General features: G+C 37.6%; 45 protein-coding genes (2 of these 45 cut by a window edge). 34 read left to right on the plus strand and 11 right to left on the minus strand.

Annotated elements, in window-relative coordinates; all coding sequences use genetic code 11:
- From A9996_RS02775 to A9996_RS02790, 4 genes are all read right to left on the minus strand, one after another.
- Nucleotides 1-1,064 carry the 5' portion of an alpha-amylase family glycosyl hydrolase gene (locus A9996_RS02775; RefSeq protein ID WP_066430637.1) on the minus strand. The gene continues 1,846 nt to the left of window position 1, outside the view, so only the first 1,064 of its 2,910 coding nucleotides appear in the window; its start codon is at nucleotides 1,062-1,064; the stop codon falls past the left edge of the window.
- A 103-nt stretch (nucleotides 1,065-1,167) separates the two neighbouring features.
- Nucleotides 1,168-2,274: a SusE domain-containing protein gene (locus A9996_RS02780; protein WP_169817235.1), complete on the minus strand. Its 1,107-nt coding sequence runs from the start codon at nucleotides 2,272-2,274 to the stop codon at nucleotides 1,168-1,170.
- Between the two features lie 45 nt (nucleotides 2,275-2,319).
- Nucleotides 2,320-3,867, minus strand: coding sequence for a RagB/SusD family nutrient uptake outer membrane protein (locus A9996_RS02785; protein ID WP_066430642.1), 1,548 nt, complete (start codon nucleotides 3,865-3,867; stop codon nucleotides 2,320-2,322).
- Nucleotides 3,868-3,879: 12 nt separating this feature from the next.
- Nucleotides 3,880-6,951: a SusC/RagA family TonB-linked outer membrane protein gene (locus tag A9996_RS02790; protein WP_066430644.1), complete on the minus strand. Its 3,072-nt coding sequence runs from the start codon at nucleotides 6,949-6,951 to the stop codon at nucleotides 3,880-3,882.
- A 286-nt stretch (nucleotides 6,952-7,237) separates the two neighbouring features.
- On the opposite strand from A9996_RS02790, the gene A9996_RS02795 reads away from it, so the two are divergent.
- From A9996_RS02795 to A9996_RS02835, 9 genes are all read left to right on the plus strand, one after another.
- Nucleotides 7,238-8,278, plus strand: a complete 1,041-nt coding sequence (locus A9996_RS02795) for a LacI family DNA-binding transcriptional regulator (protein WP_066430646.1) — start codon at nucleotides 7,238-7,240, stop codon at nucleotides 8,276-8,278.
- Nucleotides 8,279-8,408: 130 nt separating this feature from the next.
- A complete protein-coding gene (locus A9996_RS02800; RefSeq protein WP_066430648.1) occupies nucleotides 8,409-9,782 on the plus strand; it encodes an MFS transporter in 1,374 nt (457 codons plus the stop codon).
- A gap of 5 nt (nucleotides 9,783-9,787) precedes the next feature.
- Nucleotides 9,788-10,444: a beta-phosphoglucomutase gene (pgmB, locus tag A9996_RS02805; RefSeq protein WP_066430653.1), complete on the plus strand. Its 657-nt coding sequence runs from the start codon at nucleotides 9,788-9,790 to the stop codon at nucleotides 10,442-10,444.
- Between the two features lie 150 nt (nucleotides 10,445-10,594).
- Complete coding sequence (locus tag A9996_RS02810; RefSeq protein WP_066430654.1) at nucleotides 10,595-12,904, plus strand: glycoside hydrolase family 65 protein; 2,310 nt, start codon at nucleotides 10,595-10,597, stop codon at nucleotides 12,902-12,904.
- 36 nt (nucleotides 12,905-12,940) lie between these two features.
- Nucleotides 12,941-14,791: a glycoside hydrolase family 13 protein gene (locus A9996_RS02815; RefSeq protein WP_066430655.1), complete on the plus strand. Its 1,851-nt coding sequence runs from the start codon at nucleotides 12,941-12,943 to the stop codon at nucleotides 14,789-14,791.
- Between the two features lie 98 nt (nucleotides 14,792-14,889).
- Nucleotides 14,890-15,867, plus strand: a complete 978-nt coding sequence (locus A9996_RS02820) for an alpha/beta hydrolase (RefSeq protein WP_066430656.1) — start codon at nucleotides 14,890-14,892, stop codon at nucleotides 15,865-15,867.
- 150 nt (nucleotides 15,868-16,017) lie between these two features.
- Nucleotides 16,018-18,399, plus strand: coding sequence for a glycoside hydrolase family 31 protein (locus A9996_RS02825; RefSeq protein ID WP_066430662.1), 2,382 nt, complete (start codon nucleotides 16,018-16,020; stop codon nucleotides 18,397-18,399).
- Between the two features lie 5 nt (nucleotides 18,400-18,404).
- Nucleotides 18,405-19,826, plus strand: coding sequence for an alpha-amylase family glycosyl hydrolase (locus A9996_RS02830; RefSeq protein ID WP_066430815.1), 1,422 nt, complete (start codon nucleotides 18,405-18,407; stop codon nucleotides 19,824-19,826).
- A 2-nt stretch (nucleotides 19,827-19,828) separates the two neighbouring features.
- Entirely contained in the window at nucleotides 19,829-21,490 is a 1,662-nt protein-coding gene (locus A9996_RS02835; protein WP_066430663.1) for an alpha-amylase family glycosyl hydrolase, read from the plus strand.
- Nucleotides 21,491-21,620: 130 nt separating this feature from the next.
- Here the strand turns inward: A9996_RS02835 and A9996_RS02840 are convergent, their stop codons facing one another.
- Nucleotides 21,621-22,892 carry a Pycsar system effector family protein gene (locus A9996_RS02840; RefSeq protein WP_066430665.1) on the minus strand — a complete coding sequence of 424 codons (1,272 nt, stop codon included), beginning with the start codon at nucleotides 22,890-22,892 and terminating at the stop codon, nucleotides 21,621-21,623.
- Between the two features lie 147 nt (nucleotides 22,893-23,039).
- Here A9996_RS02840 and msrB point away from each other — a divergent pair, with 147 nt between their 5' ends.
- The 13 genes from msrB (at nucleotide 23,040) to A9996_RS02905 (ending at nucleotide 36,903) form a co-directional block, all read left to right on the plus strand.
- A complete protein-coding gene (gene msrB, locus A9996_RS02845) occupies nucleotides 23,040-23,498 on the plus strand; it encodes a peptide-methionine (R)-S-oxide reductase MsrB (RefSeq protein WP_066430667.1) in 459 nt (152 codons plus the stop codon).
- An 18-nt stretch (nucleotides 23,499-23,516) separates the two neighbouring features.
- A complete protein-coding gene (gene msrA / locus A9996_RS02850; RefSeq protein WP_211272625.1) occupies nucleotides 23,517-24,068 on the plus strand; it encodes a peptide-methionine (S)-S-oxide reductase MsrA in 552 nt (183 codons plus the stop codon).
- 16 nt (nucleotides 24,069-24,084) lie between these two features.
- Nucleotides 24,085-24,354: a GNAT family N-acetyltransferase gene (locus tag A9996_RS02855; RefSeq protein ID WP_066430670.1), complete on the plus strand. Its 270-nt coding sequence runs from the start codon at nucleotides 24,085-24,087 to the stop codon at nucleotides 24,352-24,354.
- 18 nt (nucleotides 24,355-24,372) lie between these two features.
- Nucleotides 24,373-25,935: a protein adenylyltransferase SelO gene (locus tag A9996_RS02860; RefSeq protein ID WP_066430671.1), complete on the plus strand. Its 1,563-nt coding sequence runs from the start codon at nucleotides 24,373-24,375 to the stop codon at nucleotides 25,933-25,935.
- A 102-nt stretch (nucleotides 25,936-26,037) separates the two neighbouring features.
- The gene (gene msrA, locus A9996_RS02865) at nucleotides 26,038-26,532 is read left to right on the plus strand and encodes a peptide-methionine (S)-S-oxide reductase MsrA (RefSeq protein ID WP_066430672.1); all 495 of its coding nucleotides are present in this window, start codon (nucleotides 26,038-26,040) and stop codon (nucleotides 26,530-26,532) included.
- A gap of 126 nt (nucleotides 26,533-26,658) precedes the next feature.
- Complete coding sequence (locus A9996_RS02870) at nucleotides 26,659-26,940, plus strand: DUF427 domain-containing protein (RefSeq protein ID WP_066430674.1); 282 nt, start codon at nucleotides 26,659-26,661, stop codon at nucleotides 26,938-26,940.
- 6 nt (nucleotides 26,941-26,946) lie between these two features.
- The gene (locus A9996_RS02875) at nucleotides 26,947-27,486 is read left to right on the plus strand and encodes a peptide-methionine (S)-S-oxide reductase (protein WP_083993825.1); all 540 of its coding nucleotides are present in this window, start codon (nucleotides 26,947-26,949) and stop codon (nucleotides 27,484-27,486) included.
- Between the two features lie 12 nt (nucleotides 27,487-27,498).
- Complete coding sequence (locus A9996_RS02880; protein ID WP_066430679.1) at nucleotides 27,499-28,719, plus strand: bifunctional alpha/beta hydrolase/OsmC family protein; 1,221 nt, start codon at nucleotides 27,499-27,501, stop codon at nucleotides 28,717-28,719.
- 223 nt (nucleotides 28,720-28,942) lie between these two features.
- Nucleotides 28,943-32,644: a metallophosphoesterase gene (locus A9996_RS02885; RefSeq protein ID WP_066430684.1), complete on the plus strand. Its 3,702-nt coding sequence runs from the start codon at nucleotides 28,943-28,945 to the stop codon at nucleotides 32,642-32,644.
- A 29-nt stretch (nucleotides 32,645-32,673) separates the two neighbouring features.
- Nucleotides 32,674-33,999 carry a DUF2254 domain-containing protein gene (locus A9996_RS02890; RefSeq protein WP_066430685.1) on the plus strand — a complete coding sequence of 442 codons (1,326 nt, stop codon included), beginning with the start codon at nucleotides 32,674-32,676 and terminating at the stop codon, nucleotides 33,997-33,999.
- Nucleotides 34,000-34,067: 68 nt separating this feature from the next.
- Nucleotides 34,068-34,928: an acyl-CoA thioesterase gene (locus tag A9996_RS02895; protein WP_066430686.1), complete on the plus strand. Its 861-nt coding sequence runs from the start codon at nucleotides 34,068-34,070 to the stop codon at nucleotides 34,926-34,928.
- Nucleotides 34,929-34,987: 59 nt separating this feature from the next.
- The gene (locus A9996_RS02900; protein WP_066430691.1) at nucleotides 34,988-35,677 is read left to right on the plus strand and encodes a glycerophosphodiester phosphodiesterase; all 690 of its coding nucleotides are present in this window, start codon (nucleotides 34,988-34,990) and stop codon (nucleotides 35,675-35,677) included.
- The gene (locus tag A9996_RS02905) at nucleotides 35,674-36,903 is read left to right on the plus strand and encodes a BaiN/RdsA family NAD(P)/FAD-dependent oxidoreductase (protein ID WP_066430696.1); all 1,230 of its coding nucleotides are present in this window, start codon (nucleotides 35,674-35,676) and stop codon (nucleotides 36,901-36,903) included. Before A9996_RS02900 ends, A9996_RS02905 begins: the two co-directional genes overlap by 4 nt.
- Here the strand turns inward: A9996_RS02905 and A9996_RS02910 are convergent.
- Nucleotides 36,900-39,104 carry a response regulator gene (locus A9996_RS02910; RefSeq protein WP_066430698.1) on the minus strand — a complete coding sequence of 735 codons (2,205 nt, stop codon included), beginning with the start codon at nucleotides 39,102-39,104 and terminating at the stop codon, nucleotides 36,900-36,902. The two genes, A9996_RS02905 and A9996_RS02910, sit on opposite strands and share 4 nt — an antisense overlap.
- 549 nt (nucleotides 39,105-39,653) lie before the next feature.
- Between A9996_RS02910 and A9996_RS02915 the strand changes: the two genes are divergently transcribed.
- The 10 genes from A9996_RS02915 (at nucleotide 39,654) to A9996_RS02965 (ending at nucleotide 49,064) form a co-directional block, all read left to right on the plus strand.
- Complete coding sequence (locus tag A9996_RS02915) at nucleotides 39,654-40,769, plus strand: diphosphomevalonate decarboxylase (protein ID WP_066430700.1); 1,116 nt, start codon at nucleotides 39,654-39,656, stop codon at nucleotides 40,767-40,769.
- A 61-nt stretch (nucleotides 40,770-40,830) separates the two neighbouring features.
- Nucleotides 40,831-41,760, plus strand: coding sequence for a mevalonate kinase family protein (locus A9996_RS02920; protein ID WP_066430701.1), 930 nt, complete (start codon nucleotides 40,831-40,833; stop codon nucleotides 41,758-41,760).
- 68 nt (nucleotides 41,761-41,828) lie between these two features.
- A complete protein-coding gene (locus A9996_RS02925) occupies nucleotides 41,829-42,731 on the plus strand; it encodes a geranylgeranylglycerol-phosphate geranylgeranyltransferase (RefSeq protein WP_066430702.1) in 903 nt (300 codons plus the stop codon).
- A gap of 68 nt (nucleotides 42,732-42,799) precedes the next feature.
- On the plus strand, nucleotides 42,800-43,711 hold the full coding sequence (locus A9996_RS02930; protein WP_066430706.1) for a pseudouridine synthase: 912 nt from the start codon (nucleotides 42,800-42,802) through the stop codon (nucleotides 43,709-43,711).
- Nucleotides 43,712-44,127: 416 nt separating this feature from the next.
- Nucleotides 44,128-45,537, plus strand: coding sequence for a type III PLP-dependent enzyme domain-containing protein (locus A9996_RS02940; RefSeq protein ID WP_066430709.1), 1,410 nt, complete (start codon nucleotides 44,128-44,130; stop codon nucleotides 45,535-45,537).
- 69 nt (nucleotides 45,538-45,606) lie between these two features.
- Complete coding sequence (gene speB / locus A9996_RS02945) at nucleotides 45,607-46,554, plus strand: agmatinase (protein ID WP_066430712.1); 948 nt, start codon at nucleotides 45,607-45,609, stop codon at nucleotides 46,552-46,554.
- Complete coding sequence (locus tag A9996_RS02950) at nucleotides 46,541-47,518, plus strand: deoxyhypusine synthase family protein (protein WP_066430714.1); 978 nt, start codon at nucleotides 46,541-46,543, stop codon at nucleotides 47,516-47,518. Before speB ends, A9996_RS02950 begins: the two co-directional genes overlap by 14 nt.
- A gap of 2 nt (nucleotides 47,519-47,520) precedes the next feature.
- Complete coding sequence (locus A9996_RS02955; RefSeq protein ID WP_066430717.1) at nucleotides 47,521-47,871, plus strand: hypothetical protein; 351 nt, start codon at nucleotides 47,521-47,523, stop codon at nucleotides 47,869-47,871.
- A 270-nt stretch (nucleotides 47,872-48,141) separates the two neighbouring features.
- Nucleotides 48,142-48,555, plus strand: coding sequence for a VOC family protein (locus tag A9996_RS02960; RefSeq protein ID WP_066430719.1), 414 nt, complete (start codon nucleotides 48,142-48,144; stop codon nucleotides 48,553-48,555).
- Between the two features lie 140 nt (nucleotides 48,556-48,695).
- Entirely contained in the window at nucleotides 48,696-49,064 is a 369-nt protein-coding gene (locus A9996_RS02965; protein WP_146608940.1) for a hypothetical protein, read from the plus strand.
- A gap of 13 nt (nucleotides 49,065-49,077) precedes the next feature.
- On the opposite strand, the gene A9996_RS02970 is transcribed toward A9996_RS02965, so the two are convergent.
- The 5 genes from A9996_RS02970 to A9996_RS02990 all read right to left on the minus strand — a co-directional run bounded on the left by A9996_RS02970 (nucleotide 49,078) and on the right by A9996_RS02990 (nucleotide 56,072).
- Complete coding sequence (locus A9996_RS02970) at nucleotides 49,078-50,481, minus strand: MptA/MptB family glycosyltransferase (protein WP_066430723.1); 1,404 nt, start codon at nucleotides 50,479-50,481, stop codon at nucleotides 49,078-49,080.
- Nucleotides 50,482-50,764: 283 nt separating this feature from the next.
- On the minus strand, nucleotides 50,765-52,255 hold the full coding sequence (locus A9996_RS02975) for a cellulose synthase family protein (protein WP_066430727.1): 1,491 nt from the start codon (nucleotides 52,253-52,255) through the stop codon (nucleotides 50,765-50,767).
- Nucleotides 52,252-52,944, minus strand: a complete 693-nt coding sequence (locus A9996_RS02980; protein ID WP_066430818.1) for a glycosyltransferase family 2 protein — start codon at nucleotides 52,942-52,944, stop codon at nucleotides 52,252-52,254. The genes A9996_RS02975 and A9996_RS02980 overlap by 4 nt, the downstream gene beginning before the upstream one ends.
- Nucleotides 52,945-53,112: 168 nt before the next feature.
- Complete coding sequence (locus A9996_RS02985; protein ID WP_066430729.1) at nucleotides 53,113-54,711, minus strand: 4Fe-4S binding protein; 1,599 nt, start codon at nucleotides 54,709-54,711, stop codon at nucleotides 53,113-53,115.
- Between the two features lie 62 nt (nucleotides 54,712-54,773).
- The gene (locus A9996_RS02990) at nucleotides 54,774-56,072 is read right to left on the minus strand and encodes an NAD(P)/FAD-dependent oxidoreductase (protein WP_066430734.1); all 1,299 of its coding nucleotides are present in this window, start codon (nucleotides 56,070-56,072) and stop codon (nucleotides 54,774-54,776) included.
- A gap of 171 nt (nucleotides 56,073-56,243) precedes the next feature.
- Between A9996_RS02990 and A9996_RS02995 the strand changes: the two genes are divergently transcribed.
- The gene (locus A9996_RS02995) at nucleotides 56,244-56,960 is read left to right on the plus strand and encodes a DUF547 domain-containing protein (protein ID WP_066430736.1); all 717 of its coding nucleotides are present in this window, start codon (nucleotides 56,244-56,246) and stop codon (nucleotides 56,958-56,960) included.
- Nucleotides 56,961-56,981: 21 nt separating this feature from the next.
- Nucleotides 56,982-57,671, plus strand: the 5' portion of a protein-coding gene (locus tag A9996_RS03000) for a hypothetical protein (RefSeq protein WP_066430738.1). 225 nt of this gene lie beyond the right edge of the window; 690 of the gene's 915 nt are visible here — the first part of the coding sequence; it begins with the start codon at nucleotides 56,982-56,984; its stop codon lies beyond the right edge, outside the window.

Consider the following 57,671-nt stretch of genomic DNA (forward strand, 5'->3'; position numbering starts at 1 on the left):
TTAGGATAAGAACTTGCAGGAATGTATGGATCATCAAATGGTGACAACACTAAAGTAGAATAAGGATCTGCAGTTTTGACTAGCTTTGGTGAATTTGCAACGGGTGTTTGATCTGTTACCCAAAATTGATAAGTCTCTACTTGATTAGGAGTTAATCCATTAAGCTCCAACCAAAATTTGCCGGAACTATCTTTTTTCATGGCATACGCATCATCTGGTTGCCAGTTATTAAAACTACCTGCTACATATACGAAATCTTTTAGGGGTGCATTTAGAACTAAAATAGCCTTTGTTGGATCGTTATCATTATAGTTAATGCCATCTTCTAAACCAGCTGTAGGAAAATTTTGAATTGTGGTCCCGGGGTTTATAATTACAGAAAATAATTTTGAAATGGAGGTTCCTAATTGGGTAATTTCTAAGACGTAGTTTTTATTGGTCGTTATATTAGCGTCAGTGTAGCTGTAAGTTGAGCTTCCAGAACTTGAATCTATAGCTATGCCATTTGCTTTTAGAGTGTAAGTAGCATTACCGTTGGTGTTACTAGCTGATATACTAAGATTTTGTCCAGAATTTAGGATAGTAATTGCATCCGAAGGATTGGTTAAGTTAGCTTGGAATAATCCAACATCAAAAATAAAATCGCTGCAGTTATTCCCTTTAAGTTCTTGTCTGCCATTCTCATTTCTAATTACCATGCCAATTTTTGTGGCATTGGAAGCTTGCGTTGTAGTTAAGCCATAATAGTTTTCAGGAACTATAGTAATACTGTAGATGCCGTTACCATTATTGGTCATTTGCCCTATGCCATCATCCTGTTCATAATTCCCGACAACCTTAAATCCAAAGGGGTTGGTGTCATCGCCAATACCTGAATGCATATAGACCTTGTTGGGGTTGGACATACTGTTGCAATTAGATGCGGTACTATTGATATCTACAGTAATAGTAATCGATTCATTTATTTGGAAAGGATTAGGTGTAATGGAAACCTGAGCATTGAGTGTTATTGAAAAAAACAAACTCAAAAACACGAGACTAAGAAGTGTGAAGTTTTTTTTCATTTTATAATTTGATAAATTTCGAAATCCATCTAAAATAGAATGTAAAATATTCTACAATTAAAAAAGCTGGTTGATGAACCAGCTTTTTTATGAATATTTATAATTATTGAAGTGCAGCAGTATAGGTGTACATTCTAGGATTGCTAAAATCTACCTCAATCAAATAAGTACCTGCGGCATCAACGGTTAAGTTAGTGCCATCATTAAAATCTAATGTGCCATCTGCCCCTGCATCACCATAATTGAGAGCCCATGCATTATTAGCTCTAAATTTAAAGGCATCATCAGCACCGGCTGTAAGGGCGATGGTAATTTCCCATTTTCCTGTAGTAGGGTTATAGGTCATATCTTGATCTTCTACACCATTGTCTGGCCATCCAGCAGGGGTTGCGCTTCCTGTAATTGCCCAATTTGTGATTTCTGCGGTGTATGTGAGGGTTGTTAAGTTGACCTTAATAAAATAATATCCAGCACCAGTAAGTAAAATGTTGCTTTCCCCTTCTTGGATCAAGGTTCCAGAAAAAGTACCATCATCTCCATAATCGCCTTCAAAAGACTCATTTGTTGGTAAAACCTTGAATTCTGGGCTTTCTACATTCATGAAAACATAACCTTCGTATTCATTGTTCCCTTCACCGGAAGAGGCAATTGGCACTGCATTAGGTGCTTTCCAATTCTCGCCGTAACCGCTAGCTTCTAGGAAGTTTCCAACAATATATAGTTTAGGTAATTGTACTTCAGCTTCACCTTCCTGTAATTCAATATTTAAGGCTTGAACAGGAGAGTACGAAGCTAAGCCGTTGTCGCCTACAACCGCCATCAACCTAAAAAAGACTTGGCCTACGTTTGGAATATCATCGGTATTTGGATCATTATCTAAACCTGCGGCTTCAGCCAAAGCTATCATTTTATTAATGGTCACAGCAATTTCATTACCAGATGTAGAGCCTAAATTATACAAGGGCTCACCTGGTATATAGTCACTGAAATCAGATTCTGTAGCAGCTTGCAAGCTATAAGTGACATTTGTTGGAACTGAAAAATTGGCATTTGACCAAGTAAAACGTTCAGCCAAATTATTTCCCACAGTAGGATTTAAAAGGTAATTCTCCAAAAATGTAGTATTAAATACAAGATCATTTGTTGCAACAGCCACAAATTCTAAATCATCATCTTGTTGGCAGGCGTTAAATGATAGTCCAACTATCATGATTACTATAAAAAGTTTTAATTTTTTCATCATCATTATTTTTATTTAATATCCTGGGTTTTGTTTTAAATTAGGGTTTGCTTGTAAGGCTTGATCTGGAATAGGGAACAATTTATAGGTTGCAGGAATAGAAGTGCCACTGGCAACTCCACCTTTCCATGGCCAATTGTAGGCGCCTCCAGTAAATTTTCCAAATCTTATCAAATCTGTTCTTCTATGGCCTTCAAGATTTAATTCTCTTGCACGTTCGTCTAAAATGAATTGTTCATTAAGATTTGATAACGTGATTGCACTAGCATTAGAGCGTAGTCTAACATCATTAACATAGGAAAGTGCGGTATTCATATCAGCTCCTGACACTCCTCTTACGGCCAATTCAGCATACATGAGGTAAGCATCAGCAAGTCTGAAAAGTGGAAAATCTGTACTAGAGAAAGCGGTTGGCGTTGACATTTCTTGAAATTTAGTATTCCTAAATTTTACAGAAGGATAGCCATCGGTCCAAGTTCTGTAATTTGTCATCTCATAACTATGTCCTTCCGTCCAAAAAAGACTCGCTCTAATGTCATTTGAGTTTTCTAATTCTGCTTCATTGGCAGCAAATAGGCCATACCATGCTTTGGTTGCTCGGTGACCTTGCCAACCCTCAGCGGCTCCAAAATCAGAAATTGTAATGGTATCTGGGCTCAAATTTCCATTGACTATATAAGTGGTATTGCCAAAACTCTGGCTCTTAACCGCATCCGCGATTAGCGGAAATATAATTTCTGGGGAGGTGTTATTATCTGCAGAAAAAACCTTCACAAAATTTGGGTCTAGAGAATAAGGGCCACTGATCACCTTTTTAACATATGTAACAGCATCAGCATATCTAGGTGTGCCAGTATATACTTCGGCATTCATGTAAAGTTTAGCCAGTAACATAGATGCTACATAGGTGTTTGCTCTTCCATAGGAATTTGATTCAGGTAAAATTGGTATAATGGCCAATAATTCTGATTCAACAAAATTAAATAATTCTTGCCTTGTTGCCTCAGGCAGAGGAGTGGATTGTCCCAAATTGGCTTCAGTTGCTAGCACACCTTTTCCAAAGGCATCTATTAAATAGTAATAGGCTAGAGCACGGATGAATCTTGTTTCTGAAAGTACGATTTCCTCGTCTTCAACATCAACGCCTTGGAGTACTTGGATTAAGTTGTTACATTGTGGGATGGTATAATAAATTCTGTTATATAAATATCTGAAAAATTTATTGTTTCCATCCCAATCAGAAGTTGTTGTCAATTGGTCCAAACCATCATCTCCCCAACGATTTTTCATACCATCAGCAGTAAAATCTTGTAGGTTGACAATTCCTCTTAAAAAAGGAGATTCACCTGCATTATCGCTAATATCAGAACTTCCTGGTCCGTTTGGCCCTGAAAGTGCAAAGGAGGCATAAAGCCTTGAAACAATGCCTTCAATGGCATTGGGGTCTTGAGCCAATAATTCGTCCAATGATAATTGGGTCAAAGGTTCAGTGTTTAGATCGTCTGTGCAGGAACCAAGACTTAACATCATGAGCCCTATAGTTGCAATCATTATTTTTTTCATAGTTTTTATTTTTTAAAAATCTAAATTAATACCAAAAGTATAAACTGTTGGTCTTGGATAAAAATTACCATCGATACCACCAAAGTTTTCTGGATCCTGTCCTTCATAATCCGTAATTAAGAACGGATTTGAAACAGCCCCAGACAATCTTAGGGACGCATCTTTAATAATGTTCTTAAAGTTGTAACCTATAGCGATATTGTCACATCTTAAAAAAGTCGCATCCTTCAAATAGTAGTCAGAAAATTGTACGTTTCCTCTCACATTGTCAAAAACAGGGTTGGCAGCACCATCATAAAAATTGAGTACATTAGAAATACTCGTGTTGTTAGCTGGTAGTGCACTTTCAATGAATCCGTAGTTAAGCAAGTTAAAATTATAGACATTGCCTCCTAGTTGTCCTCTAAAGCTTGAGCTCAAGTCCCAATTCTTGTAATTGAAATTTAAGCCAAAACCATAGGTCCAATTTGGTACTATTTGTTCAAAATAGCGGTCGTCATTTGTAATTTGATTGTCTCCATTTAAATCTACAAAAGCATTTGGAATTGGGTTTCCATCAGTATCATAAACTTGTTTAAATACAAAGGCACTTTCTGGTTGCTCTCCCAGGGCGTGGTAAAGTAATAGCGCTCCCGTACCTCTTAAAGAACCTCCAATACCAATGTTGTTTCTGCCTCCTAAATCGGTAATCTCTACTGTATTGTAAGCAACATTTCCATTGATATTGAAACTGAAATTCTCCGTCTGTATAGGATTGAGGTTTAAGTTCAACTCAAAGCCTTCGCTCTCAGTAGCTCCAACATTATCGATAAATCGGTCAGAGAAGGCTTGTCCTGGTGGCACTGGAACTTGTGCCAAAAGATCTGTTGTTTCTCTCTTGTAGATATCAAATGAACCAGAAAGGAGATTTGAAAATACATTAAAATCCAGACCAAGGTTATAGGTTGTTGTTTTTTCCCAAGTTAAATTAGGATTAAAAGGTAAGGCAGAATATAATGAAGAATTAGGTAAGTATTGACTATTGCTATCACCAGCTTGAAATAGTGGGATAGACGGATAGAAACCTACAACTCCCGTAATGTCTTGCTGACCTGTTTGTCCATATCCTAAACGTATTTTTAATTCATCAATAAATTCAACGTTTTTCAAAAAAGATTCTTCTTTTACTTTCCAAGCCAATGCTGCTGCAGGGAAATAGCCCCAACGATTTTCTTCTGTGAACAATGACGATCCGTCTGCTCTTATGGATAGCGTTAGCAAATATTTATTGTCAATATCAATGTTTGTTCGTCCAAAATACGATTGGAGGTTGAGCACGTTGTAATACCTGTTGTTTATGTTTTCAGGATTGACAACTTCAAACCTAAGGCCTGTTTCTGTATCATAATCAAAACGGTCTTGGTTACCATCATTTTTGAAATTTTGATAGGAATAACCGGCCTGGATATCAAATTTATTCAGAATACCCTCTTCAAAGCTTTTGGTATATTGACCATACGCATCAAGTGTGGTGTTGGTGATGTCTTGTCTTTCACTGTAATTGACGCCAGGATTAAATACAAAATTATTGTTGATGTCAGTATTTGCACTGTCAAATCTATAGCTTGCCACGGCATTGTCAAAATAGCGTTCTTCAATAGTAGATTTTGAAGCATCTAATCCTAAATTTACTACCGCTTTTAGCTCAGGTAAAAAGGGCATCGTGTAATCAAATTCAATATTTCCTAAGAAACGAAGGGCTTCTTGCGGTCTTTCTCTCTGTTGCAGTAATGCCAACGGGTTAAACTGTCCATCCAATATCAATCGATTGCCATCTGCATTAGTGTTCATATAATAACCTCCAAACCTGTTATCTGCTGATGTATCGTATATTGGTTTGGTTGGGTCAAATACAAGTGCCCCAGCTAAAGCCCCATTTCCATCAATAGCATTCTTGTCAGCATAAGTAAGTTTTGCGTTGACATCCAATTTAAGATTATCGTCAAAAAACTTTGGGTTCAACTTTAATGCGGCGCTGACACGCTCGTAATCGTCAGTTTTTATGACACCTTCTGCGTTGGAATAGCCAATAGAACCTCTAAAAGGTATTTTATCAAATAAATTGGCACTCGCACTAAAATTGGTATTTGAGGTAAATGCTGTTCTGTAAACGGCATCTCGCCAATCTGAATCATAAATATCACGCCCGTTGAGTGTTTGAGCAACTAGAGCATTGGAGGAAACTTCAGTTGGATCTACCCCAAGCGAACCCACAAAATCTGGATGATATTCTTGAATGAATTTTACATACTCACTGCTTGTCATGACATCTAAGCCATCACCGGCTTTACTTACAGAAAGATTAGTTGAAAAATTAAATTTTGTTGCCCCTGATGTTCCTCTCTTAGTGGTTATAATTATTACACCGTTAGACGCTCTGGTACCATAAATGGCAGCTGCAGAGGCATCTTTCAAAATTGAGAAACTTTCAATGTCATTTGGGTTAACCAATGAAAGTGGATTTGAAACCCCTGCAGGGTTATCATTTCCTATTGGAACACCATCAATGACGATGAGAGGATTGTTATTTGCATTTAAGGAAGCACCACCTCTAATTCTAATATTTGGTGCAGAATCAGGAGAACCACCATCAGTAGTAATCCTAACACCAGCTGCCTTACCTGTAAGTAATTGGTCTGTTGAAAGTATGGCGCCTTTATTAAAGTCCTTGGAAGAGACAACATCAACAGATCCTGTTAAATCTTCTTTCTTGACACTGCCATAACCAATCAAAACAATTTCGTCCAATTGGGCTGCGTCTTCTGTAAGGGTCACATTTAAGGATTGTTGTCCTGTATACGTAATTTCCTGTGGTTTGAAGCCGACATAAGAGAATACGATAACATCACCATTTGAGGCGGTTATGCTGAAGTTGCCATCAAAATCTGTGGTGGCACCTGTCGTGGTTCCTTTAATTAAAATATTTACACCTGGTAAGGGTACGTTAGCTTGATCTGCTACAGTTCCAGTAACCGTGGTTTGTGACCACATCACTGAAGGTATCAAAAATACCGATAACAGTAAGCTATGTAAAAATGTTTTCATAGACTATTTTTAAAGTTAATTGTGTTAATACTTTCCTTATATTTTCACTTCTTGGGTTAAATCTATGTAAATTTTGTGTCAATTTAGAACTAGACATTATCAGATTCACAGCGAAAACGTTTTCGTGTTGACAACTTTTGTGTGATTAGGGACATTAACTTAAATATATCTAAAAAAAATAAGAATTTATAACAATACCACACCTTTAATTTTTAGTAGGCTACTTGTTGAGAGTTATTGTTAAATTGCTTGCCATTAATACCAAGTTTGATTCAAAAAAGACGTTATGAAAAGGAAAATTACCTTAAAACAGATAGCCAGAGAGCTAGATGTTTCTATATCAACAGTTTCTAAGGCTTTGCGGAATAGTATTGAGATCAGTGAAGATACTAGAGAAAAAGTACAGGCATTTGCCAAACTCTATAATTATCGACCAAACAACATCGCACTCAGTCTTAAAAACAGAAAAACCAAAACAATAGGCGTAATCATTCCTGAAATTGTACACCATTTCTTTTCAAAGGTGATTAGGGGTATTGAATTAGTGGCCAATAAAAGAGGTTACAATGTTATAGTAGGGCTGTCCAATGAGTCTTTTGACAAAGAGGTAATCAACATGCAAATGCTGGCCAACGGCAGTATTGATGGCTTTATTTTGTCCATTTCCAAAGAAACCTTGCAGCAGCAGGATTACCATCATTTTAAGGAAACCATTAGTCAAGGTATGCCCATTGTCATGTTTGATCGTGTCGTAAATGAAATCAATTGTGACAAGGTTATTATTGATGATTTAAAGGGATCAAAAAATGCTGTTAACAAACTCCTGGCTAATGGCTGTAAAAATGTAGCAATTATTACCACCAAAGATTATGTCAGTGTAGGTAAATTGAGAACGCAGGGCTATTTGGAGGCATTAGATGACTATAAGATGAGCCCTAAAGCAGATCTTATTTTGAAAGTAGATGATGCGCTGGTTTCAGAAGATCATCTGGCATCACTGGAGCTAGAAATTGAAGCGTTGTTTAAGAAAAATAATGCCATTGATGGCGTTTTTGCAGTAAATGAATTGTATGCTATTATAGCGATGAAGGTGGCTCGTAATTTGGGAATGAAAATTCCTGAGGACATTCAGTTTATTGGATTTACGGATGGGGTATTGTCCAAACACGCTACCCCAAGTTTAACAACGGTAAATCAGCATGGGCAAGAGATGGGCGAAAAAGCCGCAGGATTATTGATAGATAATCTTGAGCGTGACGATGAAGAAGAACACTACCAAACCATCATTATTGAAACAGAACTTGTTGAAAGAAACTCCACGAAATAAAAAAAAGACAGTGCCAATTTAAAAACTTTGCTATCTTTACCCCATAATCAAAACCTTATTTTCACTTCTTAAAAATAAGTTTTGATAAGTTTTATCGCTTGTCAATAGTATTAATTTTAAACATACTATTATGAAAAAGCGCACGCTCGGATTTTGGGAAATCTGGAACATGAGTTTCGGTTTTTTGGGAATCCAGTTTGGTTTTGCTCTACAAGGAGGCTTTATGTCTCGAATATTTCAAACACTTGGCGCCGAAAAAGATGCTATCCCATTGTTGTGGATTGCAGCTCCATTAACCGGGTTGCTTGTGCAACCAATCATTGGATATTTAAGTGATAGAACTTGGCATGTCAAGTGGGGCAGACGACGGCCTTACTTTATGATTGGTGCTATTTTGAGTTCTATTGCCCTATTTTTTGTGCCCTATTCACCGGCATTATGGATAGCTGCAGGATTATTATGGATTTTGGATGCCTCCATTAATGTGTCTATGGAACCTTTTAGAGCTTTAGTTGCTGATAAACTTCCAAATTCCCAAAGGTCTTATGGGTTTGTGATGCAAACATTGATCATAGGGATAGGGACTTGGGTGGCCAGTAATTTACCATGGTTGGTTTCTCAACTTGGAGTTAGTGATTCTGCGCCTATGGGAATTGTGCCTATGTCCGTTAAAATTGCTTTCGCCATAGGAGCTTTTGTTTTTTTGGCTAGTATTTTATACACGGTATTTACCACCACCGAATATCCTCCGGAAGACATGGAAGAATTTAAACGTGAAAAGGCTAAAAAGAATAATTTCATTTCAGACATCCTTAACAATATTGGGAGTATGCCATTGACAATGAAAAAATTGGGTGTCATTCAATTCTTTTCTTGGTTTGCTTTTTTCACCATGTGGAGTTTGGCAAATCCGGCACTCACAGAGCATGTTTTTCAAACACCAGCACCAATTGAATCTGCTTATGATATGACCATCTCCGCGCAAGCGCAAGCTTTTGATATCGCCAATACGTCATTCCAAAAATCTTCAAATTTAGTGGGATCAGCAATGGGAATCTACGGATTGTCTTCGATGGCATTTGCCTTGTTGCTCGTGTTTTACACTTCAAAAAGAAATATCAATCGGAAGTATGTCCATATGGCGTCCTTAATGATTGGAGGATTAGGATTCATTTTGATGAATTATTCCTCGCCTGAAAACTTAAAATATTGCTTTGTGCTTGTTGGTTTCGCTTGGGGTAGTATTTTATCCATGCCTTATGCCATGTTATCAAGTTCTGTTGATCCTAAAAAGATGGGCGTAATTATGGGCATTTTTAATATGTTTATCGTGATTCCACAAATTATTGCGGCCTTAGGAGGTATCAATTTTGTTTCTGGATTGTTGGGAGATGAAGCGATTAATGCAATGACAGTTGCAGGAATAAGTTTATTGATTGCTGGCCTATGTAATTTATTGATTACAAATAAAAACGCAATTTCATATCAAGCAGAAGAAATTTAAAAACAATGACTAAAAAAGCATTCATATTTGACTTGGACGGCGTGATCGTAGATACCGCAAAATACCACTTTTTAGCTTGGAAAAAATTGGCCAATAGCATTGGTGTCGATTTTACACACACACAAAACGAACAACTGAAAGGTGTCAGCAGAGTCAAATCATTAGAAAAAATTCTCGCCTGGGGAGACAAAAGCATCAGCGACGCTGAATTTACGAGACTTATGGCGCTTAAAAATGATGATTATCTCACGTATATCGATACCATGGACGTACAAGAGATTCTTCCAGATGTCACCAAAACATTAGATTTTCTCAGTAACGCAAAGCAACATATCGCCTTGGGTTCTGCTAGTAAAAATGCGAGAATGATCTTAGAAAAGGTGCATATTCTTGAAAAATTTCACGTCATTGTTGACGGTAATGATGTCACCAAAGCAAAGCCAGATCCTGAAGTCTTTTTAATTGCAGCACAACAATTACATGTGGCTCCTAAAGATTGTATTGTTTTTGAAGATGCTGTGGCAGGAATTCAAGCGGCCAATGCAGCAGGTATGACATCTATTGGTATTGGCGACAAAAATACGCTCAATGAAGCCGATTTTGTCTTCACTGATTTTACTGAAATCAGTGCTGAATTTTTAAACGGTTTAATTAATAGATAGTACAACGTATCAAGTACAACGTATTAAGAATAAAGTAGCACTAGTTAGTAAACTAAATATACGCCATTGCGACCCTTGCGCCAAGCTTTGCGTCCATTGCGGTAAAAAATATTACCTAAAAGGAATTTAGAAAATAGACATCTATAAAAAATGAATCAAGATTATATACAACCAAACAATTGGTCCATCATTGAAGAAGGTTTTGATGCCGAGCGTGTCAAATCATCTGAAAGTATTTTTAGTATTGGTAATGGCGCCATGGGGCAACGTGCCAATTTTGAAGAACACTACTCCGGAAAAACATTTCAGGGCAGTTATATTGCTGGTGTTTATTATCCAGACAAGACCAGGGTAGGCTGGTGGAAAAACGGCTACCCAGAATATTTTGCAAAGGTGCTCAACGCTCCTAGCTGGATCGGCATCAACGTCTCAATTAATGGTGAGGCATTGGATCTCGCGGCTTGTAAGGACGTCAGCAACTTTAGGAGAGAACTCAATATGAAGGAAGGTTGGTTGTCCCGAAGTTTTGAAGTAACGCTTCAAAATTCAATAGAACTTAAGGTAGATACCAAACGTTTTTTAAGTATTGACATGGATGAAGTGGGCGCCATTCAATATAATGTGACGTCCTTAAATAGCAACGCAGAGATTGTTTTTGAGCCTTATCTTGATGCTGGTATTACCAATGAAGACAGCAATTGGGATGATAAATTTTGGAATACCTTGAGCGTGGATTCTGAAGGGCAGCAAGCCTTTATTGTGTCGCACACCATGAAAACAAAATTCCATGTGTGTACCGCAATGCAAACTCAAGTGTCGTTAAACGGAGAGGTGTTGAACGAAAATTATTCCGTAAGCAAAACTGAAAATACCATCGCATTTCAATATAATGCAAAGGTCAACAAAGGCGATACGGTGACCCTGACCAAATTTGGAGGATACACCGTTGATAGAAATCATGATAAAAACGAATTGGCAGCGGTGGCCAAGAAAACCTTAGCTCAAGCGTCAGCACTTGGTTTTGATACCATGCTGCAGCAACAAAAAGAAGCTTGGGCAAAAATTTGGGAGATGGCCGACATCACTATTGAAGGCGATGTCAAAGCACAGCAAGGCATCCGTTTTAATATCATGCAACTGAACCATACATATTTGGGTAAAGATGCGCGCTTAAATATTGGTCCGAAAGGATTCACGGGCGAAAAATATGGCGGCAGCACATATTGGGATACGGAAGCGTATTGCATTCCGTTTTATATGGCCACCAAAGATCAAAAGGTAGCTCGGAATTTATTGGAATACCGCTACCATCATTTAGAAAAAGCTATTGAGAACGCTGAAAAACTCGGCTTTAAAAACGGCGCTGCATTATATCCAATGGTGACCATGAATGGCGAAGAATCCCATAATGAGTGGGAAATCACCTTTGAGGAAATCCACCGGAATGGCGCCATTGCTTTTGCCATTTTCAATTACCATCGCTTTACTGGAGACTTCAGTTATATTCCAGAAAAGGGATTGGAAGTTTTAATTGGTATTGCGCGTTTTTGGCACCAGCGTGCTACGTTTTCTACTGATAAAATCAAGTATGTCATTCTTGGTGTAACGGGGCCAAATGAGTATGAAAACAATGTTAATAATAATTTTTATACCAACTACATCGCACAATGGTGTATCAATTACACGTTGGAAACTATTTCCAAAATGGAGGGTAGTTTTGCTGATGACTTGACGCGTATTTTAGAAAAAACCAATCTTTCAGAAGATGAACTGTCTTTATGGGCACAGGTTGCAAACAATATGTACTTGCCTTTTTCAGAAGAACACCAAATCTATTTACAACAGGACGGATTTTTGGATAAGGAATTGATTACTGTAAAAGACTTGCCAAAATCAGAACGTCCTATCAATCAAAAATGGTCTTGGGACCGGATTTTGCGTTCACCGTACATTAAACAGGCAGATACGCTTCAAGGGTTTTATTTCTTTGAAGAGCAATTCTCTTTAGAGGAATTGGAACGTCATTTCGATTTTTATGAGCCATTTACAGTCCATGAAAGTTCCTTGTCGCCTTGCGTCCACAGCATTCAGGCAGCAAAATTGGGCAGGATGGAACAAGCGTATCAGTTTTACCTACGCACCTCAAGATTAGATTTGGATGATTATAACCATGAAGTAGAAGAAGGATTACATATTACGTCAATGGCCGGAACCTGGATGAGTATTGTTGAAGGTTTTGGTGGGATGCGCGTTGTGGACAATAAACTTTCTTTTGAACCTAAAATTCCTGAGCAGTGGGACGCCTATTCGTTTAAAATCAACTTTAGAAATCAGATTTTGAAAATAAGTGTCAGTAAAAAGGAGTCCAATTTTGAATTGGAAGGTGATGCCGCTATGGACATTTTGGTCAATGGAAAAGAAGTCTTGATAAAGCCTCAGAGTTCAGTGACGGTAGAATAAATTACAAGGTCAATCCAATTTAAAAATTAATTAATAATGAAGAACTTCGTGAGCATTTTAATGCTACTTTTAAGTATGACACTTTTTTCGCAAACAGCAAAAATAGAGCCTCCTTTTTGGTATGCCGAGATGCATAACCCAGAGCTTCAATTAATGGTATATGGTGAGAATATGTCGCAATATGAGGTGAGGTTTTCAAACACTATTGAAATTACAGATATTGTAAAAACTGAAAATCCAAACTATATATTTGTCACCATTACTACCGAGAATGTAAGTCCTGGAACTTATGAACTTCAATTTTTAAAGGATAACAAAATCATTTTTACAGAATCATATGAGTTGAGAGCGCGTCGCGAAAACTCTGCTTTGAGAAAAGGTTTCGACTCCAGTGATTTGATTTATTTGATCATGCCAGATCGGTTTGCAAATGGAAACCCGGACAATGACAATACAGATGACACCGTTGAAAAAGCGAACAGAGAAGAGCCTTCAGGGCGCCATGGAGGCGATATTCAAGGCATCATTGATCATCTGGATTATTTGGAGGAGTTGGGTGTGACGGCGCTTTGGAGCACGCCATTATTGGAAGACAATGAGCCAATTTTTTCTTACCATACCTATGCGCAAAGCGATTATTATAAAATAGATCCACGTTTCGGGACCAATGCCGATTATCAGCGTTTGGCGTCAGAAATGCACCAGCGCGACATGAAGCTCATTATGGATTATGTCACCAATCACTGGGGAAGCAAGCATTGGATGATTCAAGATTTGCCAACCAAAGATTGGATTCATTACTGGGAAGACGGCGAAGAAGGTTTTCAGCGCAGCAGTCATAAAATGACCACTCAGTTTGATTCCAATGCTTCTGAGGCAGATAAGGAAGCGTGTATGAACGGATGGTTTGATACGACTATGCCTGATATCAACCAGAAAAATCCATTGGTTTTAAAATATATGATCCAAAATGCCATTTGGTGGGTAGAATTTGCTGATTTGGATGGGTTTCGGGTAGACACCTATTCTTATAATGATAAAGAGGGTATTGCAAAATGGACTAAAGCCATTATGGACGAATATCCTAATTTCAATATTGCTGGAGAGGTTTGGATGCACAGTCAGGCACAAATGGCCTATTGGCAAAAAGACAGTAAAATTGGAGCGATTGATAATTACAATTCGCATTTGCCAACCGTTATGGACTTTACACTTCATGACGCAATTGTCGTAATGTTTGCTGAAGATGATCAAGAATGGGATAAAGGAATGCTCAGGGCTTATGAGAATTTTGCAAATGATTTTCTATATCCTGATATCAACAATATTCTAGTTCTTGCAGGAAATCACGATACCAACCGCATCAATGAAATTTATGGTGCAGATCTCAATACTTACAAAATGGTAATGACGCTTATTGCTACTGTAAGAGGAATTCCACAAGTATATTATGGGGATGAACTAGGCATGCTTGGCAACAAGGATGTCAATGGTGATGGCGATATTAGACAAGACTTTCCAGGAGGTTGGAAAGGTGATCCGATAAATGCTTTTACTGCAGAAGGAAGAACTGCCGAGCAAACCGACTTTTTTGAATTTTCTAAGAATCTATTTAATTGGCGAAAATCGAAATCCGTTATCCATACTGGGAAAACCATGCAGTTTGTACCTCAAAACAATGTGTATGTTTATTTTAGATATACTGATGACAGTACGGTAATGGTGGTGATCAATAATAATGCTGAAACACAAACATTAGACTTAAAACGTTTTCAAGAGGTAATTAAAGCTCATAAAACAGGTACCGATATCATTTCAGAAGCACAGATTTCTTTGGAGAACACGCTGCGTATTGATGCTAAAACTACCATGATAATTGAATTTTAGAGGTATTTTTGCGCTCTAAATTAGTAGTGCTGCAACCACTTTACAAAATAAAAATCGCATCTGTAAAGTTATACAACCTTGAAGGTTTAAAATAAAACATGAAAAATACCATTTATATACTGACCGTTTTTGCTGTCTTGCTTTCCTGTAATACCAAAACCAAAGAAGCCAAAATCAAACCCGCCGATAGTTCTAACGTGAAAACAGAAACCATTAAAGGAGATTTCTCTGGTGGCACTTTACTGCGGATTGACGATTTTCCGTCCAACTATATTCCGCCACGAAAAGTGGATATTTGGTTGCCAGAAGGCTATACCCAAAGTAAAAAATATGCCGTGTTGTACATGCATGATGGACAAATGCTTTTTGATAGCAGGATCACTTGGAACCATGAGGAATGGAAAGTGGATGAAGTAGCAGCCCAATTGATGAGAGATAGCATTACTAGAGATTTTATCGTAGTGGCACCATTTAATATTAACGAATTGCGCCACAGTGAATATTTTCCACAAAAGCCATTTGAATCGCTTTCTGAAACGGTTCAAGATTCGCTTTTTGAAGAAGCACGACTCAACAATTTCAAGCTTGATTCAGTGACCTCCAATAATTATTTAGGCTTTATTGTTAAAGAGTTAAAACCTTATATCGATGCCAATTACGCTGTGTATACCGATAGAGAAAACACCTTTGTAGCAGGATCGAGTATGGGCGGATTGATTTCTATGTATGCTATTTGCGAATATCCGGAGGTTTTTGGAGGTGCCGCGTGCCTGTCAACCCATTGGCCAGGAGGTAATCCCAATGACAGCGACTTGTTGGCCGACACCTTTTTTGAGTATATGGAAGGTAATTTACCTTCGCCAAAAAACCACAGATTCTATTTTGATTATGGTACAGAAACACTGGATAAATTCTATCCAAAATATGCGCCAACAGTTAGCAAGATCTTTAAGGACAAAGGCTATGACCAAACAAATTTCAAAAATCTGAAGTTTGAGGGTGGAGAGCACACTGAAATTTCATGGCAAAAACGCTTGGATATTCCGTTGACGTTTTTGTTGAAAAAAGTCGAATAAATCGGAAGTAGACCTCACAGGTTTTTATCCCGAAAGGTCGGGACTGTGAGGTCTGATATAAAACAAGCGCACAAATTCCTTCCCTTTTTGAACGGAAGGTGGCTTTAATTCCCGAAAAGGAATAAAGCAGGAAGGGTAAAAAAACATCACATGAAGCACTATTTATTTATAGCATTCTTATGCGCATCACTACTTGGCTTTTCCCAAAACCCAACCCGAACTTTTGAATCCGTTGATTTCAAAAACAACGTTCTTGAAATAAAAGTAAATGACGGCACCTATAAAATCACGCCTTACAGCAAAAGCATTGTTGAGACTACGTTTATCCCTTCCGGGGAAAGTTTTAATGCCAATTCACACGCCGTCGTTCTGAAACCAGAATCACTACCATCAGAACTGATCAAAACCGATACGTCCTTTGAGCTCAAAACAGAAGGTATTTCGGTCCAAATTCAAAAACAACCCTTCCAAATTTCCTATATCTATAAAGGAAAACCCATCATCTCCGAAGAATTGGGCTATGTCAAAAACGACAGTTTGGAAACCATTCAATTCAATCTTACAAACGACGAAATTCTTTATGGTGGAGGCGCCAGAGCTTTAGGGATGAACCGCCGTGGTTACAGATTGGAGCTTTATAATCGTGCGCATTATGGTTATGAAACCCATTCTGAATTGATGAATTATTCCATGCCCATCGTGATGTCGTCCAATAAGTATATGGTCCATTTTGACAATGCACCCATCGGTTTTCTGGATTTGGACAGTAAAAAAGATAATACCTTAACTTATGAAACTATTTCTGGCAGAAAAACCTACCAAGTTGTTGTGGGCGATTCTTGGACAGAGTTGATTGATAATTATACAGATTTGACAGGGAAGCAACCGATGCCACCGCGTTGGGCATTGGGGAATTTTTCGAGCCGTTTTGGATACCATTCTCAAAAGGAAGTAAAGCAGACAGTTCAGAAATTTAGAGATGAACAAATTCCGTTGGATGCAATAATCATCGATATTTTTTGGTTCGGAAAGGACATTCAAGGGCATATGGGGAATTTAGAGTTTTTAAAAGATTCGTTCCCAAATCCGACCCAAATGATCAAGGATTTAAAGTCAGATAATGTCAACACGATATTGGTGACAGAGCCTTTTGTTCTGACGACGTCCAAACGTTGGCAAGAAGCTGTTGATAACGATGTGTTAGCGAAAGATTCCATTGGGAATCCGTTTACTTTCGATTTTTATTTTGGCAACACAGGGTTGATTGACATCTATAATCCGAAAGGAAAAACATGGTTTTGGAACATTTATAAAGGTCTTGCAGATATGGGTGTCACCGGAATTTGGGGCGATCTGGGAGAGCCTGAAGTCCATCCCTCAAAATTATTACATGCCACCGGCACAGCAAATGAAGTCCATAACATTTACGGTCACGATTGGGCAGGATTAATTGCTGAAGGTTATAAAACTGATTTCTCCAACCAACGTCCCTTTATTTTAATGCGTGCGGGATCTTCAGGATCGCAACGTTATGGGATGATTCCTTGGTCTGGAGATGTTAACAGAACTTGGGGTGGCTTACAAAGTCAACCAGAGATTGCACTGCAAATGGGCATGCAGGGTTTAGGGTATATGCACTCTGATTTAGGCGGATTTGCGGGGAATGTTCAAGATCCAGAACTCTACACCCGTTGGTTGCAATACGGCGTTTTCCAACCTATTTATCGTCCGCATGCTCAGGAAGATGTGCCTGCTGAACCTATTTTTTGGGACGACAAAACGAAAGCCTTGGCAAAAAAATCAATCGAATTGCGCTATAAGTTATTGCCTTACAATTACAATCTGAGTTTTCAAAATCATAAAGAAGGCACGCCTTTAATGCGACCGCTGTTCTTTGAAGACGATTCAGACCCACTTGCAATAGTGGCTTCAACCTATTTCTGGGGTGCTGATTTTTTAATCGCACCAATCCTAATACCTAATAGTACTGACAAAGAAATCTACTTCCCTAAAAACAACAATTGGTTTGATTTCTATACCCTTAAAAAGTTCGAAGGTGGGCAAACTGTTTCGGTTAAAGTAGTTGAAGGCCACATTCCAACCTTTGTGCGCGGCGGGGCTTTAATTCCGATGGCAAAACCGATGCAGAGTACCAAAGAATACTATGGCAATACATTTGAACTCCATTACTATTATGATGCTTCGGTTAAAGAAAGTAAAGGCCAATTGTATAACGACGATGGATTGACGGCTGAAGCATTTGAGAAAGGCAACTATGAGCTTTTGAAATTCGAATCAGAAGTTGGCAAAAAGAAAATTGAACTTGAATTCGACGCTGAAATTGGTAACCGCTTTCAATCACAAATCAAGAAAGTCGACCTTATCATTCATAACGTCAAATCCAAACCTAAATCGGTAAAAATCAAACGAAAAAAAATTAATTTCACTTATAACGAAGCGCTTACAACGGTATCCATTCCTTTCGATTGGAGTACCTCAGAAGAATTAGAAATAAACATCAACTTAAATTAAATACCATGAAAAAAATTATTTTGGCAGCCTTCAGTTTTATGCTGATTATGGCCTGTAAAGAAGAAAAGAAGCAAGAAACAAACCTCGGCGAAGACACTCAGGAAAAATTTCAACCCATTTCTGATGACGTTTTGGAAACGGCCGTCATTTATGAAGCGAACATTCGTCAATACTCGCCTTCAGGGCATTTTGATGAATTCACAAAAGACATTCCGCAGTTAAAGCAATTGGGAGTGAAAGTCATCTGGTTGATGCCAATATTCCCAATCAGCGAAACCAAACGTAAAGCTACCGGCGGAGCAGACAGTAAATTTGCTTCCGATTTTCCTGAAGCAGAACAAGCAAAATACTTGGGGAGCTATTATGCGATAACTGATTTTACGAAAATCAATCCAGAATTCGGAACTATTGAAGACTTTAGAAATTTGATCAAAACCGCACATGATAATGGCATTTATGTCATATTGGACTGGGTGCCAAACCACACGGGCTGGGACCATACATGGATTAAAAATAAACCAGAATACTACACGAAGGATAAGGATGGAAACATCACACATCCAATAGGTACCGATTGGACCGATGTTGCTGATTTGAATTATGACAATCAAGACATGCGCAAAGAAATGATTGCCGATATGCAATATTGGTTAAAGGAAGAAGGAGTTGACGGCTTTAGATGTGATGTTGCAGGGTCTGTCCCAACTGATTTCTGGGTAGAAGCCATTCCGCAACTCAGAAGCACAAAAGACATTTTCATGCTGGCCGAAGCTTGGGAACCTGAACTGGCTCAGGACAATCTCTTTGATATGGTCTATGGTTGGAATACGCACCACGCCATGAACCATATGGCACAAGGGAAGAAAGACTTAAAAGCCTGGGAAGATCGTTTGGCTGAAATTGATTCACTTTATGAAGAAAATGATATTATCATGAATTTTGTAACCAACCATGACGAAAATTCATGGAGCGGCACTATCAAGGAGCGCATGAAAGGTGCAGCGCCTTTGATGACCGCTTTCAGTTATACCATTCCTGGTATGCCATTGATTTACTCAGGTATGGAATATGATATGGACTACCGATTGAAGTTTTTTGAAAAAGACTCCATTCCTAAAACGAAAAAAGAGATGTGGTCCCTACTTGAGAAATTGGGAGAGTTGAAAAACACCAACCCAGCCTTGAATGGAGGGAAAGATCCCGCATCTTATAAAAACTTGGAAACTACAAATGATAAGGTATTGGCTTTTCAACGCAGTAAAAATGACGTTACAGTGACCTTTGTTGGAAATTTTTCAGATCAGGAGCAATCGCTCACTCCACCATTAAAAGGAAATTTCACAGATTACATCACAAAGGAGTCTATTGAAATGAATGATAAGGTTCTTGTTTTAAAACCTTGGGAATATAAAATCTTAACAAATTAAGTATGAGAAAAGTGATATGGTGTTTCCTCTGCAGCCTAATATTATTGGGATGTAAAGAAGAGAATAATTTCGAAAAAATGGATGAGAAACAAGAAGCGCCTTTTGTTTGGGAAGGCGCCAATCTATATTTTTTGTTGACAGATCGTTTTAATAATGGGGATGCGTCCAACGATGTCAACTTTGATCGTACAAAAGAAACAGGTGAATTAAGAGGTTTTGAAGGCGGCGACTTAAAAGGTATCACAAAAAAGATAGAAGACGGGTATTTTTCAGACCTAGGTGTTAATGCCATTTGGATGACCCCAGTTGTGGAGCAAATTCATGGTGGTACTGATGAAGGTACTGGCGTAACTTATGCCTATCATGGCTATTGGACTAAAGATTGGACTGCTATTGATCCAAATTTTGGAACCAAGGAGGATTTAAAATCTTTGGTAAACGCCGCTCATAAAAAAGGGATACGGATTCTTTTGGATGCGGTTATCAATCATACAGGTCCGGTAACGCCTGTAGACCCTGTATGGCCGGAAGAATGGGTACGCACAGGCCCCACTTGCGATTATTCGTCCTACGATTCAACAATTACTTGTACGCTCGTCAAAAATCTGCCAGACATTAAAACAGAAAGTAATGAGGCCGTTGCATTGCCGCCACAGCTGGTTGAAAAATGGAAAGCTGAAGGGCGTTATGACCAAGAAGTGGCCGAGTTGGATGCCTTTTTTGAACGTACCGGACACCCAAGAGCGCCCCGATTTTATATCATAAAATGGCTGACAGACTATATTACCGAGTTCGGAATTGATGGCTACCGGGTAGATACAGTAAAACATACTGAAGAAAGCGTTTGGCAAGAATTTAAAACCGAAAGTGACTATGCTTTTAGTCAATATAAATCCAACAATCCAGATTTGGTGTTGGATGACAATGACTTTTATGTGGTAGGTGAGGTGTATGGTTACGGCATTTCAGCAGGGAAATCTTATGATTTGGGTGGAACATCCATCAATTATTTTGACAACGCTTTTAACAGTCTGATCAATTTTGAATTCAAGTATGATGCAGCAGAATTGGATTATGACGATCTTTTCAAAAAATATGATGAGGCACTGAATGATCCACTCAAAGGATATGGTGTTTTAAATTATTTGACCTCTCATGATGATGGGCAACCTTTTGATGCCTCAAGAGAAAAACCGTTTGAAACGGGTACAAAATTGTTGTTGGCTCCTGGTACCTCCCAAACCTATTATGGTGATGAATCGGCGAGGGATTTAATTATAGAAGCAACAATTGGTGATGCGACGTTGCGTTCTTTTATGAATTGGGATAGCATCGCTTCAAATCAAAACACAAAGTCAATTTTAAACCACTGGCAAAAATTGGGACAGTTCAGAAAGAACCATCCAGCGGTTGGTGCGGGTATTCATCAAATGATTACAGAAAGTCCGTATGTATTTTATAGAAGTTATACAATCACTGATTTTGAAGATCTGGTGGTTATAGGTCTCGATCTTCCTAAAGGTTCGAAGACATTAGAAGTAGGCAGAGTATTTGAAGATGGCACAACCTTGCGTGATGCGTATTCTGACCAAATTGTGGAGGTGAAAAATGGCCTTGTTGAAATAGACTCTGAATTTGACATCGTCCTTCTAGAGAAAAAATAATGTTAGCTCGGGTATGTTCTGATGGCTGCTACATTAACAGTCATCAGAATTGCTTCGAGAACAGTGTGCTTTATTGCTTATCGCCTATACCTTATTTGGAAGACAAACATGTACAGTATGGAATCAAATCCTAAACATAATAATCATACTGGTTATGCTGTGGTTTCATAATTGTGGTGCTGGCTGCTGGCTTTAAAACGTCATTTATAGTTGCATTTGGAGCAAATTTGAATGACACCGCAAAAGCGATTACTGAGATAATCATCCCGACCATAAAAATGGTATAGGTGACTCTTAAAATGCGATATTTTCTATCCAACACTTTTCCTAAAAAATAAAGGTCTTTTGTTAATGAGCTGTACACATAATCTTTATCTTTTAAAAGCTCATTGATGGCCCATTCAAAGTCTTCAAGTTTCATTTTATGGAAATTCCCAAAAAAGGTAAGGTTGACTTTTTTGTTCTCAACATCTTCTTTGGTGAATTCCCCACTGGTAATATTAGGACGCGTTGCAATAATGGATAGAATCATTGAAATGATACTGGAGAGCATTAATATAACAGTAGGTACAATTAAAAACTGATTGGCTGGGTTATCAAATTTTGAAAATAGTGTGGACAGCATCAACGAAATAATAATGGCATTGACTGATAATAGGATATTAGCCTTTGTATCTGCAATATCACTTAATTTAATATGGTTACGTAAGGCAGTTCTATAAAAAGATTGGATGGCGCGCTCCGGACTTGAGTCCTTTGCTTGTGCTTTCAGCTGAGCCTTCATTTGCTCTTTTTGACGTCTCTTTTTTTCTTTCTTTTTAGATTTGATAAGATCGGCTAAATTGTCCTCCTTCTGTTTTTGCCAATTTCTTAGGGCATAGTCTGTGTAAAATTGATGTTTTTGAGAAAGCACTTTAATGTTTTCAGCGAGCCATTCAGAGGCGGAATACGTTTTAATATCCTGTAACTCCAGTTCTTTTCTTAAAAACTCACTAGCTTCATTAAAATACTCTTTTCCAAAATGTGAGGCATCAGCATCTCTGATGACCTTTCCAAGATCTGTTCTCGGGACGTCCTTAAATTTTGTAGCCATGATACACTCATTCACGGCATCAATAATGTCTTTCTCTAGGTGCTGATCTTCTAAAAAAGTAGTGGCTATTTTAACACTTTCTTCTTCATGGCCCTCTCTCATTTTGGTATAGCCAGTATCATGGAGTAAGGCGGCAAGTTGAAGCACAGTGGAATTTTCAGTACTGATATCAGAATTTTCTGCGATCTCTTTCACGCTTCGCAACACACGCTGCGTATGTGTGAAATTATGGTAAAGAAAGGTATTGGGTAAGTCCTCCTTAAAAAGATTGAATACAAAGTCTTCAGTTTTTTTGATGATATCAGCCATAAATTTCTTAGTAAGAATTGGTGATACAAAGTACTAAAAAATAAATGGAGTATCTGAACACATTGGCTAGTATTTGTAATGCAAAACGTTAAAGGCCGACCAATTTCGTATTATAATTTTTAACTTTAAGAAAAATACTTGAAAGATATGCTTACATGGAAAAATGTTATGGATTTTGCTGTAAACGGAAATCCAAAACCCGATAAAAGAGTTGAAAAGTCAGATGCTGAATGGCGAGAACTATTAACCCCAGAACAATTTAAGATTGCCAGAGGTAAAGGAACGGAAGCCCCAGGAACTGGCGCGCTTTGTAGCGTATATGATGAAGGTCAGTATAATTGTGTGTGCTGTGATACGCCGCTTTTTGACTCCACAATAAAATTTAAATCGAGCTCAGGTTGGCCAAGTTTTACCCAACCTATTAAAGAAAATGCCATTAAATATGAAAAGGATACTGCATTTGGAATGGTCAGGGTAGAAGTGATGTGCAACATGTGTGATGCGCATTTAGGACATGTGTTTCCTGACGGACCAGAACCAAGCGGATTGCGCTATTGTGTCAATTCTGAGTCTATGACTCTGGACACCTCTAAAAAGGAGGTTTAATAAATTGGAACACAAATGATATCAAATAAAAATTTAGAAGTGGTGACCGTTGGCGGCGGCTGTTTTTGGTGCGTTGAAGCGGTTTTTAATGAAGTTAAAGGTGTAGAAAAAGTGGTGTCCGGTTACATGGGCGGAACTGTTCCTGGAACGCCTACCTACCGTGAGGTCTGTTCGGGTTTGACAGGACATGCTGAAGTGGTTCAGGTCACTTTTGATCCGTCAGTAATATCTCTTGAAGATGTATTGGTCGTTTTTATGACGAGCCATGATCCAACGACGTTGAACAGACAAGGAGGTGACGTTGGGACGCAATACCGCTCTGTCATTTATTATAACAATGATAAACAAAAGGCTTTTGCACACTTGGTGGCCAAGGAAATCGCGCCTTTTTATGAAAACCCAATCGTGACAGAGATCAGTCCAGTGGAAACGTTTCATAAAGCAGAAGATGATCATCAAAAATATTATGCCAATAACCAAACTGCTCCCTATTGCAGCGCTGTCATTACCCCTAAGTTGGCTAAGCTGCGAAAAATGCATGCAGACAAGTTGAAAAATGTGACTGTTTAATTGAATCAATAAACCTATGAAAGTTATACACGATAAAGACAACCATCAATTTACCATGGAGGTGGATGGTGAAATTGCTAAAGTGGACTACACGCTAAAAGACGGAAAAATGCATTTGGTGTATAGTGAAGTGCCATTCAATATCCGCGGACAAGGGATTGGTAAAGTATTGGTAGAAAAAACCTTTGAGAAATTGACCGAAGAAGGCTACCACGCTGTTGCGGTTTGTGGTTATATCAAATCTGTAGCCAAAAGAAGCGACAAATGGAATGCTATTATAGGATAAATGCCGAAGACAAAATAAATGAAGCTTAACATAAAAAACAAATTTACCACCCACTTACCCGCAGATGCAAATCTAGAAAATAGCAGAAGGCAGGTCACGGAAGCGTGTTTTTCTTACGTAACACCAAAACAAACATCCCATCCAGAATTGCTGCATGTATCACCAGAAATGCGCGACAATTTGGGCCTCACGGAAGACGATGTAACATCTGAAGAATTTTTAAAAGTGGTTACTGGCAATAAGGTATTAGAAAACACAACCCCTTATGCCATGTGCTATGCAGGCCATCAATTTGGGAATTGGGCAGGACAGTTGGGAGACGGCCGTGCCATTAATTTATTTGAGGTAGAACATAACAAGAAGAACTGGGTGGTGCAGTTGAAAGGCGCTGGAGAAACGCCCTATTCGCGCACTGCAGACGGGTTGGCAGTTTTGCGCTCTTCCATTCGGGAATATTTATGTAGTGAAGCCATGCACCATTTGGGTGTGCCCACAACAAGGGCATTGTCATTAGCTTTAACTGGTGATAAGGTTTTGCGGGACGTAATGTACAACGGCAATCCAGACTACGAAAAAGGAGCCATCGTGAGCAGAGTGTCACCAAGCTTCTTGAGATTTGGAAGTTATGAAGTTTTTGCAGCACGGCAAGATCATAAAAATTTAAAAACCGTAGTAGATTTTACCATACAGGAGCATTTTCCACATTTGGGAGCCCCTTCTAAAGCTACCTATATTCAGTTTTTTGATGAGGTTTGCACCCGTACTTTGGAGATGATCATTCATTGGCAACGTGTCGGATTTGTACATGGGGTGATGAATACTGATAATATGTCCATTTTGGGGTTGACCATTGATTATGGCCCTTATGGTTGGTTGGAAGGTTTTGATTTTGGCTGGACACCCAACACTACAGATAGCCAGCACAAACGCTATCGATACGGAAATCAGCCCAATATGGGACTTTGGAATTTGTACCAACTCGCCAATGCGCTTTATCCGTTAATTGAAGACGCAAAAGCCATGGAAGCCGTATTGGAAAAATACACGACCGATTTTGAGTTGCAATCCCTAAAGATGATGCGTTCCAAATTAGGCTTACAACTTGAGAATGCTTCAGATATATCGCTGGTAAAAGATCTAGAAGATGTATTGCAACTGACGGAAACCGATATGACTATTTTCTTTCGGAATTTGAGCAATTTTAAAAATGATAGTTCTTCCGACGGCCTAAGCATCGTTCAAGAAGCTTTTTATAATCCAACGGACCTTTCTGACAAAATCAGGCAGCAGTGGCATGGGTGGTTTGAACGCTACGCGGAAAGATTGCTCGCGGAATCCATCTTACACTCGGAAAGAAAGTCTGTAATGGACACTGTAAACCCCAAATACGTGCTGAGAAATTATATGGCACAGTTGGCCATTGATAAAGCTGACCATGGTGATTACACCCTGATTGATGAACTTTTTCAACTCTTGAAACACCCTTATGCTGAGCAACCAGAACATCAACAATGGTTTACAAAACGACCGGAATGGGCACGCCATAAAGTGGGCTGTTCCATGTTGTCCTGCAGTTCATAAAAGGACATAGTATCAATAAGCAAAGCCTTAAGCATCTTAAAATGACAGAGATTAAGGCATTAGATTTTATAAACAATTTTAAATTAATTTAAACACAAACGTATGAGCACTAATAAAAAAGCATATATAGCAGGCGGCTGTTTCTGGGGGATGGAAGATCTTTTCAGGGTACGTCCCGGTATCAAAGACACCGAGGTAGGATATATTGGCGGAGAAAATGAACATCCAACCTATAGAAGCCATCCTGGACATGCGGAAGGTATTGAAATCACCTATGATCCGACAGAAACCTCATTCAAACATATTTTGGATTATTTTTTTAGAATCCACAATCCTACAACCGTTGATAGACAAGGCAATGATGTTGGATCAAGCTACCGCTCAGCCATATTCTTTCAGAATGACGAAGAAAAAACGGAGGCGGAAGACATCATCAAAATTGTCAATGCTTCCCATAAGTGGGATGGTCAAGTTGCCACCACTTTAGAACCTTATTCCAAGTTTTGGGCAGCTGAGCCGGAGCACCAGGATTATTTGATAAAAAAGCCAAACGGGTACACCTGCCATTTTGAAAGATTTGATCAATCTTTTATTTGATTTTTTAGGCTCAAGATGATTTTTATTTGAGCTTGGGAACTTTTTCCTTTGCGACCGTAGCGTGAAATCTTTGCGACCCTGGCGGTAAATGAAAATATATATTTAATTTTTAAAAAAAAAACACTCATGAAAGCAATTTGGAACAACACAGTTATCGCAGAAAGTGACCAAACGGTCGTTATAGAAAATAACCATTATTTTCCGCATGACAGTATCAAAAAAGAATACTTTAACCCAAGTGAAACACACAGCTCCTGTCCGTGGAAAGGCAAAGCATCTTATTATACAATTGATGTCGAAGGGAAGCAAAATAAGGACGCCGCTTGGTATTATCCTGATGCTTCAGATCAGGCAAAAAGCATTAAAAATTATGTCGCTTTTTGGAAAGGGGTAGATGTCAAACAATAACTTGTTGTGACAAAAGAGTTGTCTAAAATAGCTTTCGGAGGAGGTTGTTCCCGTTCCGAGGCTTCGGAATCGGGAGTGCACAGAAGCTGTTTTTCAATCCTTAAAGCTGTTGAGAAAGTAGAACAGGGATATGTGGCTTCTACAAATGAAAATAGTGATTTTTCTGAAGCGGTTATCGTTCATTTTAATCGCAAATGCATCACGCTCCAAACCTTAGTTGAAATACATTTGTTGACGCACAATAGCAAGTCCAATCATTCCATGCGTAAAAAATACCGTTCCGCTATTTATACCTTCAATGAGGTTCAATTTGAGACTCTTGAGGGTTTACTCAGAGAATTTCAAAAGAAATTCAATGGAGAACTGATCACGCAAATATTGCCTTTTAAGGATTTTGAACCGTCGAGGGCGCAAATTACCAACTACTATTTTAAAAATCCTGAAAAACCTTTTTGCGAGACCTTTATCAATCCAAAACTGAAATTACTTTTAAATCAATTTTCAGGATTTGTTAACCAAAATAAAGTGGGCCATTTAAAAAATTAAACTTAATTTATTATGCAAAGTACAAAGCTCAACATCCAGAATGCTAAAGGGTATCAGTTGCAAGCGTATTTAGAGCTTCCAGCAAATCAAAAGCCTAATAACTATGCTATTTTTGCCCATTGTTTCACCTGTAACAGTACGTTAAAACCTGTCAAAAATATCAGTAGGGCATTGACCTCACATGGGTTTGCTGTGGTGCGGTTTGATTTTACAGGCTTGGGTAAAAGTGAAGGCGAATTTGCGGACAGTTATTTTTCAGCCAATGTTGAAGATCTATTGGCAGTTAGTGACTATTTGAAAGAACATTATGAGGCACCTTCCCTTCTTGTTGGTCATTCTTTAGGGGGCGCGGCTGTTATTGTTGCAGCGTCAAAGCTTGATAGTGTCAAGGCCATCGCCACTATTGGCGCGCCCGCAACGACAGCGCATGTGAAACAGCATTTTTCCCATCATGTTCAGGAAATTGCCCAAAAAGGAGATGTAGAGGTTAATATTGGAGGTAGGCCTTTTAAGATCAATCAAGAGTTTGTGGATGATTTTGATAAAACAGACTTACCTGAAGTAACCAAACAACTGCGTAAACCTATTTTAATCATGCATGCCCCTTTTGACAAGGTTGTGGGGATAGACAATGCTCATAAACTTTATAAAAGTGCGCACCATCCCAAGAGTTTTATCAGTTTAAATGATGCCGATCATTTATTGCTCAATGAAAAAGACAGCAGTTATGTTGGCAATATGATAGGCGCTTGGGTACAAGGCTATTTTGATACCAGTAACCATGATATTTTAGACACTGAAGGCGAGCAGTTGGTGGGTCATTTAAACTTATTGGAAGACAATTTTACGACATCCATACAAACCAAAAAACACAGTTTTGTTGCAGATGAACCAGAATCTTTTGGAGGTGATGATTTTGGACCTTCGCCTTATGATTACTTGAGTGCAGCCTTAGCCTCCTGCACTGCAATGACCTTAAAGCTTTACGCAGAACGGAAAAAATGGGATTTGCAAGAAGTGTTTGTGTACATCACATATTCTAAAAAACACAGTGAAGATTTGATGCGCGATTTGGATAAACCAACACGCTTTGACCATCTGTTAAAAAAGCTCAAATTGGTTGGGAATTTAGATGAATCCCAAAAAAACAAATTAAAAGAAATCGCCTCAAAATGTCCAGTCCATAAAACATTGCTCAGTGATATTGTTATAGAGACAGAAATCATTTCATAAAATATCTCTACATTCAATTTGAGATGTCTATGGAATAAATTAATTTGTAACTTCAATAAAAACAGCAGCAATTTCGATTTAAATTCGGTCATAAAAATCGTTCATAACTTAAAGTCAAGCCCAATTGACAAGAGGAAAATGAGACGTAAAAGAATCACGTTTGCTTTTCTTTTTTATGTATAATACAACTCCTGAAAGGTAATTAAAAACAAGTCAACAAGTAATGCATACGTTTATAAAACCCACCTTAATTCTTTTATCTGCCTTTTTGCTGAATGCCTGTGCGTCTTATCAATCCCAATATCTGGATAAAGCACATCAACAGAATATGTTTCCAGATAAAGAAGTGGACAAGGTGTTCTATTTGGTGGGAGATGCAGGTTTATCTCCCATCAATGGCATGTCTCAAGGGTTAACAGCGTTTCATAATTATATTTCTGAAAAAGATACAAAAGGAGATTACGCCTTGTTTTTGGGTGATAATATTTATCCTGCAGGACTTCCCCCAAAAGAGCATAGGTACCGTGAAGCTGCTGAAAATATGCTCAATGCCCAAGTGAAATCTGTAGAAAATTTCGAAGGTCAGAGCATCTTTATCCCTGGTAACCATGAATGGTATGCAGGTGGTGTCACTGGAGTGCGGAGAGAAGAACAATACATTAAAAAATCGCTTGATGAGAACAGCTTTTTTCCTGAAAATGGTTGTCCTCTTAAAAGTATTGCTGTGAGTGAAACCATTCAAATGATCATTATTGACAGCCAATGGTATCTTGAAAATTGGGATCACCATCCCACCATAAATGACGACTGCGTTATAAAAACTAGGGAACGTCTGCTGTTGGAATTAGAAAGTGAAATTAAAAATGCACAAGGCAAAACCATTGTGTTTGCAATGCATCATCCCATGTACACCAATGGCTCTCACGGGGGGCAATTTGCATTAGAAAAGCATTTATTTCCTATGCAGAAAAAAATTCCGATGCCTGGTTTGGCCTCATTGGTTGTTCAAATTAGAGCTCAGGGTGGTATTTCCATTCAAGACCGATATAATGAACTTTATAATGATTTGATGGATCGTTTGGAAAACTTAGCTACTGAAAACGGCAATATTATTTTTGTGTCGGGGCACGAGCATACCCTCCAGTACATTGACAATGGAAACGTCAAACAGATTGTGTCCGGCTCTGGCTCAAAATCAGGTGCTGTCAATTTAAAAAATAATGGTGTATTTGCTTACGGACTTCCAGGTTTTGCTGTCTTTACGGTGTTTGAGGATGGGAGTTCATGGGTGCAATATTTCGGTTCAGAAAATAATAAACCACATCTGTTATTTCAAAAAGAGGTTTACCCTCCAACAAAACTGTATGACCTTTCTGTAGTGCCTGACACATTTCCAAATGAGGTGGACGTCGCCATTTATTCAGAAGAAGAAACTGAAAAATCTTCCGTTTACAAATTGTTATTGGGAGAGGGCTACAGAAGTATTTATAGCAAACCTATCCGTGTTCCTGTTGCAACTTTAGATACCCTTTATGGCGGATTGGAAATAGTAAGTGAAGGCGGCGGTCATCAAACCAAAACGCTTCGACTCAAAACGAAAGATGGCCTTGAATTGAACATGAAGGCACTGCGCAAAGATGCCACACATTATTTGGAAAAGGTGCTTTCCAAAAACGCTTATGTGGTAGACGATTTTGAGCAAACAGAAATTGAAAGTCTCGTTTTGGATTTCTATACATCAGCACACCCGTATGCGTTTATGGCCATCCCTGAGTTGTCAGATGCTGCAAAAATATACCACACAAATCCAGAACTATTTTACATTCCCAAGCATAAATACTTGGGAGAGTACAATGCAGAGTATGGCGGTCAATTATACATGATTGAAGAGCGTCCCGAAGAAAATTATACTGACGAGCGTAATTTTGGTTATGCCGATGATATCCAAAGCACCTATGATATTATTGAAAAGGTGCGGGAAAACGAAACGTATAAGATTGACGAAAACGCCTATATCAGGGCGCGTTTGTTTGATATGTTAATTGGCGATTGGGACAGGCATCAAGATCAATGGCGCTGGGCTCAATTTAACCAGGAAAATGGGGAAAGAGTTTATAAGCCCATCCCAAGAGATAGAGATCAGGTGTTTTCGAACTTTGATGGCACGCTGCTGGATATTGTGAAAATTATCTCAGGATCTTCAAGACAGCTTCAAGTATATGATGAAAAACTTGCAGATATTAAATGGATGAACAGTGCTGGTGTAAAACTTGATCGTGTGCTGCTGCAACAATCCAATATGGAGGCGTGGCTAAAACAGGCCAAGTTTCTTGAGGAAAATATCACCGATGACGTTATAGAAAACGCATTTGACAAGGTGCCTATTGAAGTACAGGATAGCATCATCTCAGATATCAAAATAAAACTGAAAGGACGTCGTGGTAATTTACATGACATCGCCAAAAGGTATTACAACTACTTAAATGAATTGGTCGTGCTTACAGGAACAGATAAAGATGATTATTTTGAAATTACCAGACTTGGTAAGGATTTGACCCAGATAAAAATCTCTACACTAAAGGAGGGTGAAAAAAGTGAGCCATTCATTGATCGTATCTATGATAAAAAAGTGACCAAGGAGCTTTGGATTTATGGCTTGAATGATGATGATCAATTTGAAGTGAACGGGAAAGGTGATAATTTAATTTTTACACGAATCATCGGGGGTGAGGGTAATGACATCTATACTATTAAAGAGGGTAGAAGGATTAAGGTTTATGATCATAAATCTAAAGAAAATACAGTGCTTTCAAAAAACGGAGCACAAGTAAAATTTACAGATGTATACAATTTGAATGTCTTTAATTTTGAAAAAAACCGAACGGAATTTACAGTATTGACGCCCAATTTGAGTTTCAATCCAGATGACGGGATAGTATTGGGCGCTTCAGTGGTGTATACAATTAACGGATTTCAGCGCAATCCATTTTCTCAACAGCATGCCTTTGATGCCCAATATGCTTTTGATACCAGCGGTTTTAAATTGGATTATGAAGGTGAATTTGCCAATTTTTTTCTCGATTGGAATTTGAATGTTGGCGGCACCTATACCAATCAGTCTTATACCAATAACTTTTTCGGTTATGGCAATGAAACGGCTTATGACGCTGATAATTACAACTTTAATCGCGTCCGAAAAAGTATATATAGTGGGCACATTGGGATAGTTAAACGTTCAGCATTTGGCAGTGATTATGGTTTTAGGGCCATATTTGATGGCATTCAATTGGAGGATTCACCAGATCGGTTTATTACCACATTCCAACCAGAGAGTAATGAAGCGTTTTATGAGCGGAAATATTTTGGAGCGCTGGAAGCACAATATGACTATTTAAGTGCTGACAATAAGATGAATCCCACCAAGGGCATGTCTTTCAATTTGGATGTTGGCGCACGGACCAATCTTCAGGATGCTGACAACGTTTATGGGTATGTCAATTCTGATTTAGGTTTTTACAATGCCCTGACAAAAGATAAAACCTTGGTCCTTAAAACTGATGTACGTGCGCAATTCCGTTTTGGAAACGACTTTTTATTCTATCAGGCTGCAAATATTGGAGCCGATTCAGGATTGAGAGGGTATAGGGCCGAACGTTTTACAGGAAGGAATTCATTGGTGACAAGTGCTGACCTGCGTTATAGTTTTCCTGCAATCAGAACACGATTGTTACCGTTTCAAATTACTGTTTTTGGAGGAGGAGATCTTGGACGTGTTTGGCAACGGGGAGATTTTTCTGATAAATGGCATAATGATTATGGAGGCGGTGTGAGGATTACTGCAGCCAAAACACTCTCAGGAACATTCAATCTGTTTACTGGAGAAGACGGATCACGATTTTCATTTGGCTTAGGACTCAATTTTTAATGTCATCTTTGCCAATTAAGAACTAACATATGAAAAAGCAATTTTATAGCATCCTTGAATATATTATCAAATTAGAGAGCAATATTGCATTCTATCCCACCTTGATCAGCTTGATTGGCTTGTTATTTGCCTTCTTTATGTATTATTTAGAAAGTTTGGGCGTTTCTGCCTATTTGATTGAAAATGCTCCGGTGTTGGTCATTAATAATACAGAAACTGCAAGAAGCCTTTTGACCACCTTTATTGGAGGGTTGATATCAATCATGGTGTTTAGTTTTTCATTGGTGATGATTTTGCTCAATCAGGCGTCCAGCAATTTTTCACCGCGGATACTACCAGGCTTGATTTCCAACAGAAGACATCAAATTATTTTAGGAATTTATAATTCCTCACTGTTGTACTGTATATTTACTTTAGTGTCCATAACACCCCATGGCAATAAGTACCAACTTCCAGGATTTTCGGTGTTATTGGCCATCATTTTTATGACCTTGTGTTTAGGGGCATTTATTTATTTTATCCATTCCATATCACAGCAAATACAGGTTGGGACTATTATGGATAAGATCTTTAATAATGCTCATGATAGATTGAGCAGTTTGATTGAAAATGAAAAATCATACGAGGCCAAATTTCCAGATACTTCGGGTTGGAAAGTCGTAAATTCTAACGAATCAGGCTATTTTCAAGATAACAGCCTTAAATCATTGACCAGTTTTGCCAGGGAAAAAGAGGTTCAAATTGAAATTATACAAATTAAGGGCACCTATATTTTAAAAAACCTCCCATTGTTTAGATACTCTGGCGCTGAATTAGTTGAAGACGATGTTATTGAGGTTTTGGGTTATTTTAATTTTTCTCAAAATGAAATTGTTACTGAAAATTACGTTCTGGCCTTTAAGCAAATTACCGAAATAGCCGTGAAAGCCATGTCTCCCGGTATCAACGATCCTGGTACAGCAATCAACGCTATTGATTATATGACAGAATTGTTTGCGCTCCGCATGAAAAAAAGGGATAGTAGTTATTTGTTTGATGATGAGGATAACGATGACAATGCCATCGTTAGTATAAAAACGGTAAGTTTTGAAGTATTGATGTACAATGTAATGGCTGCCCTGCGCACCTACTGCAAACATGATATTATTGTGGTGCAAAAATTATTCATGATGCTCGATTATTTGTTGGATCATGCGGATGTTTCTGATCAGCTTTACAAAAAAACAATTGTAAAGGAAATTAGCACCTTGTATCAAGACGCCATTGCACATCAAAAAAATGAAGCTGATCTATCAATTATCAACCATCAAATGAATAAATTGAAAACGCTCAATCAATCAGATTATACGATTTAAAAGTCAGGATAGATTCAGATTTCATTGTCATTTAAATACCTTTAATAAGCTTAAAAAAAAATTATGCCATGACCAATGTTAAAGATTTAGTTGAGCTGCTTGCTTTAAAAGAAATCAATCCAACCCAGTTTGAAGGCTTTAGCAAAACAGTAGGAAGCCCAAATGTATTTGGTGGCCAGGTATTGGCCCAAGCCCTAAACGCCGCAACACGGACCATCACCAATAAACGTGTGCTCCACTCTATGCATTCGTACTTTTTGGAAGCAGGAGATCTGGAAGTGCCTATCACTTATACCGTCAACATTATAAGAGATGGTGGTAGTTTTTCAGTAAGACGTGTTACCGCTGATCAAAATGGAACGACTATTTTTATTCTTTCGGCATCATTTCAGAAACGCGAAGAAGGCTACAATCATCAAATTAAAATAAATGAGGATGTCAAACAGCCTGAAGAGTTGATGAGCTGGACGGAGGTATTGGAGCAATTTGGAGAGGTCATCCCGAAGAAAACAAAAGGGTTTTTGGCGGCCGAGCGTCCTATTGAGTTTAAGCCTGTTGAACTTGTTGATCCATTCAATAAAGTAGATTTGCCAGCGTTCACCAATGTGTGGTTCAAGCTAAAAGGGGATACTTCGCAATTGGATTTGGCAACAAAACAGCAAATTCTCACTTATATTTCAGACTATAATATTCTGGCTGCAGCCATGAACCGCCATGCCAGTAAAGCCCATTGGGGCAATACCCAAACCGCAAGTTTAGACCATTCCATGTGGTATTTTAGGGATTTTGATTTTGATGACTGGTTGTTATACGCCATCGAATCTCCAAATGCGTCAGGTGCTCGCGGATTTGCGAAAGGAAACATTTTTACCCGAGACGGACAACTTGTGGCTTCAGTAGCGCAAGAAGGATTGATGAGACCAAGGTAGAAATCCCAATAAAAAACGGCCAAATTCCAATAGGGAAAGTTCAATTAACGCATCAACAAATGAAAAATTTACCTTTAAAAATCGGTCATAGAGGCGCAAAAGGTCATGTTGCAGAAAATACCCTGGAATCTATTAAAAAGGCATTGGAATTAGGAGTGGATGCCATTGAAATTGATGTCCATTTATCGACGACAGGAGAATTGGTTGTTTTTCATGATTTTACTTTGGAACGTTTGACTACAGATGCTGGAGAAATTGCTATGAAATCTCTTAAAGAGTTAAAAGAATTAAGAATTAATGGCCAATTTGAAATTCCTACCTTGCTAGAAGTTTTGGATCTGATTGACAAAAAATGCATGTTAAATATTGAATTAAAAGGGCTGCGTACTGCATTTGAAACCTGCAAAAGCATCCAATTATATACTGAAACGAAGGGTTGGAATTTTGACGGTTTTCTAGTGTCCAGTTTTAATCATGAAGAGCTTAAGACGGTTTTTAACATCAATAAAAACATTCCTTTGGCAGTGCTAACCGAATCAGATCTTGACATGGCTAAAAATTTTGCACAAACAATCAATGCCAAAGCCATCCATCCTGTGCATCACTTGTTGAATAAAAAAAGTGTGCGGCAGCTTCAAAAATTAGGTTTTGAAGTCAATACATGGACTGTCAATGATATTGAAACCATCCAACGTATAAAAACGTATGGTGTAGATGGTATTTTCTCTGATTTTCCCGATCGCTTATGAACGTAAAAGACATCATCATTATTGGAGGCGGCGCTGCCGGATTTTTTGCGGCTGTTAACATCGCAGAAAGAAATCCTAGGTTGACGGTTGCTATTTTAGAACGCGGTAAAGAAGGCCTTCAAAAGGTGAAAGTTTCTGGAGGCGGTCGCTGTAATGTCACGCATGCGGAATTTATTCCTTCGGAATTGGTCCTGAACTATCCAAGAGGTGAAAAAGAATTGTTAGGACCTTTCCATCAATTTATGACAGGCGATACGATTGAGTGGTTTGAAAAACGCGGCGTTGCGCTTAAAATTGAGGAAGATGGGAGAATGTTTCCCATTACAGATTCTTCGCAAACCATCATTGATTGTTTTTTAAATGAGGCCAAAAAGCATAAGGTTGAGGTGTTGTATAATGAAAGTGTTAAAAAAATAGAGCAGTCATCCAGAAATGAAGCGGTAGATTTTGAGCACCGTTTCAAGATAGAAACCCAGGGCACAACATTTTACTGCAAGAAACTCGTCATTGCCACAGGTAGCAATCCGAAAATATGGAAATTATTGGAAGCGATGGGCCACGGCATTTCGGAAGCAGTGCCGTCTCTTTTTACGTTCAACATAAAGGATGAACGCATCAATGACATTCCTGGAGTAGTGGCGCAAAACGTGGCCATAAAGGTTGTTGGTACCGATTTGTTTTCTGAAGGTCCGTTACTGATTACGCATGTAGGGATGAGCGCACCTGCTATTTTAAAACTGTCGGCCTTTGGCGCTATTGAACTGGCACAACGGGATTATAAATTTGAAATTGAAATCAATTTTATCAAACAATCTATTGAAGATTGCATGGGAGGTTTAAAAGACTGCAAGCTCACTTTCGCAAAGAAAACAGTGTTGAAAGCACCACAATTTGATCTTCCAAAACGCTTGTGGCAAAAGTTGGTTTTGGCATCTGGTATTTCTGCAGATATGCGATGGGCAGAATTAAATAAACAGCAACTTGAAAACCTGTCCGCCCAACTTACAAAAGCCATCTTTAAAGTAGATGGAAAAAGCACCTTTAAGGAAGAATTTGTGACGGCTGGAGGTGTTGATTTAAAAGAAATCAACTTTAAGACCTTTGAGAGCAAACTCCATAAGGATCTTTATTTTGCGGGTGAGGTCATCAACATTGACGCAGTTACGGGAGGTTTTAACTTTCAAAATGCCTGGACGGGCGCTTACCTCGTTTCCAAAGCCATCTAATCTTGAAAAACATTGCTAAATTTCAGAATGATGGATTTGAACTCTTCAAAATCATAGGGCTTTGTGATGACATAATTCATGCCACAAGCAGTTGCCTTATCTTGAATTTCAGCAGAATTTAGGGCCGTCAGCGCCAAAATTGGAATAGTAGGGTTGAAGAGTCTGATATGTTTTGTGGCCTCAAAACCATCCATATCTGGCATGTTGATATCCATCAAAACCAAGTCAAAATATTTTTCTTTTACAAGACAAACAGCTTCTTTGCCATGTGCCGCGGTTTCAGAAATACAACCAGGAATTTTCTCCACGTTTTTTTGAGTCACCATTAAGTTGATGGTATTGTCATCTACAACTAGTATTTTTGTGGGTGTATCGCTAACAGGGTTGAAGAAATGGCCATTATCACTCGGGGCTTCTGCGATTTCAAAATCAATATCAAAGTAAAATGTGCTTCCTTCATTTGGTTTGGATACAAATTGGATTTCAGAATTATGGCTTTTAAGTAAGGTTTTCACGATATGAAGGCCCAAACCTGATCCAGAACTGTTTTTTTCTAAGAAGGTTTTATTTTCAAACGCGTTGAAAATAATATCTCTGTGCTTGGTTTGAATACCAATCCCTGAATCTTTAATTTCGAAAAGTAAATTGACGTGGGTATCAGTGCGCTGTTGTTCTGTGACGTTGATAGAAATAAATCCTTTGGAAGTATACCTAATGGCATTGTAAGTGAGATTGATTAAAATTTGGCTCAGCACCACCTTATCAATGAGCAAAAATTCATTCCAATTGGTCTTTTCAACATTAGTGTAGAATTCTAATCCTTTTTGATTGGCTGAAACTTTTATTGAACGTGAAATCCTTTTAACAAGCTGTAAAACGTTAGTGGGTTTGAAATGCAGCTTCTTGTTTTCAAACTTTAATTTTGAAATTTGTAAGACATTATCAATGAGCACTGAAATGTAATTGCTTGAAGAAATCAGGGCGTTCAAATATCCCTTTCTTTTATCAGGCGATTCTTCTTGCTCAATCAAAGTAGCGAGTCCGTTGATGCCATAAATGGGTGTTCTTAACTCATGGCTTAATATGGAGAAAAACTCAAGGCGTTCTTTGTCAATAATTTTCAACTTCTTATTGGATTCTTTCAATCTCAAATTTATTTTTTTGATATGTCTTCTATTGGTGTAGTAGTAATAGAAAAAGGTTGCCAATCCCACAAGTAATAAACTCAATACAATCGTGGCCATTAAAAACGTATTTGATAATGCTTTATCCTCCTGCCTCTTGGTGTTGGCGAGCTGCAGCTGTTTTTCAGTAGTGATAATCTTAAAAATCAAGTCACCATTTTCTGATAATCTATTTTGAAAATCACGAATGGCAATATATTTTAAAGAGTCAGCTTTTAGCAAGTATTTGTTGGCTGAATCTAATTGTTTGGTACGCTCACTAAAATATCTAAATTTGTAATAGTTGAGCGTAGACATTTGGCTGATAGGCGCTATTTTTTCTTTTCCAGTGATACGAAACTGATGGGGATCAAGTTCAAAGAGTATCTTGTAGCCTTCCTCAAAGTGCTTTAAATTAATCATGGCCACACCTTTGTAATATTGGAACGATATAATTAATCGCTCTTTTTCAGCCTGATCCTTTTCAGAAACAAAGTCGTAGTTTTCTAGTTTTTTAAGAGCTTCATCGGAGCTTTTTAAGGCAATCTCATAGTTTCTGAGAAAGTAATTTTTGCGGACTTTTGATTCTAAGTTGTAAAAAAGGTTAATGCTATTGAGGTTGATGGATTGCTGTAGAGCGATGGGAATAATACTATCAAATTTTTTATAATTTTTTCCGTCCACATAATTCCGTGATAAATGCGTCAACACATCATCAATTTCCTGAGGTTTGTTTAAAGAGTCAAAGAGGTGGGCAGCCTTACTATAATAGTTGGCAGCAGTATCAGGACTTTCTATTTGAGAAAACATGGATCCTAAAGTTTGAAGGATGTAGGCTAAAGCTAAAGGTTGGTTGTTGGCTTTAGCATAAGCAATGTCTTCATTTAGCAACAAGGTTGCTTCATAGATACTATCTTTTGAAATCAGTTGATTTAACCGCTTATTATGGTAGGTATGGTTTTCATTAATTTGAGAATGACCAAAAAAAGGGAGACAATAAAATGCTATTAATATCAAAAATGATTTTAATAAATTCATGATTTGGGAGGCGATGGATTTATAAAAAGAGGTTAACAAAATCCCGGCAAACGTACAAATTCTATGAATAAAAGTATGGTTTTTTTAGAACTTAAACGATTGGGTATCTGTCAAAATAATCGCTTATTTTTTATAAATAATTGTTAGTCAGCGGTGTACTGTTTTCTGCTGAAATTTCAACAGAAATTTTATTCTAAACGATCTTGAGTAAAGTGGACAAAAAAGCAGACTTTGAATAAAGAGATGTTGCAGAAGAGATGGTCATTTGTGAAACACATCTACGCTGTTTTGGAAGAGATAGAATCTTTTTCACTAGTACATCTTGGCGATGATTGAACTTGTCAGATTGAAAAACATTGATGATTTCAGTTAAATCGGATAAGTGGATGACTAGTTTAATGTATGTGAGGCCTCTTTTTATAGTGCGTGTCGTTTCCATTAGTCCATACTTTTTTCAACCCTGCATTGGACTATTTTTAAAATTTCAGAAATAGCAAAAGCTATGATACAACAGTAAAACTCTTATCTTTGCCTGCTGATAAGAAAAAAATGACTGAAAAAGATTTTATTCCAAAACCTTATACTCACACCTTGGAGACGGGAAGTGTCACTTGGGAATCTCCCAGCAATATCGCATTGGTGAAATATTGGGGTAAGAAAAAGAATCAAATTCCAGAAAATCCATCCCTCAGTTTCACATTGAACAAGTGCAAAACAATAACCACACTAAGTTTTACTAAAAAGCTGAAAGAAGACCACACGTTTTCTTTTGATATCTACTTGGATGGTGAGAAAAAGGCAGACTTCAAACCAAAAATCCAGACTTTTTTTGAACGCATAGAGATCTATCTGCCATTTTTAAAAAAGTATGTCTTCAAAATAGAGACAGAAAACACGTTTCCCCATAGTTCAGGTATTGCTTCGTCCGCAAGTGGGATGAGTGCTTTGGCCTTGTGTTTAATGAGCATTGAAAAGCAATTATTGGATGCTGATGTCAGTCATAAAGAAGACGAAGGGCCTTTTACTCAAAAATATTTCAATCAAAAGGCTTCTTTTCTGGCACGTTTGGGTTCAGGAAGTGCATGCCGTAGTATTGAAGGAGCGTTGATAGCTTGGGGGAAAACAGAAGGCATTGAAGGCAGTACTGATTTGTTTGGTATAAAATATCCTTATCAAGTCCATGAAAATTTCAAGAATTACCAAGACACTATTTTGTTGGTTGACAAAGGCGAAAAGCAGGTGAGCAGTACGGTGGGGCACAATTTGATGTACAATCACCCATATGCACTAAATAGATTTCAACAAGCCCATCAAAATCTTGAAACTCTCAAAGAGATTTTAGGATCGGGTGATTTAGATGCTTTTAATGCATTGGTTGAAAGTGAAGCGTTGACCTTGCATGCCATGATGATGACCAGCATGCCTTATTTTATATTGATGAAACCAAATACTTTGGAAATCATCAACCGCATATGGAACTTCAGACAAAAGACAGGTTTACCTGTCAGTTTTACACTAGACGCAGGAGCTAATGTGCACGTGCTTTATCCGCACAATGAAAGTCAGAAAATTTTACAATTTATTAAGAGCGAGTTGGTTGTGTATTGTCAAAACGGGCACTATATTTGCGACCAAATTGGTTTGGGCGCAAACCAAACCCAATAATATTGCGTATATTTGTTGAACAATTCACCACTGTCGTGAACTGTAAACCCAAGATCGAACCATGAAAGGACCTCTATTTTACTCTAAAATTCTACTTTTTGGCGAATATGGCATCATCAAAGATTCCAAAGGCCTATCTATTCCGTACAATTTTTATAATGGAGCACTAAAAACCGACGGACTTCAATCAGAGATTTCCATAAAATCAAATAGCAACCTTAAAAGGTTTGTGGAGTATTTGAAAGAGATCAGTCCAGAATTAGTGACTTTCGATTTGGCAACTTTAAAAAATGACCTTGATGCAGGGATGTACTTTGATTCCTCAATTCCTCAAGGATACGGTGTTGGTAGTAGTGGTGCTTTGGTAGCCGCTATCTATGACAAATACGCGTATGATAAAATTACGGTTTTGGAGAATTTGACACGTGAAAAACTATTGACGTTAAAAAATATTTTCTCTGAAATGGAATCTTTCTTCCACGGAAAATCATCTGGTCTAGATCCTCTCAACAGTTATTTGAGCATACCTATTTTAATCAATTCAAAAGATAATATCGAGGCAACTGGCATTCCTTCTCAAAGAAGTGATGGAACAGGTGCTGTGTTTTTATTGGATAGTGGCATTATAGGTGAAACAGCACCTATGGTCAGTATTTTTATGGAAAACATGAAACAGGAAGGCTTCCGTAAGATGCTAAAGAACCAATTTATTAAGCATACTGATGCTTGCGTGGATGATTTTTTAAAGGGTGATTTTAAATCATTGTTCCTTAATACAAAAAAGCTTTCAAAAGTGGCCTTGAATCATTTTAAACCGATGATCCCACTGCAATTCCATGAACTTTGGAAAAACGGATTGGACACCAATGATTATTATTTGAAATTGTGTGGTTCAGGCGGTGGCGGTTACATCTTAGGGTTTACTGAAGATATTGAAAAAGCGAGACAGTCTCTCAAAGATTACAAATTAGAAGTAGTTTATAATTTTTAAGCTTCTTATGATGAGCGCCCCGACTGTATGTAACTTAAATTTGGTCAAAGCGCTTTAAATCTGTCTTTATGCTGACCAGAAAACAAAAACACCTCCTACTAAAGTTTTTTAGCATGTTTTCGGTCATTAGAGGCTATAACATTTTGGTTATCGTCATTGCCCAATACTTGGCATCCATTTATATTTTTTCGCATGACAGCCCCTTGCGGGAGGTGGTGTTCGATCTGAATTTGTTTATGTTGGTCCTAGCATCTGCGTCTGCTATTGCAGGAGGCTACATCATCAATAATTTCTATGATTCTGAAAAAGATTTGATCAATAGGCCCAACAAATCTATGTTGGATAGATTGGTAAGCCAGAACACGAAACTGTCCTTTTATTTTGTGCTCAATTTTTTGGCAGTCGTCATGGCGAGTTATGTATCGTTTAATGCGGTTATCTTCTTTTCGCTTTATATTTTCGGGATTTGGTTTTATTCACATAAGTTGAAAAAATTGCCGTTCATTGGAAATCTCACCTCTGCAATTCTGACCATTACGCCATTTTTTGCCATTTTTATTTATTATAGAAATTTTGAAACAGTTATATTTTTTCATGCCATGTTCTTGTTTTTGATCATCTCCATGCGGGAATTGACTAAAGATTTGGAAAATATTAAAGGTGATTTGGCACAGAATTATCACACAATTCCGGTTGTTTATGGAGAGAATGTTTCAAAAGTGATGTTGACCATTTTGGCCTTTTTAACCCTAATTCCCACACTCTTGCTGATCACTTATTTTGATGTTGGCCAGATGAACTATTTCTTTTATTCAAGTACGGTTTTGTTATTTATGGTCATCTTGATGTTATGGAGGTCAAAAACCAAAACACATTACCTCATATTGCACAACATTTTAAAATTTATTATTGTGGCCGGTGTGTTTTGTATAGTTTTGATCAATGTGGACATTGTATTGAATAGGATTTGAAAAAATTCGTAATTTGAAAATTCATAAATAGTTATATAATAAAGTATCTTTGCATAAAATTTTAAGTCATGAGTAGACATCAAGGGAGTAGTGGTAAGGGAAAATCTTCTGGAAGAGATCAGAGCAAGAGTAATGCTGCAGCTTCAGGAAGAGGAGGTGATAATTCTAAAAGCAAGAGTTACGCTAGAGGGAATGCTCCATTGAGAAAAGCTACAAAAGAGGGTTCGAAACCAAATTCTGATAAAAAAACACCAGTAAAAAAATCCAATCCAGACGAAATCAGATTGAACAAATACATCGCCAATTCTGGAATCTGTTCGCGTCGTGATGCTGACATGCATATCTCTACAGGAAGTGTGACCGTTAATGGAAAAGTAGTTACAGAAATGGGCTATAAAGTAAAGCTGGAAGATGATGTTCGTTTTGATGGATCACGTGTCAATCCCGAAAAGAAAGCCTACGTATTGCTCAATAAACCAAAAGGTTTTGCAACCACTACAAGTGAAGGTAAAGGACGTACCGTTATGGATTTGGTTGCCAATGCAACTACGTCACGTATTAAACCCATTGGACGTTTGGGAAGAAACTCCTTAGGCTTGATTTTGTTTACCAATGATGATGCTTTGGTGCAAAAATTCACCAATTCAAAAAAAGGAGTGCCGCGATTGTTTCAAATAGAACTGGATAAGAATTTGAAGTTTGAGGACCTCAAAAAAATTCAGGAAGGATTAAAAATCGAGGGTAAATTTGTGGCGGTAGAAGAAATCAGTTTTGTTGAAGGGGAATCGAAAAATCAAATTGGTTTAAAAATCAAAAACACCGGAAGCTCTATTATCCATACTATTTTTGACCATTTAAACTATGAGATTGTAAAGTTAGATTGTGTTGCCATTGCTGGTTTAACCAAGAAAGATATTCCTCGTGGGCATTGGAAACATCTCACAGAGCAAGAAATCAATACTTTGAAAATGTTGTCTTGATTTTAAGGGCCTGAAAGTGATGGGGTTTTAAGATCCATTTTAACACGTTTTTGGTCCTTTAATAGTCGAAATTTTTGAGTATGATATTCCTATTTGTTTGATGACATATTTTTATCCTTTGCATCTTGTTTTTCAGAATTTTTATAGTTCTTTTGCACCTCATTTAGCTGAACCCTTGAATCGCGTTTTTACGTTTGGGCTTTTGGATTTTAAGAAGTCACTTTCAAAAGCAACTTATAAGATAAGTTACCAGATTTTAAAGCTTACTTCTAATTTTAGAATATCAGATAGCAAACACCTTGCCTTCGTGTCTATTCCTTCCCATCAGCAAATTCAAGTATGATTTTCATTATTTATCAGGAATTTATTACTCTAATTGATTTTTTTTTCAGAATTTTAAAACTTAATAAAGCATAATGAATACAAAATATATTGATCTCATCAATCAAACCTTTTATTTTCCACAAGATGAATTCAAACTCGAAGACAAAACACTTCAATTTCATGACATTGATTTGATGAAATTGGTTGAAGATTATGGGACGCCTTTAAAGTTTACTTATCTCCCTCAAATTTCAAATAATATTGGCCGTGCCAAAAGCTGGTTTTCCAAAGCTATCAAGAAACATAAATACAAAGGGAAGTACCATTATTGTTACTGTACAAAAAGCTCACATTTTAAACATGTATTGAACGAAGCTTTAAAAAATGATATCCATATTGAGACCTCTTCGGCATTTGATATTGATATTGTTGAAAAGCTAAAGGAAGAAGGCAAAATCACTGATAAGACCTATGTGATCAGTAATGGTTTCAAACGTGAACAATACGTTACAAACATTGCAAGATTGATCAATAACGGACATAAAAATTGCATTCCTATTATCGATAACTACGAGGAAATTGATTTGCTGTCTCAAGAAATTAAAGGCAAATTCAATATCGGGATTCGAATTGCTTCAGAAGAGGAACCAAAGTTTGAGTTTTATACCTCACGTTTGGGGATTGGATATAAAAACATTCTTCCATTTTACAGAAACCAAGTTAAAGACAATAAAAAAGTAAAGCTGAAAATGCTTCACTTCTTTATCAATACTGGCATTCGTGATAATGCGTATTATTGGAATGAACTTTCTAAATGTTTAAAAGTGTATACCAATCTAAAACGCATCTGTCCATCTTTGGATAGTTTGAATATTGGTGGTGGTTTCCCGATCAAAAACTCCTTAGCATTTGACTTCGACTATGAGTACATGGTTGATGAAATTATCAATCAAATCCAATTGTTCTGTGAGCAGGAAGAGGTAGATGTGCCAAACCTCTTTACAGAATTTGGCAGTTTTACTGTAGGTGAAAGTGGTGGTGCAATTTATGAGGTGTTATACCAAAAGCAACAGAATGACAGAGAAAAGTGGAACATGATCAATTCATCGTTCATTACGACGCTTCCAGATACATGGGCCATCAACAAACGCTTTGTCATGTTGCCAATTAACCGCTGGCATGATAGTTATGAGCGTGTCCTTTTGGGTGGTTTGACCTGTGACAGTGATGATTATTACAATAGTGAGCAGCACATGAATGCTATTTACCTCCCTAAATACAATAAAGAAAAACCTTTGTATCTTGGATTTTTCAATACCGGCGCATATCAAGAAACTATTGGCGGATTTGGTGGATTGCAGCATTGTTTGATACCTTCGCCAAAACATATCCTGATTGATAGAGATGAAGATGGTAATTTAACGACCAAGATATTTAGTGAACAACAAAAGAGTGAAGACTTACTTAAAATTTTAGGATACAATAATCAGAGTGAAAGTTAAGAGATTCTGAAGACCTATAATATTTTATCAAGAAATGCATTTTACTTTTAAAATAATAATTTTTGCAAAATGAACAGTAATATAACGTATGCAGGAATACCTGAGGAATATTCCAAATTAGATAATGCTAAAATCGTATTGATTCCTGTGCCTTATGATGGCACAAGTACGTGGCAAAAAGGAGCAGACCAAGGTCCGAAAGCTTTTTTGGATGCCTCAGAAAATATGGAGCTTTATGACATTGAAACGGAAACGGAAGTTTACAAACAAGGCATTTATCTTGCAGATGCCGTGACTGAAAATGCGTCTCCTGAAAAAATGGTAGATGCTGTACACCAAACCGTCAAGAAATACATCACACGCAACAAGTTTGTAACGGCATTTGGGGGTGAGCATTCCATCTCTATTGGTACCATTCGTGCTTTCAATGAGTGTTTTGATAATTTGACAGTACTTCAAATTGATGCACATGCTGATTTGCGTAAAGAGTATCAAGGTTCAAAATGCAACCACGCCTGTGCGGTTTATGAAGCAAGCCAAAACACTAATTTGATTCAAGTGGGCATCCGGAGTATGGATGTGATTGAAACAACGGTTATGGACAAAGAAAAAACTTATTTTGCCCATGATATGGTCAATGATGAGTTTTGGATGGACAGTGCCATTGATCAAATGACAGACAACGTGTTTATTACTATTGATTTGGATGCTTTTGATCCTTCCATTATGCCATCAACAGGAACACCAGAACCAGGTGGATTGCTGTGGTATGAAACCCTGGAATTTTTAAGAAAAGTCTTTGAAGAAAAAAATGTGGTAGGTTTTGATATTGTTGAACTTTGTCCAGATCCTAAAGAGAAATCATCAGATTTTCTTGCTGCAAAATTGTATTATAAAATGTTAAGCTATAAATTTTTGGACGACAATGTGGAAGATGGCTACGAAAGTAACTTTAACGAATCAGGAGGGCCAAGCATAAACAAATTTTCTAAATTCGATAATGATGACGACAACTAAGGGAGCTATTTCAAATTTTATTGAAAAATACTATCTTCATTTCAATGCGGCAGCATTGGTAGATGCTGCAAAAGGTTATGAAGCGCAATTAGCAAAAGGATCAAAAATGCTGGTGTCTTTAGCAGGAGCTATGAGTACTGCTGAAATTGGTAAAATATTTGCTGAAATAATTCGCCAAGATAAAGTACAGATTATTTCATGTACCGGAGCCAATCTTGAAGAAGATATCATGAACTTGGTAGCACATTCACATTACAAGCGTGTTCCCAATTACCGCGATTTGACACCACAAGATGAGTGGGATTTATTGGAGAAAGGTTTGAACCGAGTTACAGACACTTGCATCCCGGAAGAGGAAGCTTTTAGACGTTTACAAAAACATATTGTTAAAATCTGGAAAGATGCTGAGGCCAATGGTGAGCGCTTTTTCCCACATGAATTCATGTACAAAATGTTGTTGAGCGGAGTGCTTGAAGAACACTATGAAATTGATATAAAAAATTCTTGGATGTATGCTGCAGCAGAGAAAAATTTACCTATAATTGTACCAGGTTGGGAAGACAGCACGATGGGTAATATTTTCGCCAGCTACGTTCTTAAAGGAGAATTGAAAGCAAGTACCATGAAATCTGGGATTGAATACATGACATTCTTGGCAGATTGGTACACAGATAATTCTGATAATGGTATAGGTTTTTTCCAAATTGGTGGAGGGATTGCGGGAGATTTCCCAATATGTGTCGTTCCAATGTTATACCAAGATATGGAGCGTACAGATACGCCTTTCTGGAGTTATTTTTGCCAAATCAGCGATTCTACCACAAGTTACGGATCATATTCTGGAGCCGTTCCTAATGAAAAAATAACCTGGGGGAAATTAGATATAGATACCCCAAAATTTATAATAGAAAGTGATGCTACCATTGTAGCGCCACTTATATTTGCCTACCTATTAGATATGTAATTATGAGTAACAAAAAAGACAATCTAAAACGCGTTATCGTCGATTTTAAAAAATTGACGCCAGAGATTCTCTCGTTGTTGGTTGAAAAATATCCTGACGGTTATGATGATGATAATATCATTACGTTCAAGAATGCCAATAATGAAATTGTAGATGCCGTTGAAGTTACCACACATGACACTAAGTATTTAGTGAAAGTGAGTACCAAACTTCAGGTGACAATGGAGAATTATGATGAGGATGATTATGAAGATTTTGAGGGTGATGATCCAGAAGCGGTTCAAGACCCAGAATTGGGTGAGGATGATCCGCAAGTAGAAGTAGATGAGGAAGTAGATGAGGACGTAGATTAGTTATACATCAAAACTTAAATACATGACCTGTTAGCCTAGATCATAAAGTATTAATAATACAAAAGTTGCCTATACGTAGGCAGCTTTTTTTGTTTAAAACATTTTGAAAGTAACTGAAATAAAGTTCAACAAAATTTAATTTACATCGATTAATAACGTAACTTTAATTCACGAGCAAGTTTCTCGATGCGGAATTTTCCATAATATGTAGGCGGCAAAGCCCATCATATGATTAGAACACTTATTAATAATATGATGAAAAAATAATCTATGAAAACGCAATTTCATCTCGCTTTACCCTGTATTAGCATCAGCAAAACCCACGCGTTTTATAAAGATATTTTAGGTGCTCAAATTGGACGCTCCGCTGTTAAGTGGGTAGATGTTAATTTATTTGACCATCAAATTACCTTTACGGAGTGTGGGCCATTTAAATTTGAGTCCCAAAGTTACAATTTCAATGGTGATATTTTACCGTCATTCCATTTTGGGGTAATTTTGCAAAAGGTAGAATGGGACAAGATGCTTGACCGTCTCAACTCTAAAAATACTCCTATAGTTGCACAGATTAAATTTTTGGAGAGCAAAATCGGAGAGCATCATTCCTTTTTTATTAAAGACCCGAATAATTATACGGTAGAATTTAAATGTTTCAATACATCTTCTGAAGTTTTCAAATCTTAAATGAGTAGATTCTTATAACCGTTACAACCAATTGAAATCCACGTGCAAACTACATAGAGATGGGATTGCTAAAAGCCAACGGACTTGTTGTGGCCAATTTCCGAAAAACAATTATATACATTCTAATATAACAAATTACGATGAAAACAAAATATATAACACTATTTCCCATGTTATGCCTCTTCTTAATGTCAGTTAAGCCACTGCCATCCAATATGGCGATAGTTCAAAAGAGTAGTCAAGAGTTGAAAATAGTGGGGGTTTATGACGGCCATGAAGGTTATGGTTATAACTTTATAAGTACACACAAAGATGACGGGTCAGAATTTACCATGACCTTTCAAAAAGTTGATGAAGCAGTTATAAAAGAATATGATCTTGATGCAGACTTGTTTCTAAATCAAAAATTTGAAGTCACCTATACATTAAAAACTGTGGTGACCAAAGATGAAAACGGATTTGATGATGAAAACGAGGTGTACACAATAACACGCCTTAAAGCGTTGTAGCATTTACTTCACTTCATTTGAAAGACTGCCTTTTGGCGGTCTTTTTTTTTAATACTTCCCAGGCAAAAACAGAATAGACCACAACGTATTCCAGTGCTATAATCCATAAATTTTCAGTGCTTTCTGTATTGGCATATGCCAAATAGCTCAAAATAACCATAAGGGACCAGACCAGAGGGAATTTGTAGTTGGTGAATACAGATAAAATTAAAAGTGTTGCTAAATACCAAGGATGGATGGTTGTAGATATAAAATAATATAAGGTTGCTGCAAGAAGCATGGATACGATAACGTGCTTTAAAGTGGTGTTTTGTCTGAAAAAAGTAAAGAGCAAAAGCATCACTATGGTCAGAATTGGAATGTATTTACCAATGATGGCGATTTCATTATAACCTGTTACCCAATACCCAACCTCTCTGGCAACATAATACAGGCTGGCATTAAATTCAAAAGTGCTGAACCAAAGTTGCACGGTTTTCGAGTAATTGTTGACGAACTCTGAAGAATAGAATGGGGCAAATAAAATTAGGATGGTAAAGCCAATAAAGGAGTAAAACACTAATAGCTTTGTGAAATTGAGTTCAGTTCTTTTTAAAATTGGATCATCTGTATTGGAGCTCTTATTGTTTTTTGTGAAGAATTGAAAAAATAGAGGTAAAAACAATAACGGAATTAATTTGACAGAAACCGAAAGCGCAAAAATTACGGCGGCTGTTTTCCATTTGTCCATATGCAAAAGATAAAGACTCAAAATCAGAAAGAAAATCATGATGCCTTCAAAATGTAAACTTCCCGTTAATTCAATAACGATGAAAGGATTTAAAATATACCAGAAGATATTGTGCACAGGCATTTTTAAGCGCTCTAGTAACTTCTTTCCAAAATAAAGGGTTCCAATGTCTGCAGCTATAATAAATATCCTAAATCCAATAGCAGTCCCTATAATGCTCTTGCCTGCAAAAAGCCCTGCAATGGCGAATATGAATTGTTTTATAGGTGGATAGTTAGTATAATGACTGCCGTTAAGCGCTCCCATTCCGTTGTAGAGTTCTTGGGCTTGCGCGATGGGAAACTTTCCCATCTCGATTAATGATTGCGGTGTGAATAAATAAGGATTCATGCCTTCAAGAATCATCCGTCCATCCCAAATAAAACGATAGAAATCTTGGGAAAGGGTTGGAGTTGCAAATAAGAACACGAATCTTAAGAGAATGGCAAAAAATACCAAAAGTTTAAAATTACCTGAATATGTTGTTACCAATTTATAAAACAAAGCAAACAACGCAGCATATAATATAAGGAGTTTAGTGTAGTCTGTTCTCACTAAATCATAGGCGAAAACCGCATAAAGAATAACACTTATCAGCGCTAATAAAATGGGTGTTCTATTTAATCTTAAAAATGTTGGATTGAACATTGAATACTTTGTAAAGAACTAAATATTTACCTATTGTGATGAAATGATTGAAGCAGCAAGATAAGTTGTTTTCAGAATGCAATCTTAATAGTAGACTTTAAATCTTGAAGATTGACGGCTTTGCGTTAGGGATTAGAGCGGCATCCTTTTACATCAACAGCTGCCCAATAAGGCAGCTGTTGATGTAAAAGATATAGCGGAAAGCCCGACCTTGAGCCTGCCATATTTTGTTGTTATGACCTTGTAGGTTTGGCGAAAGGAAACGCCCAAAACAATAATCCTATTATACCTTTGAGGTCAATGATTTAAAGAACACATATCCAAAACCTACAAACAACATCAAGTGGAACGGGAACAATCCAAAATCACCACCTTGATCGCCCACCACAAATGCGCTATATAATCCAAATGCAAAATAGAGCATCAGAGCGCCTTCAAAAATTACGTTCACTGATATTTTCTTACGCAAATACTTATTGCCTTTCCATGTGTCTTTTAAAGAGCTGATATTAAATTTTGGTGTTCTGATAAATTCGCTGCGTTTGCCAATATGTCCTTCAATAACGGCAATGGAGTTATGGAGTGAAAAACCCATCGCTATTGAAAAGAAGGTAAAGAACAATACTACATAATTGAAGAAGTTTTTAAAACCTCTGCCATAAATCTCTTTGTACATCATCCAATAGCACACAAAAAATATGATGGTACTCAACACGAAAAAGCTCATAAAATAGAAATAGAACCTTAAATGAGCATATTCATTTTTAATATAAAGCATTGGGATGCTTAACACAGCCACCAAAAATACATTCAAAAACATGGTACTGTTCAATAGGTGCAATACCCCATGAAGCTTTGTTTTTGCTGAAATGTTCTTAGATTTTAAGACGCGCCACATCATTTTTCTGAAATTCTCAGCACCACCTTTGTTCCAACGGAATTGTTGTGAACGGGCTGCGCTAATAACTACAGGTAATTCTGCTGGCGTTTCAACGTCTTCCAAATATTTAAATTTCCAGTTTTTAAGTTGGGCTCTATAGCTTAAATCCAAGTCTTCAGTAAGCGTATCGCCTTCCCAGTTACCCGCATCAATAATACAGGTTTTACGCCAAACTCCGGCGGTCCCATTAAAATTTATAAAGTGTCCTTTACTGTTTCGGCCAACTTGCTCTAAGGTAAAGTGTGCATCTAGAGCGAAAGCTTGAATTTTTGTAAGTGTTGAATAATTTCTGTTGATATGGCCCCAACGGGTTTGGACCACACCAATATGCTCATCTTTGAAATAAGGAATAGTCTGTTTCAACCAGTTTGGTTTTGGTAAGAAATCAGCATCAAAAATGGCAATATACTCGCCTTTTGCAATTTTAAGACCTTCTTTTAGGGCGCCTGCTTTGTAGCCACTACGATCAGTTCTTCGGATATGTTTAATATCCAAACCTGTTTCTTTCAATTTTTCAACATGTTGAAAGGTGGTCGTAACGGTTTCGTCAGTAGAATCATCAAGTACTTGAATTTCTAACTTATCTTTGGGATAATCCATCAAGGCGATATTCTCCAAAAGACGATCCATGACATACATTTCGTTGTAAACAGGAAGCTGGATGGTTACAAAAGGGACTTCATCTGGATTCGAAAAATCAAAAACTTCAGAGGTATCCTGTTTCTTTTTAGCAGTTAAATAATTATATAATAGATTTAGTTGCGCTAAGGAGTATACGAAAATAAGAAGGAGAGAAATTGTGTAAACAACTATTATTAAGGATTCTAATATCATTTGTTAAAGCTATATTTAAAAATCCAACCTAGGATTTTTACGCCCGCAAAGATAGAACCTTTTATGGTTCCTGAAACTTTTGAGATACCAATTCTTTTTTTATATTTTACGGGTATCTCAATGTACGTTAAATTCTGCTTTATGGCCTTCAATTGCATTTCAATGGTCCAGCCATAAGTTTTGTCCTGCATCTGTAAATCAAGGAGTTTTTGATATTTAATGGCTCTAAACGGTCCCAAATCGGTGAATTTTGCGCCAAACAAAACCCGCATCAAAAAGGTGGCCAGCCAATTTCCAAAATGTTGTTGAGGCGTCATGGAGCCTTTTTCCTGTAAGCTTTTGACTCTTGCACCCACTACAAAATCGATATTATCTTCAAGTATTGGCTGTACAATTGTTGTCAGTTCCTCCGGATAATCGCTATAGTCGCCATCCAAAAATACAATAATATCTGGTTTTTCAGATAAGGTAGAAACGTATGCCATGCCCTTAAGACAAGCATAACCATAGCCCATTTGTTGCTCTAGCAGGACTGTGGCGCCTGCTTGTTTTGCCACTTCAGCTGTTTTATCAGTAGAGTTGTTGTTTACCACAATAACTTCACTAACAATTTTTGGAATCTCGTTAATGACGAGCGCTATGGAATCTGCTTCGTTATAGGCAGGAATGATGACTTTGATGTTGGGCATTGGCTGTTCTAATGAGGGTGCAAAAGTAACGTTGTTTTCTGGAAAATGTATCACAGAGTAACACTGAGTTTTTCGCAAAGTCCCACGGAGAAATTTGGTAGATTTAACACAACAATAAAATTCTCTGTGAGCCTCCGTGGTTCTCAGCGTGTCTAGGCGACATAACTATTATTTCTGATTTACCAAATCCATTAAATTCACATCGTTTCCTAATAAAATATCATTGCTGTTGATACGGCCCTTCATGGAATCATTTTCCAGTTTCAAAACTCCTCTTGGGCAAACCGCAGCACAAATACCACAACCCACGCAGCTGCTACGTACAATATTCTCTCCTTTTTGGGCATAAGCACGTACGTCAATACCCATTTCGCAATAGGTGGAGCAGTTGCCACAAGAAATACATTGGCCACCATTAGTGGTAATCCTGAACTTTGAGAATAAACGTTGTTGGAATCCTAAAACGGCAGCCATAGGGCAGCCAAAACGACACCATACCCGATTTCCAAAAATAGGGTAGAAGCCCACGCCTATTACGCCTGAAAATATGGCACCAATTAAAAAGCCATAAGAAGATTTCAGAAAACTAGTATCTACTAAAAAGACATTTTTGGTACCACTAAAATAGTGCATGCCTATCAAAACTATTATAATTACAAAATAGCCAATGGCCCCGTATTGGGCGTCCTTTGCCAATTCTTGGCGCTTAAAAATCATGACCAAAGCGAATACAACCGTCAATAATGTTGCTACTCCAATTAAAAACACATTTTTTGTCAACCAATATTTACTGGAATCATCTCCCAAATAAGAATAAATAACAGCTGTCGTCATTAAGGTCACAAATACCACGACGCTATGCACTACCCAGCGCTCCACTTTCCAAGCAAACTGACTTTTATCACTCAAATGTCGAAATGGGTCACCAGCAGTTTCTGCCAAACCTCCACAACCACAAACCCATGAACAATACCAGCGTTTACCGTACTTGTAAGTTAAAATAGGTGTGATAATAAAAATGGATGCAATTCCAAAAATGAGCAGCGCTAATCCAATAGTTCCGGAACTAATAAAATCATTGACACGATACTGGTCAAAATTATAATAATTTAAAGGCCAGATATTCTTCAAGTCGTAGTAGGGCAAATGAAATGAATCTGAATTCATTCGCGCCATAAATTCTGGAATCAAAAAAGCAAATCCCAACTGAAAAAACATGACCGAATAAGTTCTAATTCGTTCGTGTTTATTATGGCGATATTTCAAAATGAATTTATAGCCGAATATCAATATGGCCACGGTGTATAGGGTTCCATATACAAACCATTGACTTGCTGGTCCTCCACTTAATAGATAGCTTAATGGATCAAAAAGCGCAATCAACCCCGTATTTGCCTCACCTTTTCCTGCCAGCCCGAACCATTCAGCTTTAAAATAGAGAACAATGTAAAAAAGCGTCAGTACAATTCCCAATATCCAGCCCCAAAATCCTCTTGAGGCAATTGATTTAAACCAGACACCGTCATTTTTTATCCCTTCATGTTTTGTCAAGTAAGCATTGTTTGAGAAAATAATTGTCCCAAGCGTAATCATGACCAAGGATAGGGTCAAGAATAAAGTTTTATTAGGAAAATTGACATTAAAGAAGGCCAATGTCATAATAAAAAGTCCGATGACTCCAATAGCCACTCCAATTTTTTGTGTCTTGGACAGCGCTTGCGAATCGGGTTTGGCAAGAGACATGCTTGAATGTATTTTGTTGCTCATGTTTTTTATATGTGTAAAGACCCCACACCTACCGAAGTGTCGGAGCTTTGAGGTCTTGCGATTTAAGTCGTTATAAACTGTTTAGAATAGCTATTCAAAATATTACGCTCAAAAGTTTTATAGAATTCAGGGTCAAAGTTGGCTTCCTTTAAATGTTCCATCACATAATCTGCTGTACGTTTTTCTGTAAGCCATCTATCAAAAACCTCATGTTTCATTCGGATGCCAAAAGTGTTGATCCCTAAAAACTCATTGGAACTTTCATGGTATTCAATAGTGATGCTTTTGGTGTCATCATCATGTTTCCAATGGAAATGTGCATGCCCTTCTTTAGGTTTGGCAAAAACCCAACCATAGGTTTGATATTCAATATCAAAAAACTTGGCGGAATTGAACCAGTGTCCGGGATTGTAGGGTATGCGATTCCCGCAAATAGTCTGTGCAACGGTTTCGCCCATCATTCTGCCAGTATACCAAACCGCCTCAACCGGTTTACGATTGCCAATGGGTTCACGTTGTTGCGCACAATCGCCAATGGCGTATATATGTTCTATATTAGTTTCTAAATAGCGGTTTACCAAAACACCACTATCGGTTTCAATGCCCGTGGTTTTGATCATATCAATATTGGGCGTTACCCCTGCGGTCAATCCTACCAAGTTGCAGGAGATTGTCTCGCTAGTTTCTTCAATGATAACAGCATTGGCACGTCCATTTTCATCTGCTGATATTTCCTTGAGATTAGATTTTAAGCGCAAATCGATACCGTGGTTTTTGATGTGCCGATTGATCATTTGTGCATCTCCCAAGGGCAACACCCCGTCCCAAAAATTATCCTCTCGTACTAACAACGTTACCGGAATATTTCGGGTGTGCAACATTTCAGTCAGTTCAATTCCAATTAAGCCACCACCAACCACAACAGCACGCTGGCATACCTCCTTATTGGGAGCCAAAGCTTCCAATTGGTCCAAATCCTGTTTGCTGTACAAGCCGATAACGCCATCTAAATCCTGGCCTTTCCAGCCAAATTTATTGGATTTACTTCCTGTGGATACAATTAATTTATCGTACTGTAGGGTCTCACTATTGTCGAAATGCAATGTATTGGTTGCAGTGTCAATCGTTTTTACAAATCCAAATTTTAAATCAATCCTGTTTTTTTTCCAAAACCAATCTTCATAGGGTTTTGTGTGTTCATATTTCATGTGACCCATATAAATATACATGAGTGCGGTACGCGAGAAGAAATGTTCGGTCTCGGCTGAAATAATCGTGATTTTCTTATCGGAAAGCTTTCGGATATGTCTGGCAGCAGTTATGCCAGAAATCCCGTTGCCAATGATGACGATGTGTTCCATAGTTTGGTAGTTAGTAGTTCTTATGTCGCAACTAAAGGTAAGAACTTAATCTGTATTTCAATTTTATGATAATACAATTACAAATTAACGATGCTATTTTTTCTTGTTATGTAAGTTATCTACATTTCATAAGACCAAGACGCTATACATTTGTAAAAATTTATAAGGGTGATGAAAAACAAGATTTTACTTTTTTTATTGGCTTTATCCTCAATTCAGCTTTTTTCGCAAGACGTATATTCTTTTTTTGAAAAAACTGACAGCTTCTTGAAAGCGAATGTAGCTGACGGGAAGGTGGATTATGATGCCATTCATTCCAATCCAAAATCGTTGAATGAGTTGATGACATTGGGAGAAGGAATTTCGGTTTCAAAAGATGACAAACAAACCTATCAGGCGTTTTGGATCAATGCTTATAATTTGTCCGTTATCAAAGGAATCATCAATAACTTTCCAACGAAATCGCCATTGGATGAAAAAGGCTTTTTTGATAAAACCAAATATAAGTTGGCTGGTAAATCCATTACACTAAATGACATTGAGAATACAATTTTGAGAGCGGAATTCAAAGACCCACGGTTTCATTTTGTATTGGTTTGTGGCGCAATTGGTTGCCCGCCGTTGATTAACGAAGTTTATATGCCAAAAACATTGGATGCACAATTGACCAAACAGACCAAGTTAGCCCTGAATGGTAACTATTTTATTAAAGTGAATGATAAGAAAAAAACTGTTGAGGGCTCGGAAATCATGAAATGGTATATAGAAGACTTTACGATGAATGGCGGCTCTGAAATCGATTTTATAAACACATACAGAGATGAAAAAGTGCCTTCAAACTATAAGCTTACGTATTCCAAATACGATTGGAATTTGAATAGGAAATAATAGAACTAACTAACATCAAACATGAAAAAATTCACAATGTTAAGTATGTTACTATTGAGCATTGCAGGCTATGCCCAAGATGATACGGACACCGACACGCAAAAAAGTAACATTCAAGAATACACACCATCCAAACTCCTAAAAAAAGGGCAATGGGATATCAAATTTTTCAATAGTCTATATACACAAACTAAAAGTACGGACGAAGGAAGTACCTCATTTGATATTCCACGTCAAAACTTTTTCACAAACACCAACGAAATTTATACGGGAATCAGTGATAATTCGAGAATCAATATCGGATTGATTTTTCAGGTGAGAGCGAATACCTTTGGCGGGCAAGATGCTTTTTCGGTTTTTGGTTTTGAAAATAATTCGACGGATGCTAGAAGTGGTTTAACGACCATTGCGCCATCCATCCGTTTTCAACCGATTGCGAGCGTTCCGAATTTTTCATTGACAAGTTCGGTCTATTTTCCAGTATTTAAGGATACGCCAAATGCACCATATCTTGATAAAAGAAGTGTCTTTTGGGAAACTAAATTTTTCTATGACAAAACCTTTGGTGGTGGCGATTGGCAGATTTTTACAGAAATGGATTTAGGTTTTAATTTCGGGGAGAAAAGTCAAGATGCAAACCCCGTAGATTCAAACATCGGTGAACGTTTTGCAAATAATAGTTTGTTCATGCCCTTCAGTGCGTTTTTAAGT

Source organism: Gelidibacter algens, from assembly GCF_001678675.1.
Classification (GTDB): Bacteria; Bacteroidota; Bacteroidia; order Flavobacteriales; family Flavobacteriaceae; genus Gelidibacter; species Gelidibacter algens.

Excerpts from the sequence above, each read along its gene's own strand:
- A9996_RS02780 (WP_169817235.1), bottom strand. The coding sequence starts at position 2,274 with ATGATAGTTGGACTATCATTTAACGCCTGCCAACAAGATGATGATTTA.
- A9996_RS02910 (WP_066430698.1), bottom strand. The coding sequence starts at position 39,104 with ATGAATTTATTAAAATCATTTTTGATATTAATAGCATTTTATTGTCTC.
- A9996_RS02950 (WP_066430714.1), top strand. The coding sequence starts at position 46,541 with ATGACGACAACTAAGGGAGCTATTTCAAATTTTATTGAAAAATACTAT.
- A9996_RS02930 (WP_066430706.1), top strand. The coding sequence starts at position 42,800 with ATGAGTAGACATCAAGGGAGTAGTGGTAAGGGAAAATCTTCTGGAAGA.
- A9996_RS02995 (WP_066430736.1), top strand. The coding sequence starts at position 56,244 with ATGAAAAACAAGATTTTACTTTTTTTATTGGCTTTATCCTCAATTCAG.
- pgmB (WP_066430653.1), top strand. The coding sequence starts at position 9,788 with ATGACTAAAAAAGCATTCATATTTGACTTGGACGGCGTGATCGTAGAT.
- A9996_RS02795 (WP_066430646.1), top strand. The coding sequence starts at position 7,238 with ATGAAAAGGAAAATTACCTTAAAACAGATAGCCAGAGAGCTAGATGTT.
- speB (WP_066430712.1), top strand. The coding sequence starts at position 45,607 with ATGAACAGTAATATAACGTATGCAGGAATACCTGAGGAATATTCCAAA.
- A9996_RS02985 (WP_066430729.1), bottom strand. The coding sequence starts at position 54,711 with ATGAGCAACAAAATACATTCAAGCATGTCTCTTGCCAAACCCGATTCG.
- A9996_RS02905 (WP_066430696.1), top strand. The coding sequence starts at position 35,674 with ATGAACGTAAAAGACATCATCATTATTGGAGGCGGCGCTGCCGGATTT.
- A9996_RS02880 (WP_066430679.1), top strand. The coding sequence starts at position 27,499 with ATGCAAAGTACAAAGCTCAACATCCAGAATGCTAAAGGGTATCAGTTG.
- A9996_RS02870 (WP_066430674.1), top strand. The coding sequence starts at position 26,659 with ATGAAAGCAATTTGGAACAACACAGTTATCGCAGAAAGTGACCAAACG.
- msrA (WP_066430672.1), top strand. The coding sequence starts at position 26,038 with ATGAGCACTAATAAAAAAGCATATATAGCAGGCGGCTGTTTCTGGGGG.
- A9996_RS02820 (WP_066430656.1), top strand. The coding sequence starts at position 14,890 with ATGAAAAATACCATTTATATACTGACCGTTTTTGCTGTCTTGCTTTCC.
- A9996_RS02970 (WP_066430723.1), bottom strand. The coding sequence starts at position 50,481 with ATGTTCAATCCAACATTTTTAAGATTAAATAGAACACCCATTTTATTA.
- A9996_RS02940 (WP_066430709.1), top strand. The coding sequence starts at position 44,128 with ATGAATACAAAATATATTGATCTCATCAATCAAACCTTTTATTTTCCA.
- msrB (WP_066430667.1), top strand. The coding sequence starts at position 23,040 with ATGCTTACATGGAAAAATGTTATGGATTTTGCTGTAAACGGAAATCCA.
- A9996_RS02860 (WP_066430671.1), top strand. The coding sequence starts at position 24,373 with ATGAAGCTTAACATAAAAAACAAATTTACCACCCACTTACCCGCAGAT.
- A9996_RS02965 (WP_146608940.1), top strand. The coding sequence starts at position 48,696 with ATGAAAACAAAATATATAACACTATTTCCCATGTTATGCCTCTTCTTA.
- A9996_RS02925 (WP_066430702.1), top strand. The coding sequence starts at position 41,829 with ATGCTGACCAGAAAACAAAAACACCTCCTACTAAAGTTTTTTAGCATG.
- A9996_RS02785 (WP_066430642.1), bottom strand. The coding sequence starts at position 3,867 with ATGAAAAAAATAATGATTGCAACTATAGGGCTCATGATGTTAAGTCTT.
- A9996_RS02990 (WP_066430734.1), bottom strand. The coding sequence starts at position 56,072 with ATGGAACACATCGTCATCATTGGCAACGGGATTTCTGGCATAACTGCT.
- A9996_RS02975 (WP_066430727.1), bottom strand. The coding sequence starts at position 52,255 with ATGATATTAGAATCCTTAATAATAGTTGTTTACACAATTTCTCTCCTT.
- A9996_RS02815 (WP_066430655.1), top strand. The coding sequence starts at position 12,941 with ATGAAGAACTTCGTGAGCATTTTAATGCTACTTTTAAGTATGACACTT.
- A9996_RS02840 (WP_066430665.1), bottom strand. The coding sequence starts at position 22,892 with ATGGCTGATATCATCAAAAAAACTGAAGACTTTGTATTCAATCTTTTT.
- A9996_RS02955 (WP_066430717.1), top strand. The coding sequence starts at position 47,521 with ATGAGTAACAAAAAAGACAATCTAAAACGCGTTATCGTCGATTTTAAA.
- A9996_RS02825 (WP_066430662.1), top strand. The coding sequence starts at position 16,018 with ATGAAGCACTATTTATTTATAGCATTCTTATGCGCATCACTACTTGGC.
- A9996_RS02960 (WP_066430719.1), top strand. The coding sequence starts at position 48,142 with ATGAAAACGCAATTTCATCTCGCTTTACCCTGTATTAGCATCAGCAAA.
- A9996_RS02855 (WP_066430670.1), top strand. The coding sequence starts at position 24,085 with ATGAAAGTTATACACGATAAAGACAACCATCAATTTACCATGGAGGTG.
- A9996_RS02920 (WP_066430701.1), top strand. The coding sequence starts at position 40,831 with ATGAAAGGACCTCTATTTTACTCTAAAATTCTACTTTTTGGCGAATAT.
- A9996_RS02790 (WP_066430644.1), bottom strand. The coding sequence starts at position 6,951 with ATGAAAACATTTTTACATAGCTTACTGTTATCGGTATTTTTGATACCT.
- A9996_RS02890 (WP_066430685.1), top strand. The coding sequence starts at position 32,674 with ATGAAAAAGCAATTTTATAGCATCCTTGAATATATTATCAAATTAGAG.
- A9996_RS02830 (WP_066430815.1), top strand. The coding sequence starts at position 18,405 with ATGAAAAAAATTATTTTGGCAGCCTTCAGTTTTATGCTGATTATGGCC.
- A9996_RS02895 (WP_066430686.1), top strand. The coding sequence starts at position 34,068 with ATGACCAATGTTAAAGATTTAGTTGAGCTGCTTGCTTTAAAAGAAATC.
- A9996_RS02810 (WP_066430654.1), top strand. The coding sequence starts at position 10,595 with ATGAATCAAGATTATATACAACCAAACAATTGGTCCATCATTGAAGAA.
- A9996_RS02800 (WP_066430648.1), top strand. The coding sequence starts at position 8,409 with ATGAAAAAGCGCACGCTCGGATTTTGGGAAATCTGGAACATGAGTTTC.
- A9996_RS02835 (WP_066430663.1), top strand. The coding sequence starts at position 19,829 with ATGAGAAAAGTGATATGGTGTTTCCTCTGCAGCCTAATATTATTGGGA.
- A9996_RS02980 (WP_066430818.1), bottom strand. The coding sequence starts at position 52,944 with ATGCCCAACATCAAAGTCATCATTCCTGCCTATAACGAAGCAGATTCC.
- A9996_RS02915 (WP_066430700.1), top strand. The coding sequence starts at position 39,654 with ATGACTGAAAAAGATTTTATTCCAAAACCTTATACTCACACCTTGGAG.
- A9996_RS02900 (WP_066430691.1), top strand. The coding sequence starts at position 34,988 with ATGAAAAATTTACCTTTAAAAATCGGTCATAGAGGCGCAAAAGGTCAT.
- A9996_RS02885 (WP_066430684.1), top strand. The coding sequence starts at position 28,943 with ATGCATACGTTTATAAAACCCACCTTAATTCTTTTATCTGCCTTTTTG.